The organism is Terasakiella sediminum (assembly GCF_033100395.1).
In the GTDB taxonomy this organism is placed as follows: Bacteria; Pseudomonadota; Alphaproteobacteria; order Rhodospirillales; family Terasakiellaceae; genus Terasakiella.
The window spans coordinates 115,343-172,235 of sequence record NZ_JAWLVJ010000002.1 but is presented as its reverse complement, the minus strand read 5'-3'; the positions used below and the strand labels follow the sequence as shown (position 1 = coordinate 172,235).

The 56,893-nt window shown below is 49.8% G+C and carries 56 protein-coding genes (1 of these 56 only partly in view); 27 read left to right on the top strand and 29 right to left on the bottom strand.

The features are described 5' to 3' along the window. The 3 genes in view from moeA to RYZ26_RS02100 are tightly spaced (at most 3 nt apart) and all read left to right on the top strand, a layout consistent with a single transcriptional unit that may run on beyond the window. Positions 1-1,254 carry the 3' portion of a molybdopterin molybdotransferase MoeA gene (gene moeA, locus RYZ26_RS02110; protein ID WP_317681486.1) on the top strand. The gene continues 6 nt to the left of window position 1, outside the view, so 1,254 of the gene's 1,260 nt are visible here — the last part of the coding sequence; the start codon falls outside the window, past its left edge; its stop codon occupies positions 1,252-1,254. Continuing rightward, complete coding sequence (moaD, locus tag RYZ26_RS02105) at positions 1,254-1,505, top strand: molybdopterin converting factor subunit 1 (RefSeq protein WP_317681485.1); 252 nt, start codon at positions 1,254-1,256, stop codon at positions 1,503-1,505. The genes moeA and moaD overlap by 1 nt, the downstream gene beginning before the upstream one ends. 3 nt (positions 1,506-1,508) lie before the next feature. Next, entirely contained in the window at positions 1,509-1,973 is a 465-nt protein-coding gene (locus RYZ26_RS02100) for a molybdenum cofactor biosynthesis protein MoaE (RefSeq protein WP_317681484.1), read from the top strand. A gap of 2 nt (positions 1,974-1,975) precedes the next feature. On the opposite strand, the gene RYZ26_RS02095 is transcribed toward RYZ26_RS02100, so the two are convergent. Then, positions 1,976-2,881, bottom strand: coding sequence for a LysR family transcriptional regulator (locus RYZ26_RS02095; protein ID WP_317681483.1), 906 nt, complete (start codon positions 2,879-2,881; stop codon positions 1,976-1,978). Between the two features lie 93 nt (positions 2,882-2,974). Between RYZ26_RS02095 and RYZ26_RS02090 the strand changes: the two genes are divergently transcribed. Beyond that, positions 2,975-3,472 (top strand): ester cyclase, encoded by a 498-nt coding sequence (locus tag RYZ26_RS02090; RefSeq protein WP_317681482.1) that lies wholly within the window; start codon positions 2,975-2,977, stop codon positions 3,470-3,472. Between the two features lie 109 nt (positions 3,473-3,581). Further along, positions 3,582-4,409, top strand: a complete 828-nt coding sequence (locus tag RYZ26_RS02085; protein ID WP_317681481.1) for an LOG family protein — start codon at positions 3,582-3,584, stop codon at positions 4,407-4,409. Here the strand turns inward: RYZ26_RS02085 and RYZ26_RS02080 are convergent. Further along, positions 4,406-5,110, bottom strand: a complete 705-nt coding sequence (locus RYZ26_RS02080) for a Crp/Fnr family transcriptional regulator (RefSeq protein WP_317681480.1) — start codon at positions 5,108-5,110, stop codon at positions 4,406-4,408. The two genes, RYZ26_RS02085 and RYZ26_RS02080, sit on opposite strands and share 4 nt — an antisense overlap. 223 nt (positions 5,111-5,333) lie before the next feature. On the opposite strand from RYZ26_RS02080, the gene RYZ26_RS02075 reads away from it, so the two are divergent. Then, the gene (locus tag RYZ26_RS02075; protein ID WP_317681479.1) at positions 5,334-6,545 is read left to right on the top strand and encodes a TIGR03862 family flavoprotein; all 1,212 of its coding nucleotides are present in this window, start codon (positions 5,334-5,336) and stop codon (positions 6,543-6,545) included. Here the strand turns inward: RYZ26_RS02075 and RYZ26_RS02070 are convergent. The 17 genes from RYZ26_RS02070 to RYZ26_RS01990 all read right to left on the bottom strand — a co-directional run bounded on the left by RYZ26_RS02070 (position 6,542) and on the right by RYZ26_RS01990 (position 22,560). Continuing rightward, positions 6,542-9,472 carry a PAS domain S-box protein gene (locus tag RYZ26_RS02070; RefSeq protein WP_317681478.1) on the bottom strand — a complete coding sequence of 977 codons (2,931 nt, stop codon included), beginning with the start codon at positions 9,470-9,472 and terminating at the stop codon, positions 6,542-6,544. The genes RYZ26_RS02075 and RYZ26_RS02070 overlap by 4 nt on opposite strands. Next, entirely contained in the window at positions 9,465-9,953 is a 489-nt protein-coding gene (locus RYZ26_RS02065; protein WP_317681477.1) for a hydrogenase maturation protease, read from the bottom strand. Before RYZ26_RS02065 ends, RYZ26_RS02070 begins: the two co-directional genes overlap by 8 nt. A gap of 13 nt (positions 9,954-9,966) precedes the next feature. Further along, the gene (locus RYZ26_RS02060) at positions 9,967-11,469 is read right to left on the bottom strand and encodes a nickel-dependent hydrogenase large subunit (RefSeq protein WP_317681476.1); all 1,503 of its coding nucleotides are present in this window, start codon (positions 11,467-11,469) and stop codon (positions 9,967-9,969) included. 20 nt (positions 11,470-11,489) lie between these two features. After that, entirely contained in the window at positions 11,490-12,446 is a 957-nt protein-coding gene (locus RYZ26_RS02055; protein ID WP_317681475.1) for an NADH-quinone oxidoreductase subunit B family protein, read from the bottom strand. A 126-nt stretch (positions 12,447-12,572) separates the two neighbouring features. Beyond that, positions 12,573-13,211, bottom strand: a complete 639-nt coding sequence (locus tag RYZ26_RS02050) for a hypothetical protein (RefSeq protein WP_317681474.1) — start codon at positions 13,209-13,211, stop codon at positions 12,573-12,575. Continuing rightward, the gene (locus RYZ26_RS02045) at positions 13,211-14,233 is read right to left on the bottom strand and encodes a hypothetical protein (protein ID WP_317681473.1); all 1,023 of its coding nucleotides are present in this window, start codon (positions 14,231-14,233) and stop codon (positions 13,211-13,213) included. The genes RYZ26_RS02050 and RYZ26_RS02045 overlap by 1 nt, the downstream gene beginning before the upstream one ends. An 11-nt stretch (positions 14,234-14,244) precedes the next feature. Further along, the gene (locus RYZ26_RS02040) at positions 14,245-14,757 is read right to left on the bottom strand and encodes a hypothetical protein (RefSeq protein ID WP_317681472.1); all 513 of its coding nucleotides are present in this window, start codon (positions 14,755-14,757) and stop codon (positions 14,245-14,247) included. Next, the gene (locus RYZ26_RS02035) at positions 14,754-15,251 is read right to left on the bottom strand and encodes a hypothetical protein (RefSeq protein ID WP_317681471.1); all 498 of its coding nucleotides are present in this window, start codon (positions 15,249-15,251) and stop codon (positions 14,754-14,756) included. Before RYZ26_RS02035 ends, RYZ26_RS02040 begins: the two co-directional genes overlap by 4 nt. Position 15,252: 1 nt before the next feature. Next, positions 15,253-15,636: a hypothetical protein gene (locus RYZ26_RS02030; protein WP_317681470.1), complete on the bottom strand. Its 384-nt coding sequence runs from the start codon at positions 15,634-15,636 to the stop codon at positions 15,253-15,255. A gap of 26 nt (positions 15,637-15,662) precedes the next feature. Beyond that, entirely contained in the window at positions 15,663-16,571 is a 909-nt protein-coding gene (locus RYZ26_RS02025; RefSeq protein ID WP_317681469.1) for a hypothetical protein, read from the bottom strand. A gap of 17 nt (positions 16,572-16,588) precedes the next feature. Beyond that, complete coding sequence (locus RYZ26_RS02020) at positions 16,589-17,158, bottom strand: hypothetical protein (protein ID WP_317681468.1); 570 nt, start codon at positions 17,156-17,158, stop codon at positions 16,589-16,591. Between the two features lie 186 nt (positions 17,159-17,344). Then, positions 17,345-18,418 (bottom strand): DUF4384 domain-containing protein, encoded by a 1,074-nt coding sequence (locus RYZ26_RS02015; protein ID WP_317681467.1) that lies wholly within the window; start codon positions 18,416-18,418, stop codon positions 17,345-17,347. Further along, complete coding sequence (locus RYZ26_RS02010; protein WP_317681466.1) at positions 18,415-18,942, bottom strand: hypothetical protein; 528 nt, start codon at positions 18,940-18,942, stop codon at positions 18,415-18,417. The genes RYZ26_RS02015 and RYZ26_RS02010 overlap by 4 nt, the downstream gene beginning before the upstream one ends. Beyond that, on the bottom strand, positions 18,939-20,408 hold the full coding sequence (locus tag RYZ26_RS02005) for a hypothetical protein (RefSeq protein ID WP_317681465.1): 1,470 nt from the start codon (positions 20,406-20,408) through the stop codon (positions 18,939-18,941). The genes RYZ26_RS02010 and RYZ26_RS02005 overlap by 4 nt, the downstream gene beginning before the upstream one ends. A gap of 50 nt (positions 20,409-20,458) precedes the next feature. Further along, entirely contained in the window at positions 20,459-21,268 is an 810-nt protein-coding gene (locus RYZ26_RS02000) for a lytic transglycosylase domain-containing protein (protein WP_317681464.1), read from the bottom strand. Then, positions 21,265-21,705 carry a hypothetical protein gene (locus RYZ26_RS01995; RefSeq protein WP_317681463.1) on the bottom strand — a complete coding sequence of 147 codons (441 nt, stop codon included), beginning with the start codon at positions 21,703-21,705 and terminating at the stop codon, positions 21,265-21,267. Before RYZ26_RS01995 ends, RYZ26_RS02000 begins: the two co-directional genes overlap by 4 nt. A 12-nt stretch (positions 21,706-21,717) precedes the next feature. Further along, positions 21,718-22,560 (bottom strand): hypothetical protein, encoded by an 843-nt coding sequence (locus RYZ26_RS01990; protein WP_317681462.1) that lies wholly within the window; start codon positions 22,558-22,560, stop codon positions 21,718-21,720. A gap of 162 nt (positions 22,561-22,722) precedes the next feature. Between RYZ26_RS01990 and RYZ26_RS01985 the strand changes: the two genes are divergently transcribed. Next, positions 22,723-23,139, top strand: a complete 417-nt coding sequence (locus RYZ26_RS01985) for a glycine zipper 2TM domain-containing protein (protein ID WP_317681461.1) — start codon at positions 22,723-22,725, stop codon at positions 23,137-23,139. Positions 23,140-23,184: 45 nt separating this feature from the next. Beyond that, a complete protein-coding gene (locus RYZ26_RS01980) occupies positions 23,185-25,002 on the top strand; it encodes a caspase family protein (RefSeq protein WP_317681460.1) in 1,818 nt (605 codons plus the stop codon). Between the two features lie 24 nt (positions 25,003-25,026). Here RYZ26_RS01980 and RYZ26_RS01975 read toward each other — a convergent pair whose 3' ends face one another. Together RYZ26_RS01975 and RYZ26_RS01970 are read right to left on the bottom strand one after the other, a co-directional pair. Next, on the bottom strand, positions 25,027-26,886 hold the full coding sequence (locus tag RYZ26_RS01975; protein ID WP_317681459.1) for an ATP-binding protein: 1,860 nt from the start codon (positions 26,884-26,886) through the stop codon (positions 25,027-25,029). Between the two features lie 161 nt (positions 26,887-27,047). Beyond that, positions 27,048-28,637, bottom strand: coding sequence for a peptide chain release factor 3 (locus tag RYZ26_RS01970; RefSeq protein WP_317681458.1), 1,590 nt, complete (start codon positions 28,635-28,637; stop codon positions 27,048-27,050). Positions 28,638-28,758: 121 nt separating this feature from the next. Here RYZ26_RS01970 and RYZ26_RS01965 point away from each other — a divergent pair, with 121 nt between their 5' ends. Beyond that, on the top strand, positions 28,759-29,145 hold the full coding sequence (locus RYZ26_RS01965) for a hypothetical protein (protein WP_317681457.1): 387 nt from the start codon (positions 28,759-28,761) through the stop codon (positions 29,143-29,145). A 14-nt stretch (positions 29,146-29,159) separates the two neighbouring features. Here the strand turns inward: RYZ26_RS01965 and RYZ26_RS01960 are convergent, their stop codons facing one another. Beyond that, positions 29,160-31,556, bottom strand: a complete 2,397-nt coding sequence (locus tag RYZ26_RS01960) for a hybrid sensor histidine kinase/response regulator (RefSeq protein ID WP_317681456.1) — start codon at positions 31,554-31,556, stop codon at positions 29,160-29,162. 288 nt (positions 31,557-31,844) lie between these two features. Here RYZ26_RS01960 and queC point away from each other — a divergent pair, with 288 nt between their 5' ends. The 5 genes from queC (at position 31,845) to RYZ26_RS01935 (ending at position 37,492) form a co-directional block, all read left to right on the top strand. Then, the gene (gene queC / locus RYZ26_RS01955) at positions 31,845-32,555 is read left to right on the top strand and encodes a 7-cyano-7-deazaguanine synthase QueC (RefSeq protein WP_317681454.1); all 711 of its coding nucleotides are present in this window, start codon (positions 31,845-31,847) and stop codon (positions 32,553-32,555) included. Between the two features lies 1 nt (position 32,556). Then, positions 32,557-32,913: a 6-carboxytetrahydropterin synthase QueD gene (queD, locus tag RYZ26_RS01950; protein WP_317681453.1), complete on the top strand. Its 357-nt coding sequence runs from the start codon at positions 32,557-32,559 to the stop codon at positions 32,911-32,913. Next, complete coding sequence (gene queE / locus RYZ26_RS01945; RefSeq protein WP_317681452.1) at positions 32,910-33,623, top strand: 7-carboxy-7-deazaguanine synthase QueE; 714 nt, start codon at positions 32,910-32,912, stop codon at positions 33,621-33,623. The genes queD and queE overlap by 4 nt, the downstream gene beginning before the upstream one ends. Before the next feature lie 85 nt (positions 33,624-33,708). Next, the gene (locus RYZ26_RS01940) at positions 33,709-35,343 is read left to right on the top strand and encodes a sensor histidine kinase (protein WP_317681451.1); all 1,635 of its coding nucleotides are present in this window, start codon (positions 33,709-33,711) and stop codon (positions 35,341-35,343) included. 52 nt (positions 35,344-35,395) lie between these two features. After that, positions 35,396-37,492 carry a YgiQ family radical SAM protein gene (locus RYZ26_RS01935; RefSeq protein ID WP_317681450.1) on the top strand — a complete coding sequence of 699 codons (2,097 nt, stop codon included), beginning with the start codon at positions 35,396-35,398 and terminating at the stop codon, positions 37,490-37,492. A gap of 105 nt (positions 37,493-37,597) precedes the next feature. Here the strand turns inward: RYZ26_RS01935 and RYZ26_RS01930 are convergent, their stop codons facing one another. Then, complete coding sequence (locus RYZ26_RS01930) at positions 37,598-38,800, bottom strand: MFS transporter (protein WP_317681449.1); 1,203 nt, start codon at positions 38,798-38,800, stop codon at positions 37,598-37,600. 4 nt (positions 38,801-38,804) lie between these two features. Next, complete coding sequence (gph, locus tag RYZ26_RS01925) at positions 38,805-39,470, bottom strand: phosphoglycolate phosphatase (RefSeq protein ID WP_317681447.1); 666 nt, start codon at positions 39,468-39,470, stop codon at positions 38,805-38,807. A 104-nt stretch (positions 39,471-39,574) separates the two neighbouring features. On the opposite strand from gph, the gene glmU reads away from it, so the two are divergent. The 4 genes from glmU (at position 39,575) to RYZ26_RS01905 (ending at position 43,561) form a co-directional block, all read left to right on the top strand. Continuing rightward, entirely contained in the window at positions 39,575-40,912 is a 1,338-nt protein-coding gene (glmU, locus tag RYZ26_RS01920) for a bifunctional UDP-N-acetylglucosamine diphosphorylase/glucosamine-1-phosphate N-acetyltransferase GlmU (RefSeq protein WP_317681446.1), read from the top strand. Positions 40,913-40,923: 11 nt separating this feature from the next. After that, on the top strand, positions 40,924-42,747 hold the full coding sequence (gene glmS, locus RYZ26_RS01915) for a glutamine--fructose-6-phosphate transaminase (isomerizing) (protein ID WP_317681445.1): 1,824 nt from the start codon (positions 40,924-40,926) through the stop codon (positions 42,745-42,747). A 78-nt stretch (positions 42,748-42,825) separates the two neighbouring features. After that, positions 42,826-43,173 carry a hypothetical protein gene (locus tag RYZ26_RS01910; protein ID WP_317681444.1) on the top strand — a complete coding sequence of 116 codons (348 nt, stop codon included), beginning with the start codon at positions 42,826-42,828 and terminating at the stop codon, positions 43,171-43,173. A 112-nt stretch (positions 43,174-43,285) separates the two neighbouring features. Then, positions 43,286-43,561: a hypothetical protein gene (locus tag RYZ26_RS01905; protein ID WP_317681442.1), complete on the top strand. Its 276-nt coding sequence runs from the start codon at positions 43,286-43,288 to the stop codon at positions 43,559-43,561. Positions 43,562-43,635: 74 nt separating this feature from the next. On the opposite strand, the gene RYZ26_RS01900 is transcribed toward RYZ26_RS01905, so the two are convergent. Continuing rightward, entirely contained in the window at positions 43,636-44,379 is a 744-nt protein-coding gene (locus RYZ26_RS01900) for a substrate-binding periplasmic protein (protein WP_317681441.1), read from the bottom strand. A gap of 12 nt (positions 44,380-44,391) precedes the next feature. After that, positions 44,392-45,762, bottom strand: a complete 1,371-nt coding sequence (gene dgt, locus RYZ26_RS01895; protein WP_317681440.1) for a dGTP triphosphohydrolase — start codon at positions 45,760-45,762, stop codon at positions 44,392-44,394. A gap of 183 nt (positions 45,763-45,945) precedes the next feature. On the opposite strand from dgt, the gene RYZ26_RS01890 reads away from it, so the two are divergent. The 5 genes from RYZ26_RS01890 to RYZ26_RS01870 all read left to right on the top strand — a co-directional run bounded on the left by RYZ26_RS01890 (position 45,946) and on the right by RYZ26_RS01870 (position 49,726). Beyond that, complete coding sequence (locus RYZ26_RS01890; protein ID WP_317681439.1) at positions 45,946-46,470, top strand: peroxiredoxin; 525 nt, start codon at positions 45,946-45,948, stop codon at positions 46,468-46,470. An 85-nt stretch (positions 46,471-46,555) separates the two neighbouring features. Beyond that, positions 46,556-46,810: a glutaredoxin family protein gene (locus RYZ26_RS01885; protein WP_317681438.1), complete on the top strand. Its 255-nt coding sequence runs from the start codon at positions 46,556-46,558 to the stop codon at positions 46,808-46,810. 112 nt (positions 46,811-46,922) lie between these two features. Next, positions 46,923-48,275 (top strand): glutathione-disulfide reductase, encoded by a 1,353-nt coding sequence (gene gor / locus RYZ26_RS01880; RefSeq protein WP_317681437.1) that lies wholly within the window; start codon positions 46,923-46,925, stop codon positions 48,273-48,275. A 266-nt stretch (positions 48,276-48,541) separates the two neighbouring features. Beyond that, a complete protein-coding gene (locus tag RYZ26_RS01875) occupies positions 48,542-48,961 on the top strand; it encodes a hemerythrin domain-containing protein (protein WP_317681436.1) in 420 nt (139 codons plus the stop codon). Between the two features lie 3 nt (positions 48,962-48,964). Beyond that, entirely contained in the window at positions 48,965-49,726 is a 762-nt protein-coding gene (locus RYZ26_RS01870) for a putative bifunctional diguanylate cyclase/phosphodiesterase (RefSeq protein ID WP_317681435.1), read from the top strand. 70 nt (positions 49,727-49,796) lie between these two features. Here the strand turns inward: RYZ26_RS01870 and RYZ26_RS01865 are convergent, their stop codons facing one another. Beyond that, positions 49,797-50,081, bottom strand: a complete 285-nt coding sequence (locus RYZ26_RS01865; RefSeq protein ID WP_317681434.1) for a GIY-YIG nuclease family protein — start codon at positions 50,079-50,081, stop codon at positions 49,797-49,799. Positions 50,082-50,275: 194 nt separating this feature from the next. Between RYZ26_RS01865 and RYZ26_RS01860 the strand changes: the two genes are divergently transcribed. After that, the gene (locus RYZ26_RS01860; RefSeq protein ID WP_317681433.1) at positions 50,276-51,637 is read left to right on the top strand and encodes a class II 3-deoxy-7-phosphoheptulonate synthase; all 1,362 of its coding nucleotides are present in this window, start codon (positions 50,276-50,278) and stop codon (positions 51,635-51,637) included. Between the two features lie 109 nt (positions 51,638-51,746). Then, positions 51,747-51,986 carry a hypothetical protein gene (locus RYZ26_RS01855; protein ID WP_317681432.1) on the top strand — a complete coding sequence of 80 codons (240 nt, stop codon included), beginning with the start codon at positions 51,747-51,749 and terminating at the stop codon, positions 51,984-51,986. 6 nt (positions 51,987-51,992) lie between these two features. On the opposite strand, the gene RYZ26_RS01850 is transcribed toward RYZ26_RS01855, so the two are convergent. Further along, entirely contained in the window at positions 51,993-53,450 is a 1,458-nt protein-coding gene (locus tag RYZ26_RS01850; protein WP_317681431.1) for a DUF294 nucleotidyltransferase-like domain-containing protein, read from the bottom strand. A gap of 221 nt (positions 53,451-53,671) precedes the next feature. Here RYZ26_RS01850 and RYZ26_RS01845 point away from each other — a divergent pair, with 221 nt between their 5' ends. After that, positions 53,672-55,633 carry a sodium:solute symporter family protein gene (locus RYZ26_RS01845; protein WP_317681430.1) on the top strand — a complete coding sequence of 654 codons (1,962 nt, stop codon included), beginning with the start codon at positions 53,672-53,674 and terminating at the stop codon, positions 55,631-55,633. On the opposite strand, the gene RYZ26_RS01840 is transcribed toward RYZ26_RS01845, so the two are convergent. Beyond that, entirely contained in the window at positions 55,634-56,518 is an 885-nt protein-coding gene (locus RYZ26_RS01840; RefSeq protein WP_317681429.1) for a DMT family transporter, read from the bottom strand. A 62-nt stretch (positions 56,519-56,580) separates the two neighbouring features. Between RYZ26_RS01840 and RYZ26_RS01835 the strand changes: the two genes are divergently transcribed. Beyond that, complete coding sequence (locus RYZ26_RS01835; protein ID WP_317681428.1) at positions 56,581-56,868, top strand: YciI family protein; 288 nt, start codon at positions 56,581-56,583, stop codon at positions 56,866-56,868. Positions 56,869-56,893 lie beyond the last annotated feature (25 nt).

Here is a 56,893-nt window from a genome sequence, read left to right as displayed (position 1 = left end):
GGTGTCTTTGATTGCTGCTTTGCCACACCCGGCAAAATGATGCCCTTGAATGAAGCGCGCGAACTGATGCAGGAAAGCATTAAACCGCTTGCAAAAACCACCAAACTGCCGTTGCGCCAATGTGTCGGTAAAATTCTGGCCGAAGATGTCACGGCTGACCAGAACGTGCCACCGCATAACAATTCCGCCATGGATGGCTATGCAGTGCGCTTTGATGATTTAAACCCGGACGGGGAAACAAAACTGCCCGTAACCGAACGGGTTGCCGCTGGTCATCCGTTAAAACGCGCAGCCGTTGCAGGCGAAGCCCTGCGCATCTTTACAGGCGCCCCGATCCCGGAAGGTGTCGATACGGTCATCATGCAGGAAAATGCAACCGAAGCTGATGGTCACGTCACTTTCCCCCAAGGTGCCGCCCCCAAGAAAGGCGTGAATTTCCGCAAATTGGGTGAAGATATCAAAGTCGGTGATGTGATCCTGAAGAAAGGCCACAAGCTGCGTGCGGCAGATATCGGCGTTTCCGCATCGGTCGGAAAGACAGAACTGGATGTCTATGCACCTTTGAAAGTAGCCGTCTTCTCAACCGGTGACGAAATCACCGATGCGGGGAACGTGCTAGAAGAGGGCTGCGTATACGACATCAACCGTTATACGGTCATGTCCATGCTGGAAAGTCTGGGCTGTGAAGTCACTGACCTTGGTATTCTGCCGGACGTTCTGGAAACCATCACAGACGCGTTGGATAAAGCCGCCAGCGATCACGATGTCCTCTTTACCTCCGGCGGTGTATCGCTGGGTGAGGAAGACCATGTGAAATCTGCTGTCACGGCGCTTGGCAAGATTAACTTCTGGCGCATTGCCATCAAACCGGGTCGCCCTATTGCACTGGGTGAGATCAAAGACAAGCCTTTCATCGGCCTGCCGGGTAATCCGGTAGCAACGCTTGTGACCTTCATGACCATCGCACGACCCATGATCTGCGGTTTTGCCGGGCGCAGTGACATGTCCACGCGATCCTATAAGGTGCCCGCCGGATTTGCCTATAAACATAAAGGTGGTCGTTACGAATGGCAACGCGCTTCTTTGCGTCAGACTCCTTATGGTCCGGTTGTTGATTTGTTTCACACAACGGGTTCCGGTATCCTGACCTCCATGGTAAAAACCGATGGTCTGGTCGAAATTCCGGACAATGCCCACGAGATTGAACCGGGTGATCTGGTCGATTTCATCCCCTATAGCGAGGTCAGCCAATAATGAAAGTTCTCTATTTTGCATGGTTGCGCACCAAGATCGGCTGTGCAGAAGAAGAAATCACCCTGCCTGACAGCGTCACAACAGTTGACGGCGTGCTCGGCTTCCTGCGCAAAAAGGGCGAAGCTTATGCCGAAGCCTTGAGCGAAGATAAAGTCATTCGCATTGCGGTAAATCAGGATTATGCCAAAGGCGAGGATGCGGTTAAAAATACTGATGAATTTGCCATCTTCCCCCCTGTAACCGGAGGATAATCCATGATCCGCGTGCAAGCTGAAAACTTCGATGTGGGCGCAGAAATTAATGCCCTTTCCAAAGGCAACACAGCCATCGGTGGCATTTGTTCTTTCGTCGGTCTTGTGCGCGATTTCCAGCATACCAAAGAAGATGAAACCCGCGTTTCTGCCATGACGCTGGAACATTACCCGGGCATGACGGAAAAGAAACTCCAGGAAATCGAAGAGATTGCACGCGATCGCTGGCCTTTGGAAGATGTGCTGATCATCCACCGTTATGGCCGGATGGAACCAGGCGAAAATATTGTGCTGGTGGTAACGGCCTCAGCCCATCGCAAAGCCGCTTTTGAATCCGCAGAATTCCTCATGGATTTCCTGAAAACCAAGGCACCGTTTTGGAAACTGGAAGAAGACCAAAAAGGCGAAGGCAGCTGGGTCGATGCCCGCGAAGATGACGACGCAGCCGCTGCCAAGTGGGAAAAGTAAGCTCAGGCGACCTGATGCTTTTTCACAAATGATTTGATCTCATTCCTCAGCCAGATATGAGCCGGGTCCGCATCTTTTCTTTGATGCCAGACCATCTGCACGCTCAGTTTGGGCATATTGATGGGACAAGGTATGAACTGAAAATCTCGCATCAAACTGTCTGCAAACTTCGACGGCAATGTTGCGATCATCGGCGTGCCTTTCATCAGTTGCGGCAGATTTTCAAACTGATTAACTGCCAAGGCCACGCGCCTGCTCAATCCGACCTCCTTCAGTGCCTTATCCACAAAAGATGTTTTCTTACCGCCTAGCATCGTGACCGCATGTGGGGCTTCTGCGTAGGCCTTTGTATTTTCAGGGGCGCTTCGCACATTTTGGTCGTAATAAGTGACATAGTGATCTTCAAAAAGCCGCACACCTTTTAAATGAGAGGAGTCAATCTGATAAGCAATCAACGAGATATCCCAATCATCCTCAAGACGCTTTTCCAAATTCTTCAAGTCCTGACCATGAATCGTCAGAGCAACATTCGGGGCCACATCAAACAAATAGCTGCTAAACGGAACGATGACTGTTTCCGTTTCAAAGCCTGCTGTACCAATGGTGAACTCACGCATTGCGGTGACGGGATCAAAGACATGAAGCTGGCTTAACTGGTCCAATTGATCGAGAATTTCCTGACATCTCCCGATGATCTCCGCCCCAATGGGGGTGGCTGCCATCCCGCGCCCCACGCGGCTGAAGATCGGGTCCCCAAAGCTTTGACGCAGTTTTTCCAGCCCATAGCTTGCTGTTGATTGTGTCATGCCGCGCTGTTCTGCCGCTGCACTGACGGACCCTGTTTTGTGAATGGCAATCAGCAGACGCAGTGTTTTCACGTCCAACGCATTAATATCGAAATTTTCCATAACAACTATCAATTACTTAGTATTTTTTCGATAATATCACAGTGCTATTCCTAAAGCCATCCAATGATCCATTGCTTTTAGGAGTTACCTCTCATGAAAAAATTAACCCAATTCTTCCTTCTTCCCGCTTTCGCCCTCGCCTTCAGTATCAGTGCAGCCCAGGCCGACACATTGTCCAAAGCTGAGGCTCAGGAACTGGTGCAACCCTTCTATGACATGCTGAGCCGCAAAGCCACGGCAGGCGAGGCCAGCGCTTCCTTGCATGCCGACTGGATTTCCTATTACAGCGCAGATGGTTACAAAACACTGGACCAGACCATGGGGTTCCTCACCGGGCCACTGGTGCAGATGGTGCCCGACTTGAACTGGGAAATCAAATCCGTCTCTGTCACCACAGACAATGAAATTGTGGTACGCGGCGAAGCCACCGGCACCCCGGTTGGCAAGGCCTTTTTCGGTCAGCCCGTCAGTGGCAAAAGTTTTAAGATTATGAGCATTGATATTCATACCGTAAAAGACGGCAAAATTTCGAAAAGCTATCACATCGAAGATTGGGCAGGCGCTTTGAAACAGCTGGCTGGCAAATCATAATCCATCCACAAAAGGCAGGTTGAAAACTCGACCTGCCTTTCTCGACCTTGCATGATTAGTTAACAATTCCAATATATTATAGAGATAATAACAATAAGCGAGGTCTCACATGGTCGATGCACCCTATCCCCCCCTACAAGCCTATCAGAACGAACATTTCATGGAACACCGTGTGGGGCGACCCATGCGTATTCTGGCAGAATATCTTGAACCGGATGCCCGGTTTGAAGCGCAGAATGTAGAAGATACCATCATCTTTTTTGGATCTGCCCGCACCCTGCCGCGTGATGAGGCTGAGAAAAAATTAAAATACGCCCAGAAGAATAACGGGGATATCAAGCGCGCTGAAATGGACCTTCATATGTCACGTTACTATGAAGAAGCCCGTGAATTAGGACGACGCCTGACCGAATGGTCCAAAGGCCTGGAAGGCACGAAAAAACGTTTCGTCATTTGCACAGGTGGTGGTCCCGGCATAATGGAAGCAGGTAATCGTGGCGCATCCGAAGCCAAAGGGTTGAACATGGGGTTCAACATCACCCTGCCGTTTGAACAGCATCAGAACCCTTACATCACCCGCCAGCTATCCTTTGAATTCAGATATTTCTTTATGCGCAAATTTTGGTTCATGTATCTGGCCAAAGCCATGGTCGCTTTCCCCGGCGGGTTCGGCACCATGGATGAGCTATTTGAATCTCTCACCCTGATCCAGACCGACAAGGTCCACAAAAACCTGCCCATCGTTCTTTATGGAAAAGAATTTTGGGAAGAGGTCGTCAATCTGGAAGCCCTGGTGAAATACGGCACCATCAGTGAAGAAGACCTGGATCTGTTCATCTATACCGACAGTGTCGATGAGGCCTATGACTATATCACCAAACAGCTGGAAGCCCACGCCATGGAAGAGATGGCCCGCAGTGATTCCAAAGCGTTTTAGTCCATCTCTGCTTCTTCAAGAACTCGTTCCAGCGCGTCATGATTGTGGATTGTGACGCGTCCACGAGCCAGTTCGATCCAGCCTTGACCGCGCCAGACCTGAAGTTGCTTGTTCACGCTTTCACGTGATGTGCCCATCATGCGTGCCAGTTCCTGCTGTGGCAGATTCAAGCCGATCAGCACACCACCATCGTCCTGATCTTCCCCATAAAGCTCAGCCAGGTTCAACAGACGTTTCGCAAGGCGTCCGTCCAAAGGCAGGAAAGCAGCATCTTCGACCATTTCACTGGTGATACGCACGCGATGACACAGAAGCTGCATCACCTGAATACAAAGCTTGGGGTGTTTTTCCAGAAACGGGATGAAATCACGACGCTGGATAACCAATAATTCGGTCTTTTCCATCGCAAGCGCATCGGCTGTGCGGTCCATCCCGTCCAGCAGGGCGATTTCCCCAAAGAACTGCCCTTCCTCGATAATATTCAGGGTGACTTCTTTGCCGTTAGGAGATGTTGTCACGATTTTGATCTTGCCTGCCTGCACGCCAAAAAAGCTATCACCCGGATCACCTTTTACGAACAGGGTTTCGTTTTTTGCGAGCTTGCGTGTCACGGTCATGGACAGCAGCTTATCCAGCATTTCTTCGTCCAGACTGCCCAGAAGTTCCGTATTCGCCAGCAGCGCTTTTTTATCGTGGATCATACCCTAAAGGCCCCTTTAATAATTTTTTTAACAAAATAGCAGGTTTGTGAACCAGCTCACAGATAAAGCGAAAAGAAAATGCAATTATCATATTAACTTCTCTATTTGCCCTTAAGAGAAGCCTCCCATTCCTCGGTTCGACCCCTAGACACCGACGGAATTAGACCCTATAGAGAGGATGGTCCCCCCGAGCCATCCTCTCTAATCGTTTTTGCACCATGCCATGTCACAGAAAATAGCAATCATAGGCGGCGGCCCTGCCGGATTAATGGCAGCGCATCAGCTGACCAACAAAGACTATGACCTGCATCTTTTTGACGCCATGCCGTCACTGGGGCGTAAATTCCTGATGGCAGGCAAAAGCGGGATGAACCTGACCCACAATGAACCACTGGATCGTTTCTTGACCCGCTATCACGATGATGACGGGGCTGTTTCCCATGCAGTTAAAAACTTTCCGCCCGAGGCGATTCGACAATGGGCCGCAGATTTAGGGATTGAAACCTTCGTTGGCAGTTCCGGCCGTATCTTCCCCACTGATTTCAAGGCTGCACCCTTACTACGCAGTTGGCTCAGACATTTGCGCGCAGGTGGCCTTCAGACCCATGTGCACCATCGCTGGATTGGATGGGATCAGGACAAGCTTGTCTTTGAAACGCCAGATGGCCTCAAAAAAGAAAAATTCGACGCTGTTCTCTTTGCGATGGGGGGCATCAGTTGGCCCAAACTGGGATCAGACGGCGGCTGGATTAATGCCTTTGATCAAGCAGACATTCCACACACTCCATTCAAAGCCAGCAACTGTGGTTTCCTGAAAGACTGGAGCGATCCATTTTTGCAAAAATTCGCAGGCGAGCCCATAAAATCCGTCGCGCTGAAGTCAGCAGATGACTGGACCAAAGGCGATTTCGTCATTTCCAAATCGGGGGTTGAAGGCAGTGCCATCTATACCCACAGCCGGAACCTGCGTCTGCAACTAGAAAAGACGGGTCACGCCATCCTTCATCTGGATTTAGCAGCGGATCGTGACCTTGCCACCCTGAAACAGGCGCTAAAGAAATCACGGGGATCAAAATCGCTATCCACTCATATCAAACGGGTCACAAGACTGAATCCAGTCAAGATCGCCTTGTTGCGTGAAATATTGGATAAAGAAACCTTCAACGATATGGACAAATTGGCCGACGCCATCAAAAACCTACCCCTGCCTTTAAAGGCCACACGTCCCATCGACGAGGCCATCAGTTGTGCTGGCGGCGTTGATTTTTCCAACACTGACAACAATCTGATGATCACATCCCAACCCGGCCTGTTTTTGGCAGGTGAAATGCTGAACTGGGATGCACCGACAGGTGGATATCTGCTGACAGGCTGTTTTGCCCTTGGACGCCAAGCGGGCTTGGGCATGGATCGCTGGCTACAGAAAAAGGCTTAAGCCAGTTCGCGTTCGATCACGTCCAGTAAATGCGGGATATCCAATGGCTTGGTCAGATAGTCCTGAAAGCCTGCATCCAGTCCGGCCTGTACTTCTTTCTCCATCGCTTTCGCACTTAAGGCAATGATGGGGATGTCCTTGGTCTTTTCCTGTTTGCGCAGAACTTTAAGGGCTTCAAACCCATCCATCCCCGGCAGATTCAAATCCATCAGGATCATATCCGGCAGGTCCTGCTGAATGTAATCCATGGCGGCTTCTGCATCTGAGACACAAATCAGATCAATCCCTTCCAGATGCATGATCGCGCGCTCCAGCAACGTCTGATTTGACCAATTATCTTCCACGTACAGCAATTTTCTTTTTTCAAAAGGCTGCCGATCCTGACCAACAACCTCATCCTCAATGGACAGATAAAGTGCATTGCGTTTTCCATCTGCACTCAGTTCATCAAAGCTGGGACGATAGGTGGGAAAAAACAGACTGAAGCGACTGCCAACCCCTTCTTCACTGCTGACACGGATAGATCCGCCCATCATATCCATCAGCTTTTTCGTAATCGTTAGACCAATCCCGCTGCCTTCAATATTCTGACCTTCCACACCCAAACGATTAAAGGGCGTATACAAGTCTTTCATCTGGTCATCAGAAATCCCCATCCCGGTATCACTGATAGTCAAGGCGATCATGCGATCTTCCGTTTCCTGGGCGGTGATGCTGACTTCACCCCGGTCACGGTTATACTTGATCGCGTTGGACAACAGATTCACAATCGCTTGTTTGACCCGGATTTTATCACCGCAAACGATCAGTTCTTCCTTTCCGATAAAGTTATTGATCGTGATATGACGTTCATCGGCGATATTGGTCACCAAAACGATAGATTCATGAATGACCTCTTTCAGATCAACCTCTGCAGTTTCCATCGCCATTTTACCGGATTCAATCTTCGCCAGATCAAGAATTTCACTGATCAGTCCCAGCAAATGATGTCCCGCCTTCAGGATATGTTTCACATAGTCTTTCTGCAGATCAGACAGCGCATCTTTTTTGCCCATTTCCAGCAACTGGGCAAAACCCAAAATACCGTTCAGGGGTGTGCGCAGCTCATGGCTCATGGAAGACAGGAATTCGGTTTTCGCCCGGTTGGCCTGTTCAGCTTCGTCACGTGCGGTAATCAGCTCGCGCGACCTTTCTTCTACCAAATCCTGCAGATGGTCACGGTGTTTGGCCAGTTCTTCTTCGGCCTGTTTGCGCTCGTTAATATCTTCTTTAACGGCGAGATAGTTTTTAATGCTGCCATCCGGGTCATACATGGGGGCAACAGACATCATCTGCCAATAATGATTGCCATCGCGATTACGGCTTAGCACTTCCCCATGCCAGCTTTTACCTTTATTCAGTTGATCCCACATCTGGTCATAATGAGGATTGGGCACATCACCGGGGCGCAAAAGGCTGGTTTTGCGGCCAATGGCTTCGTCTTTCTGATAGCCCGTATTCTGGGTGAATTTCTCATTCACATATTCGATCACACCTGTCGTATCTGTGATCATAATTTCCGTTGGCGACTGTTCCACCGCATACGAGAGACGGCGGATGGTTTCAGCCTCCTGATGCTGTGCTGTGATATCACGTGCCACAATCACAAAGCCTCCGTCAGGCATGACACTGGTGTCGTGATCAATCACCAGACCATCATCATAAAAACTTTCCCAACGGCACGGTTTGGTGCGCAGTTTTTCAAGGGTGCGCGCCTCAATCGGTACGGTAATCAGGCTGGCGTTTTCCGTTTCCAGCGTCATTATTTTTTTATACGCCGTGCCCGGCACATTCCAATCTTCTGGACAGCGCATCACAACGGCATAAGCCTCATTTGACACCAGAAGCTTACCCTTTTCATCAAAAACCGCAATGCCATGCCCAATGCATCCCAGGCTGACTTCCAGCAGCTTCAGGGCTTTTTCTGTTTCTTCCTGACGACGTTGGGCTTCGCGTTCTTTTACCCGGGACAAATTGCTGGCAACCAGAATAGCGCCTTCTTCCTTGCCTGCCTTGTTATAAAGACGGGTACCGCGCAACAAATATGGGCTTGCCTGACTGGCATTGTGATCGCCCCGTAGGCTAAAACGCAACGCAACTTCGGCTTCAAACGGGTTTTCGATGAAACACAACTGATAAAGCAACGGCATATCAGCACTGACTTGTTGGTCATATTCAGATTTCAACGCATTAAAATCTGATCGGGTCAGCAAATCATCAACCGATTGTCCCAAAAATTCTTCTGCTGCACAGTCAAAAACTTCGCAAGCCTTTTTATTGACCCGGGTAATGCACCCATCCGGTCCGGTGATGACCATAATTTCGGAAATACCGTCTGTTACCCGGTTGATCAGGTCATTCAATCGTTCCAGGCGGTCAGACTTGCGTTTCCATTCGGTCTTTTTCAACTCCACTTCGGAAAACAGGCTGTCCATATTTTCCATTGATGTGATGACTTGTTTCTGCAGCGCCTGATTGGCTGATCTCTGGGCTTCCAATTCCATCTTCAGGGCCAAGATTTCAGCCTTCAACTCTTTGGCCTCGCCCGTTTCATCCAGTGGTTCACTTTCCCCTAAATAAAAATTATCCCCATCACGAATGACCGCAAAGCCAATGCCGTCTTCACCTTCCAGTTCATAAGAATATCCATGAAGGGAACAGACCAGCGCACCCTCTTTCAAATTCGCGTATGTCAGGGGTGCGCCTGCATGCGGACAAGCCAAGGCCACGCCCATATATCTGCCATTGTGTTCCAAAATCAGACAACGCCCAGGGGGATTATCGCCTTCTTGTGGCAATGTGCCGACCCAACGGTCCTGCCCGTTGGCATTAACCTTTTTATCAATTGTGATTTGTCGTTCTGTCGATGAAGAAAGGTCACTACACATACATATCCCCTTTCAACTTCATCAACACTTTATCCACTGCAGAACCAACGGCTTTTTCAACAGGGCCAGACAGTTCCATCTTAAAAATCTCCGGCTGCCGGATGGAACAGGTCAGAACATCAAGGGACGGTACAATCTCGCCTTCTTCTTCAATAATTTTTAAGCCCTGCAGGATAGACCCGACGCCCAGACCGTGAGACGACATTTCATTTTCATCACGCAAGTCTGACAGATCAGAAGTGGTCATCCATTTAACTTGCCCGACAGATCGGTCATCATAAAAACTGTCGATCACGATGGCACGGTCACAATCTTCAAAATAATTGAGCGCCGACAGGCTGGATGTCCCACCATCAATCAAGCGGATATGGTCCGGCAAAGACCACTCAGCCAATCGTTCATAAACAGACTGACCAAACCCATCATCGCCATGAAGAGGATTGCCAAAACAAATGATATGAGTTGTTGTTCTATCAGTCATGATCATACCAACCCTATTTCCCAATCCGCAACGCTGGCCCTTTGCCCATCACATGGACAGTACAAACCAGACAAGGATCATGAGATCGAATGACATGACCGATTTCAATGGGATCATCGATATCCTGAACGTTGATACCGATCAAGCTTTCTTCCCAATGCCCGCGACGCCCTTGGCCATCACGCGGCGAAGCATTCCAGGCAGTTGGAGTCACCACCTGATAATGAGCAATTTTACCATCACGGATTTTGATCCAGTGACCCAAACTACCCCGTGCAGCTTCCACCGTGCCAAACCCGTCGCCATCCATGCCCAAAGGCTGGTTTTCGATAAAGGGGCTATTGGCATTTTCAATGGTTTCCAGCAACAACTGGCGCAGCAACAACAGGCTGGAGGCCATGCGTCTGATCCGGCTGAACTGTCGCACAAAGGTATTTACTCCTTCTGTGCGCACCAAATCCTTGGACAATTCATCCCCGGATGTCAGCAACGTCGCAAGTGGCCCGGTCTGGACCACATCGCCACCATAACGCGGGGCTTTGGCCCAGGAATAAGCCTGTCCGCTTTCCTGATAATTCGGTTGTGTCACCCCATCATAAGGATGCAGCGGACGCCCCGCCTCATTATTAAACCAGGCATGGGATAAATCTTCGGCAATTTCATTCTGATCAAAAAAGGCGGGTTCATCAACGCGGCCAGCCTGGATATATCCGCCAGCGCGCATCAGACCACCACCGACCTTGGGCAGATTGCCATAGCTCAGCAGATTATCACTGCCACCGCTATGACGATGCAGCCCGATTTTTCGAGAAAATGTGATGAATTTGGATGCAATCGTCTCGGTATTTTCATCCGCCCAGGCCAACAGACCATCCGCCTTACTGATCGCCATCCAGTTTTCCAGCCCCCCACCAATCATGCGTTTTTCAAACCAGGCAGTGTAGCCATCCAACACATTCAACGCATCATGCAGATTGCGGGTATTCACAGGTGTCGTCACCCCACCGGGCACCATATAAGACGAATGCGGCCATTGCCCGCCGAAGATCGCAACGATCTCGACAATTTTTTTACTCATTTTCACCGCATCGCGATAGGCAAGCCCGCTCATTTCAGCAAATTCAGCCGTGATGACATCAAACCCGTCGATATCTTTATATCGGTCATGACACAAATCCGGCGTAAACATCAAAAAGGTCTGGCGACAATCCGATAAAACCTCTTCGGCCAGCAAACAAATGTTACGCAAACGCTTACCGTTATCCGGCACCGAAATTTTAAAGGCATTTTCCAGGGCCAGAACAGCCGTATAGAGATGTGCGGTCCCGCAAATCCCACAAATTCTGGGCGTGATCGCCAAACTATCCATTGCGTCACGACCGATCAAAATCTGTTCAAACCCACGATAAAGCACGCCCTTGCACCAGGCATCAACAACCACCCCGTCCTTGATTTCCACATCAAGTTCCAGGTCGCCTTCCACGCGGTTTAAATCGATTGAAATACGTTTGCTCAACAGGTTGTGCCTTTTTCTTATTATGGTTTCATTTTACGGCTGGTGATGCGATCAGGCGCGGCTTCTTTTGCCAAACCTTTATAGGCCATATAACGTGGGCGCTGTACACCAAGGGGCAGTTCTACTGGAATATTGCCGATTTTATCAGTTTTAAACAAAGGCTGTTCGCGCGGAAAATTGGGCGAAACACAGCCAATGCAGGGTACACCAGCGCGCGTTTTGCTGCTGGTGCCATTCCAAAGCTCCGTATTACAGGTGGCTTTGGTCACCGGGCCCTGACAGCCCAGGTTAAAGAACAGGCAGCCTTCATTGCCAAATTCAGTCTCTTCAACATCATATTCATGATATTCATTTCGCGTGCAACCCTGATGGACCATGGTGTTGAAATATAAATCCGGCTGGTTAAACTCGTTTAGATCCAGCTTGATGCCACGCACCAGAGCCTGCAAAACCTGCACCATTGTATGCGGATGCGCCGGACATCCAGACACATTGATCACCGGATAGCCGCCTTTAGCGACCCAATCCATGGGCAACAATCCGCCCATTGCCCCTTTGTCGGACTGCAGGCCAATACAATCGGTTGGATTTGGCCCGCTCGCATGGACCCCACCATAAGACGCACAGGTGCCAATCGCAACCACATGGGTGGCTTTTTGGGCGAGATCATGGATCAGATCTTTTTTGGGTTTTCCACGCCAGGTATCAAACATGCCCGACCCGTTTGGCCCCATCATAATACTACCTTCGACACAAAGGATTGAAAGGTCACGTTCATCATTTCTGATGTCATCAACGATGGATTTCAAGTGGCTGCTGGGTTGTGTGGATAAAGAGGGGTGCCATAACAAATCAAGCTTGTTACGTTCAATAAATTCAACAAAGTCCGGGTCTTCTGCACACAACAGCGACATGGAATCGCCACTACATGATCCGGCTTGCAGCCACATCAAAGATGGGCCCACCTCTTTCACCATATATTTGTCTCCCTAGCGCTATCCTATTTGTCGGACAGCTTTAATTACCAAGTATAATGATCACTGCCCAACCGCAGGTCAAGCATTCTACGTCATAGATAGGTAGTTATCTGGGAATAAACAGTTTTAAATGGAAGGGGGAAGTGTGCGGATCATCCGACGCATGGCATCATCCACCAATGAGGGTAGAATTTCCGCATCGCCCTTAAAGCGCGCCGCACTGGCAAAGCCACCAAGTAGCCCCAAGGGTGATGACGGAACACCACCATCTGCACGCCAGACCGTATGGGCAGCCTGCCACATGGGTTCGTCATCTTCAAACCGCATCAGATCAAGGCGCACGCCTACATGCTTTTCAGCAAAGACACCAACAAATTCATCCCCCAGATCATAAAGTTCTGCCCGGGCATAGAAACGACATTTGGTGCGATAGGAAAAACGGCGACGATCGCCTTTATCACTTAGGTCAAGCCCATCCCTTTTTTCAATGGCCGCCCGCTTTCTGGGAAAAATCACCCGATCCACCTTTTCCCCCAAATGACGCGCCAGCGCGACGGAAAGCATTTTCGCCATTTCAGGCTGGTCAGTAGCCACAGCAGGTAACACAGCCACACAATCAGGCGGGTCACGATAAAGCATGCCGGACACTTTAAAATTCACATCGCTGGCTTTTAACTCACCCTCACCTTTTCCGGCTTCGCGGTATTGGGGGGCAGTGACGCATGCAGATAGCAACAGGATCAAACAAAAACTAAAAATACGCATCACGCCCTCCCTGAACAGCGTTTGATTTTGGACAGTTCAACCACGCCCTTTAAAGCACGACCGTCCAGATGAATGTCACGCACCAAGATACGCGATCCTTTTAATTCGTAGCGGGCCTGAATGGATTTGGCCTGCATATAACGTTCCCCGACCACAGCCTTCAATCCGCCCAGAAGGGAAGCATCTACCCGACGGGGGAAAATCCGCACCATGATCGGGTCATCCAGTTGACCATGACGACGCGACACCGCACGTTTGATGCGTTGTTCGGTTGCTGGCAATCGGCCACTGGCCTGACGCAGAAAACCGCTAAATCGATCCAGATTAATCTCCCAACGCTGCCCACGAGCATCTTCCACCCGATAAAGGTCACCAGCGTCATCCATCAAGGCATTTTCCATCCCAAAACAAGTCTGGAATTTGTCATGTAACCCATCACGTTGACGGGCATTTTGCGGCCAGGCGATTTCAATCAATGGGCCTTTGCCATGTTCCAACACCCGTAACAAAGCGCGTCCACCGACAACCTCGGTTGGGGTCACTTCATGAACCACTTCCTGAACCGGAGCCGGTTTGGGGGTCGGTTTCGGGGCGGGTTTGGCCACTGATTTTGGTTTGGGTTTAGGGGCTGGTTTGGCCACTGATTTTGGTTTGGGTTTAGGGGCTGGTTTTGATTTTACCTTGGCCACGGGTTTTGACTTGGGCGCAGGCTTTTCAGTTTTTTTCGGGGTCGGTTTCACCACTTTTTTAGGAGATTCAGCCTTCACAACCTTTTTCACCACAGAGGCAGGTTTGGGGGCGGATTTGACCGCAGGGGGTGGCGGAGCAGGCAAAACAAAAGCTTGTGGCGGCATTGGTTTCGCCTCGGTCTGTGGTTCAGCTTTCACCACCTGCATCTTTTGTTCTTCAACAGGCTTTTGGATTTTTTCTACCTCGTTGGGGGCAACCCACAGCCACACAATCCAGGCCGCAAACAGAACCGTCGCGCCAATCGAAAGATTATGTGTCACAGCGGGTTTCATCGTCATTTATCCTAACGAGTCATTTTTTCAGCAAACATTTGTTCCATATCAGCAACCATCTGGCGCAGTTCGCGTGAACGTGCTTTGACATCAACCAGTTGCTGGTCTGGTTCTTCTGATGTTTCCTGTTCAACAACTTCCTCTACAGGGGCTTCCACAATCGGGGCAGGTTCCACATCGCGTTCAAGACGGCGCGATGGAATTTTCTTTGGTTCTGCCTTGGCGACCTGCACAGGTTCCGGCATGGGCGGTGGGGCAGTAACAACTGGTTCTTTTGGTTCCTGCTTTTCAACCACCTCGCGGACAGGTTCCAGCTTTGGTGCAGGTTTTGCTTTTTCCACCAACGGTGGAATTTCTTGTTTCACGACCGGGCGTTGTTTCGGTTGTTCCACCATCTCCTGCACATGGGCTTTGGCCTTATGGACGCCTTGTTCCATCTTGTCGGTGAAATCTTTCGGTTCTCCTCCGGCAATCAGATAGCCAAGGGCCAGAAAAACACAGGCATTGAAAATAAGATATTTCATGAGTTTTCTCCGTCCGGTTTACGTTGGTGAGAAATCGAAAGCAGTGCGCGCAAAACAGCGGCAGAAGGCAGCCCCACAACTGTGGTCAGGAAGGCAAGCGAGAAATGTTTGGTCAGATCACGAATGATCGGTTGGACTGTTTCCGGCGTCAGTTCCTGTTCCGCCAGTGTCCCGATACCCAAGCTGATCCCCAGCAAAGTAAAGGTGAGTGCCAGAGTGGAGACGCCGTTTGCACCGTGCACCCCAACTTCCAGCCAGAAATCACGAGCCTCAGGATGTTGCCCCATGCGTACCCAGCAAAAGAGCGAGACAAACACAAGGGCGGAAAATAAAACCACAAAGGAGACACCGAAGACTTCCAATGTCCATTGCGCAATGGCAGTCGGGGCAAGGGATGTGGCGTAAACAGCGGCGGCCAAGCCGATACACAGGGCGCCCAACAGGTAGCTTAGGGCACGTGATCCACTGTCTGCCATATGAAGGGCGTTTCGCATCTTATCGTCTCCCGACACGTGAAGACATCAGGCTATCGGTTGAGACACCAAACTGTGTCAGCCAATGATCCACCATGGTGTGGCCTTTTTCAGCAGACGCATGGCCCAAGAACGTAACATCGTAATTTTTAAAGGCAATGCGTACAGTCTTGGTGTTTTGACCACGCAGCGACTTGTCGCGCATCACGATCCGTTCCAGATCGACCAGACGACGGCGTTGGGTATCCAGTTTGGCCTGGCGCTGATCCACAGTCAGACTTGAATCAAGGAACGTGTTCACTGTGACGGAACGTTCGCGTTCCAGGTTTTCCAGAGTGCCTGCATTTGCAGCCGTTGCAAAAGCCATCAAAGCAACACCAGCGAGAATGATAAACTTGGGTTTCATGGGACTAAATCCTTCACACTTAAATCTTAGTTATTCAAAAAGAACGACACATTGTTGGCTGGCGTCAGGGAATTTTGCGCAACATCACTGTCGAGCAATTCTTCATCCAGCCCTTCTTCAGCCAGGGACATAGCATCAAGGGCCACCAGTTTAGCCATATAGCCAAGGATAGTTTCTTCCTGATCCAGCACCGCCAGTTCGGTTTGAACATCGGCGACCATACGGCGCACATGTTCTTCACGGGTCATCACGACACCATTTTCCGACATGGGCGAGGCGTTCATTTTATGGTTATCAATCCGGGCGACCAGTTGTTCGATGGCTGACTTGTTCTGGCTGTATTGTTTGGAATATTTGCTTTCTTCCAGATCTGGGGCTTCGAACAAACGTTGATCCACCTTGGCAAGCGAGCTTTCAAACCGTTCTGATGCTTGCTTTTGCAGTTCCAGAAGTTCTTCTTTTTCCGGTGTCATTTCACCTTCTTCAGCAGAAAGACGGCTGAGCATATCGTCAAACAAACGACGTTTGGTCATCAGGTGTTTGCGGCGCAGGTCATTGCGCTCAGACATCATGGACAGATAATTGCGTTTTTCCGCCAGGAACTGGTGGCGCAAATCACCGCGCACATCGCCGTCTGCTGTTTCAATCGCTTTTTGCAGATCGCCAAGGGTGCTGCCTTTCAAAGAAAGATTTTCTTCTTTTTCCTGAATGGCTGTGCCCAGTTCAGATCGTGCAAAATCGTTATCAATGGATTTTTGCAGATAGCTTGGGGGCAGTTTTACCAGACGCTCGGAACTTTGCGGTGTCCATTTCGGTGCACTAAAAGCGACCGAGGCTGAGCCCACAAGAACCACACCACCAAGGAAAGCTGCGCCCAGAAGGGTTGCCAGTTTCTTTGGCTTTGTACGGTGAATGATGAGAGGTAGTTCTGACATGATATCCTCCTTAAACCTTAATTACGTTCCCAGTAGCGAACGCGGCGCAGCTCGCTTTTCAGCTGGCTGTTGACGTTGGCATCACTGAAACGACCGATGGAACCAGCCCCGCGTTTACCCAGCAGGACTTCCATGGTTTGAACGAAAGAGGACCCATCTGCAAAATAAAGATCCTTGCCCTGGAAATTGTCGGAGAATTTGTCCAGATTGACACGAGCCTGTTCAACATCACCGCCTTTAAGATGGTTCTGGATGGTCAGGGCGTAAGCACGCATACGTTCATCCACCGCGATATCAGCCACATCGGGACCGAGCTTGGCTTCGCATTTTTCAATCATGCGGGCACTGGCGAGATATTTCGCCGCATCGTGGTTCATCTGGGCTTCACGATCCAGATCCATGGCATGATCGCGGCAATCGCGATATTCACGCATGGCCGAAATTTCGTTATAGCGCGCTTCACGAAAATCAATCCCGCCACCAAAAGAAGGGGGCTGGGTAACACAAGCCGACAAAGCAACGCCGACCAAAGCAAGAGACAAACCGGTTTTGGCTTGTTTTTTAGTGAATGTAGAAAAAGGAAACATGCTCCTCACTCCGTTAAGTTGATCCTGTTACAGATGCTATGGAGGGGGCAGAGATGTTTTTTTGAAAATTATATATTTTTTTTATCGTCATTCCTGCGAAGGCAGGAATCTGTCACTAAACAAACTGGAAAAAGATCCCTGCCTTCGCAGGGATGACGACTAAAAAGCAGGGCTAACGATTTTTCTTTAAGGCTTCAGATCGAATTCCAGCACATCGACAGCCGCATCCTTGGGCGGATAGGCCGGATCGATATCCATTTCTTCTTCGCTGGCATAACAGCTCACTTTTTCGTGACCCGCAGGTGGACCTAGGCGAATAACGAAGGAAGAATTAGGGCCTCCGCTTAAGATATGTTTCTTGTCAGGCTCAAATGCCTCGACATGCGTCACTTGTGCATTGGGATAAAGCTGAAACGGCTTGCCATCCCCGGGATGATAAAAACAAGTGACCCAGGCTTCTTCAGAAACCTCGACAATCAGGTTCAAGTCATCGCCAAAAAAGAAAAGCGGATTTTCACCGCGATCCGAGGTCACATCAATTTCAAGTGGGACGTCTTCTTCTGGGACATCGACCACATCCGGTTCATCATCCTGCACGGTAAAAGCAAAAATCGCCCCAACCGCCAAAACAGCCAGCGCAGCCATGGGCCAGAAGCTTTTATTTGGGGCTGGCGAGTCCTGAACATTTTCATCCTCAACCAATCCCAAAACCTGCATCAGGTCTTTGGTGGTTTGAAGGGCGAGAACCTCTATTCCCGCTGGCGGCTTGTGATCTGCCAGAAATTTGGCGTTTTCAATGCCAGCAGCAAAAATAATCGGTGTCCCCTTGGCGATAAAATCAGCCAGCATGATGGCGGAACTTTCGACCTTTTCCGCCATATGGTCCACATCACCGACATTAAGATCATAATCCACCGTGCCGGACAGCCAGATGATTTCATCAGCCTCGTCCAGATCGGACAGTTCGCAAGTATCGGATTTAAAAACCGCATGGGCGGCATAGACACCCAGTTGCCAGCTTAAGCCTGTGCCAATAGGACCGCTGACATCCAGACGAAAGGCGCCTTCTTCATAGGGGCCGAATTCCCGCATAATCACACCACTACCCGGGCGCACAAAATCATCATAATCTGCACTGATGGGCAGAACATCTGATTGGCGGCGCAGACACACCATGGACTGAGGGGCAGGTTCCGGCGTAATGCGGTCCACCAGCACTGGCCCACCGGTCGTGGCTATGAGAATGGCAATGCGTTTCAACGCAGGAAAGTCTCCGTCTTGGGGTCAGCCAATAGATTGGCAAGGTTGGCATTTTTATCAATGATGGTCTGGATAACACCGTTTCTGGCCGCTGGCAAATCCAGTGTTTCCATTTCATCACCTGCTCCAAAGACACTAAGGGTATGGGGCATATCACGGCGTTGATCGGCCAATTCAATGATTAAATACAACTGATCTTCCTGTGCACGTGAAGCCTGCAGGCGGATGATGCAGCCGTCGCCATGGCGTTCCGGATAGTCTTCAGAACTGGCGGCCAGGGCTTGCGGGATATGGAAATAGGCGTTTTGTTTCAAAAGCGTGCGATAAATCCTGCGGATAGACAGATTGCTTTGCAGCACCTGTTTAACATCCGCATCTTCGCGCCCCATCACATATGCAAACACACGACTGGCCGCGATGGCACCGGGGGCACTTTCATTCATCAAGCGACGTTGATTGGTCAGGTCTGCAAAACGAGATTTCGCAGCTTCTGCATTTTCAGTACTGATAATTATATCGGTCATTTTAAGGCCTCCTCATACAGGTGGCTGAATTGATTTTTAAAGGTGGTGCGGTCTTCATCAAACACGCTTTCCAAATTTTTCGATTTCAGACTGCCGATATAGCGATCCAGCTGGGCTTCCATCTGCACCAGACTGTCTGCGGCCTTTCTAAAAGCTTCCATATTTTCAACGGCATTGTCATCAAAACCTTTGCGGTTCATTTTCGAAAAGGCTTTCTTGGCTTCATCTTGGGCGGCAGTTGGAAAAGCCACCACATTGGATTGATCCTGCGACAGGATATGCAGGGTGGATGCCTGCAAGGCTTTGACATGATCACGGATGGTTTCACATTCCGTTAGGCGATCTTCATAGGCCGGAACATCGTCACACGCGATCCGTTTTTCAACCGATGCCTTGCCGCGCCCGACCTGCAGATCATTTGTAATCCCGGACTGGACCTGACCGAATATCTCATAACGCAAAAAAGCCAGCGGCAGACGCATAGCGTCTGGGCCATAAGTCATCAGGCTTTCAATCGGTCCGCGTTCGGATTTCTTTTTGAAGAAACGAATGTCGTTAAAATCATCTTCATCAAAAACCGCAAAGGGCGACACCCAGTCTTCCAACGGGCCTGCATCAATATCACTTGACGCGATATCGACTTCCCCTTCTTCTATATTCACGCCCAATGTAGCGGCCTGATGGGCATTTTCGCCCAGCTTGGCTTCCTCAAAGGAGCGTGAAAAATCGCAAAATAAATCAAACACAGTTCGGTATCCTCTGTAATCCTTGCCTTTGTTATGGAGACACCAGAAGTCCAAAACTGAATCGTCTTGTAAAATAATCTGATTTTCTTCGCTTTTTTCCTGCAGGAACTTATAGACCTGCACAAATTTTCCATCCGCTTCGGCCGTTGTCAGATTGGCGATGCGATACTTTCTAAGGACGGATGCCAAGCTGTTGGTACAAGCCTTCAGACTTTTGTCACTGAGAGGATCATTTATCAGCGTTTCAAACAGGTCAGTCATGACCGTAAAATGCTGAAACCCGTCCATGGAACAGAGAAATTCATAAAGACTGATCAGAAAACCCATGCGCCCATAGCGCACGTCAAACTGTTTCCCCTCATAAGACAGACGCAGATAATCGCCCGTGACAATGACTGAGGATGTATCAGTAGCGTCTGCAAACAAGGACTTTATCCGGTTAGGGGAAGCTTTTTCAGGGGAAAGAAAGAAATCAGTTATGCAATCAGCCCCCAGAACATCGGCCACCCCATAGACCAAATGGGACAGTTCCAGCAGTGCCATATCCTTGTTGGGGCCACCGCTTTGAGCTGAGATGAATTTAGCCAGTTGGTCCAATGTCGGGCGTTCGCTATATTTTGGCAGCCCATCCAGTGTGGTTGCTTCTTTCAGTGCCGTAAAATCAGCCAACAGCTGATCCTTCCCCCCGGCGCGCAGCAACGTTGATTGCGTATTATCCACGTCTTCAATCCTCCCGATTAAAGGGAGGATATAGGGTTCATACAATCATATCAACGGAAATGGCGTGGTGGTGGGCCCCAATGGCCGCGTCCACCGCGATGGTGCGAGGGTGGTGGTGGGCGACGCCAGCCCCGATCTGCGCGACGTTCCACAATGATAATGCGGGTGTCGCCATAGCCGTCATCACGATAGTCAACCTCGTCCTCATAATAATCATCATTGCGATAATCGGCTTCTCTATATTCGTTACGCTCATCACGTTCATAACGCTCAAACCCGTCATCTTCATCGTCATAACGATCATTGCGGGTGCGCCATTCACGCAGTTCAGCCACATCGATGTCGTCCTGATCATCATAGAAATCATCGCCTTCACGCCCGCCTTCCCACAAATTGGCTTGTTCCTGATAGACGCGCTGCCATTTCTGCACCTTGGCGACATATTTGCGCGTATAGCTGTGGGGTTCATCCCCACGCACAGTACCCCCGTTGTAATGAGACAGGGCCAAATCCCAGCGGCCATCATACTGGTCATGCAATTGTTCCAGGAACTGAACGCCCAGACGGATGTTCGTTTCGGCGTTCCACAGACGTTTAGGATGAACACCAAACTCTTTACGTGCCGTATCCGGCATGATCTGCATCACCCCGCGTGCACCTGCTGAACTGAGTGCACGGGCATTAAAGTCTGATTCCACCTTGGCAACGGCCAGGGCCAGGGACACGGGCACATTTGAATCTGCTGCTTCCGCCATCACCATCTGTTTCACTTCAAAACGGGTAGCAGCCTCGACAGTTGAGATAAAGGCTGCGGCCACAAACAAGGCCAGGACCCAGATAAATGTTAAAATCCGTTTCATAGCTTGGCCTCCTTCAAGGCTTGCAACCAGGTATCGGTCAGAACAACGACGGTGATATCCTGCACAGACAAGTTCTTGCGGGCATCCATGGTTTTGGACATGGACAGATCAGGCGACACCGCCAGAACAATTTTTTCACGCCCCATCAGGGAAGACGGGGTCACCACTTTCAGTTTGTGATCCAAATATTGGCCTTTATGAAAGATCACCAGCGTGTCCGGTTCCACATTGGCATTACTGCCTTCACCTTCGGCTGGTTCATTCTTTTCAGCTGTCTTGGCAATGGTGATCGGTTCTTCCTTGATGGTAACTTTCGCTGTCTGACTGACCATCCCGCTGCCCATGGAAACCATGGTCAACACCATGATGGAAAAGAACCCCATAGCCAGTGCCAGTGCAATTTCAGCCATGGCGTTTGTTTGTGTTGTGTCGCTCATGTTCCTGTACCCTTAGTCCAGATACGCCAGGTCGCGTTGAACCTTGACCAGTGTCACATGTTTTTCGGTTTCGATGATGCGGGCTTGCAGGTCCAGGTTTGCCAGAACCTTGGAAAGATCATTGCGCAGGCTGCCAGCACTTTTACGACGTTCCAGCCAGAAAGCAGGTTTGCCGGGCTTGGAACGCATGGCGCTAAAATCACGGGTGGTATCCAGACGGGCAATGTGATCTTCAAGATGATAGACCTCGCGTGGTTTAAAGCCTTTCAGCGTCAGGGTAACTTTACGGGGTTCTTTCTTCACCTTGGCAACGCGGGGGCGATAGTCTTTCAGGCGATCCGCCAGCTTGTCTTTAAATTCCGGCAGAATTTCACGCACGTGGCGACGTGTAATCATTTCACGACATTCATCGTGACAGTCATGTCGGGAAAGGGTCGCAACCGGGCTTTTCACACGGATGGTATCCACCAGTTCCAGAGATTTCGCATCAATAACTTTGGCCGTCGCTGTCATCCGGTCTTTTAATTTACCGTTTGAACGATTGGTCTTGTGCTTGACGGAAACCAGAACAATGGCATCCAGACGTTTGCGTTTGGTTTCAGAAACAATATCCATCGCATCATCAAACGAACGATCATTGTCCGAACGATCGCGTTCCTCAAAAAGGCGGATTTTTTCATGTTCCAGGAAATTTCCGGTGTGATCGAAAATACGTTTAAAAGACTGGGCATCACGGCTGACCATATAGCGACCTTCGTCAACTTCCATATAGAGAACGCGTGTTTTCTGTGCGGCCATTGCGGTTGTAGATAAGCAAACACCAACCAGCGCAATCATAGCTTTTTTCATAAACATTTTTCGAACCTTTCTGCTTGTTCCTGCATCTGGGCAAAGTTATGGAGAGCTCAGAGACTGTTTTTTTCAAAAATAATTTTTTTTCTGTATTTGTAAAAAAGCACCTCTGTCCTCTGCATAGCCAACCCATGAATTCGATGAACTGTAAAAAGGATGAGTTCGATGAAACGCTTTATGATGAGTTTGACCGTTGCAGGGGCTTTGATCCTGTCAGCCACCCCAAATCAGACCGCACAAGCCGCAGATGATGAAACCATCGGCACTATTATCGGTGCTGTCGGCGGTGGGCTTTTGGGCTCAACACTGGGTAAAGGCAAGGGCCGGATCGTTGCCACCGCTGCCGGGACCATATTTGGGGCCGTAATCGGGCGTGAAATTGCCTCTGACGATGATGAATACATTCGTCCCAAAACCCGTGTGATTGAACGCGAGCGCGTGGTCTATCGTGACCCGCCACGCCGTGATAAAGTAAAACACGCTAAAAAGCGCCCCTATAAAAAATGGAAACGGGTTGCGGCTTACGACGGCGAAGTCCTGGTTTGTAACAAAAAAGGTAAACGTTGCCATTGGTACGACTAAGACTATATTTTATAAAGAGAAGACGAAAAAAAGTTTGGACAGATCATGAAGACATTGCATCTTCTCATAACAGGGTCGCTTCTTTGGGCCAGTGCGTTTGGCACGGCTCAAAGCGCATGGGCCAAAAATGATGATGTTGCCATTATCATTGGCAATAAAGTCTATGACGATCAGGATATTCCTGAAGTCAGCTTTGCATTAAACGATGCCAGAGCCATGAAAAATTATGCCAAAGATGTGCTCAACATCCGCGATGAAAACATCATCTATCTGGAAAATGCCACCCAGGCCAAGATGCAGTCTGCCTTCGGACGCAAAGGCAATCACCGGGGCAAGGCGTTCCAGTATGTCAAACCCAATGTGTCCAACCTTTATGTCTTTTATTCCGGCCATGGGCTGCCCGGTCGCTATGACGACAAAAGCTACCTGCTGCCCGTCGATGCCGATATTGAAACAGCCGATATCAACGGCTATCCCATCGATACGCTTTATCAGAACCTCGCGCGCGTTGAAGCCAAATCCGTCACCGTCTTTCTGGATGCCTGCTTTAGCGGCCAAAGCCATGGTGGCACCCTGATCACCCGCGCATCCGGTGCCCAAATCCTGCCCAGTAAAACCCATGTCAAAGAAGACAGTGGCCTGACGGTGCTGACCGCAGCGTCGAAAGATCAGCTTGCCAGCTGGGATGAAGAAAGCAAACATGGGCTATTTACCGCATATCTCTTGCGCGCCCTTTATGGGGAAGCGGACAAGGATGAAAACGGGCAGGTCAATCTGGCTGAAGTAAGTACATTCCTGCAGGAAGAAATGCGCTATAAAGCGCGCAGAACCTATAACCGGGATCAAATCCCCACCGTGATTGGCGATACCGAACAGGTATTGGCAAAAGCCATTGACGGTAGTTTCCCCACCCGGGCAAAAATCGATACGCCAACGGTTAACATTAACACAGATGATTACCCCTTAACCCCAGTGGAAGAAAACATGTTTGCAGTTAAAAACGCAAATGTGCGCGCACTTCCCACCGTGCGATCTGCCAAAGTTGATATGCTGCCCAAAGGTGAGCCCATCCATGTGGCCGCCAAAGTCACGGACCGTCCCTGGTATGCCATTGAAAAAGGGAACGAGATCGTCGGCTACGTCTTTGCCGATCTGTTGGGTGAAGAAAAAGAAATTGCCACCGAAGAAGAAAACCGCGCCATCCGCGAATTGAAAGCCCGGCTTGAAAAGCTGGAAGAACGCACCCAGCTTGGCGACAATGACGTACTGCCCACCCCGCCCGTCAGATCATCAAATGACGATACAGGCGGCGTGCTTATTGGACGTGGCACAGATAAAACCTTTAAGGCAAGTGATCCCTATACCAAAATTGAAAACACCCTGAAATCCATGGGAGCCATTCTTGCACGTCAAAGCTTCATCAATAATTACAAAGATACCAAGGGGCGCACCAGTTTTAATTACAACTGGATCCGCATTGATGCCAACCAGTGCAGTATCGCCGCCTCCATCTCCCTTGAACACAAGGTCCCGCGCAGCAAGCGGATTGATATTCACGACCATCAGGTTCGTGCCTCTTTCTGGCGAGAATTGAACCGTAAAAAACAGACCCTGCGCGCCCGTGACCCCCAGGGTGATGTGGTTGAAAAAGTGACCCTTTATCAATATGGTCCCTATGCCTTTAAAGAGAAAAAAGACCGCCGCCGCTTTATCCTGAATGCCAACAAGTTGCAATCCCTTTGTCCAACGCCGCGTCAGGCCTACAGCGGCCCAAGCACGACCTATCAGCGCTCGACACCACCACCGCCACCCGGACGCTATGATCGCAGACCACCACCCCCACCGCCTCATCACAGACGGTAAGTTGACTTAAAAACTGGTTAGATTTTAGATGTAAGACCCGACATCGCCGTTCATGGCGTAAGGAGCAAGCGCATCCAACAGGGCTTCGCGGCGCACGGGTTTGGCGACGTAGCCCTGCATCCCATGCTTGGAATATTCTTCAATGCTATCCTGCATCACATCCGCAGTCAGAGCCAGGATCGGCACATTGGCCTTGTCCTTGTCTTTCAGGCTACGGATTTTACGGGTGGCTTCCAGACCGTTCAGACGCGGCATATGGATATCCATGAGGATGAGGTCGAAATCCGCCTCTATCATAGCATCGACCCCTTCCTGCCCGTCATTGGCCAAAGAGACCACATGGCCCATTTTTTCCAGCAGGCCTTTGGCAACGGTGCGGTTGATCTTGTTATCTTCCACCACCAGAATGGCAAGCTCGCGTCCGGTTTCACCCTGTTTGACAGGTGCGCAGATATGGGCTGGTGCCTTGGCTTTGGGCAGACGCAGTTCAAAATAGAAACTGGTGCCCACGCCGACTTCACTTTCTACAAAAATGCGGTCTCCGCCCATGGTTTCCACCAAACCGGAAGATATGGCAAGCCCAAGGCCCGTGCCGCCAAAACGGCGTGAAATGGATGTATCAACCTGGGTGAAGGCATTAAACAGATTTTCCACCTGTTCTTTCGGGATGCCGATCCCGGTGTCGCTGACGACAAAACGCAACAGCGCATCATCAGCCGTATCTTCCAGAACCGACACCCCAATATTAACTTCGCCATCATCGGTAAACTTGACCGCATTACCCGCCAGATTGGTCAAAACCTGGGTCAGCTTTGACCCATCGCCCCAAAAATAATCTTCCGGGCTGAGATCAATATTCACCACCGTCTGAATGCCTTTGCCGCGCGCCTGTGGGCGGATCAGTTGTTCAACGGTCTGGATGGAGCGATAAAGACAGAATGAATGATGGTCGATTTCCAGCGCGCCCGCCTCAATCTTTGAAAAGTCGAGGATGTCATTCACGAGTGACAGCAGCACTTCGCCGGAACTGCGTAAACTATGCAGATAATTGCGTTGACGGTCATCCAGTCCGGTATCTTCCATCAACTGGGCCATCCCGGTGATCCCGTTTAGCGGTGTGCGCAATTCGTGAGACATAGTGGCAAGAAAAGCGGACTTGGCCTTGTTGGCTTTTTCCGCCGTATTCTTCGCCTGGATCAGAGCTTCTTCTTCATCACTCAGGCGTTGGATCATGCCGTTATAGGCATCAATCACAATGCCAAATTCATCATCAGATTCCCAACCGATGGGATCGCGGCTGTGCTTTTCTTCGGTTCGCTGAATACCACGCAGCAACGTTTCCAGCGGTTCGGACACAAAGCGACGGATCGCACCTGTTACACTGACACTCAATACCAGCATCAACAAAAGCAACAGACCGGAGATTTGAATAACGGAGTCCTGCAGCAGAACTTCCAGACGTTCTTTATGGAACAAGATCGCCACTTCGCCAATGGTCTCCCCGCCCACATCTGCATCACTGCGAATGGCACGTGTAACCAGCAAATCTGTTTCAGTATTTTCCGGCAGCGAACTGCCCACAGTCGCCAAAATGCCGGAGAATTGTTCTTTCACCACAGCGCCTGCCACATCGGGGTCCAGGCTCAGGGCTGCAAGGATCGCTTCGGCGCCTGATTGGTCTAGGTTCCAGACGGCATCGGAAAGGGCGGTGGCATAAATATCAGCCAGCGTCGTCTGTTTGTTTTCAAGTTCCGCTTCCAGATCCGTATAAGTCAGAAACGAAAATAATCCGGCCATAAAAAGGGCAGCAAAAACAAAGGGCGGCATCAATGCAAGACGCAACTTCCCACCAATTGAATTTCCTCTACCAGATAACAGCGACACCCAACTCTATCCCATTACTGTGACTACGTTATCCAACGTTACGCGTTTTCAGGAAGGGACGCAACGGTTGCGTGATCAAATTCGCGTCCTTCCGTAATCTTACTTACACCCGGATAAAAAATAGGGCTTAGAGTCAGGACCTGAATTAGTAGGTCCAGACCCTAGGTCACCTGTTCTTTGGTCTTGTGGAATGACAGGTCAGGATAATCTTCCATCGCCTTATCCAAATGCCAGGCATTGCGCGCCAAAAAGACAGGTTCCTGGTCATGATCATCCCCGATGGAACCGCGATTTTCATCCAGAAACTTCTTCAATTTCAACGAATCGTCACAGGTGACCCAACGTGCCGTATAAAGCTGTGTAGCTTCAAAATGTACCGGGATATTGTATTCCGTGCGGATACGGTCCGCCAGAACTTCAAATTGAAGCACCCCGACAACACCAACAATCCAGTCAGACCCAATCAATGGTTTAAAGACACGTGCCGCACCTTCTTCGGCAATCTGTTGTAACGCACGCCCCAGATGTTTCGCTTTCATCGGATCATCCGGACGGGCTTTTTGTAAAATTTCAGGGGCAAAGCTTGGAATACCGGTGACGTTAAACATTTCGCCTTCAGTCAGCGTATCACCAATCCGCAGGTTACCGTGGTTCGGCAAACCGATAATATCTCCGGCAAAAGCTTCTTCGGCAACTTCACGATCCTGTGCCAAAAACAGCGTCGGGTTATGCATGTTGATTTGCTTATTGGATCGAACATGCTTCAGTTTCATGCCACGTTTAAAGTGACCGGAACATAGCCGCACAAAAGCAATACGGTCACGGTGTTTCGGGTCCATATTGGCCTGGATCTTAAAGACGAAACCTGTGACTTTTTTCTCTTCCGGATCAATTTCACGCTCGGTTGTTGCCTGTGGGCGTGGCTTAGGCGCATGTGTTGCCAAACCTTCCAACAATTCACGCACACCAAACGTGTTGATCGCAGACCCAAAATAGACAGGTGTCAAATGTCCGGCGAGATAATTTTCCAAATCAAATTCCGGGCAAAGACCACGCGCCATTTCAACTTCTTCACGCAAAGTTGCAACCGCATCTTCCGGCAAAAGCTCATCCAGCTTTGGATCATCCAGTCCCTGACATTCAATCCCTTCGGACAATTGGTCGTTCTTGCCCTTTTCAACCAGGATCAGCTTGTCATTGAACAGGTCATAACAACCCAAAAAATTGCGCCCCATACCGATCGGCCAGCTGGCTGGCACCACATCAAGGGCCAGTTCCTGTTCAACCTCATCAATGATTTCGAACGGATCGCGCCCTTCACGGTCAAGTTTGTTAACAAACGTCGTGATCGGCACGTCGCGCAGACGACAAACTTCAAACAGTTTACGGGTCTGATTCTCAATACCCTTGGCCGCATCCAGCACCATGACAGCAGAATCCACCGCAGTCAGTGTCCGGTAGGTATCTTCAGAGAAATCTTCGTGGCCCGGAGTATCCAACAGGTTAAAGGTTTTTCCCAGATAATCAAAGGTCATGACCGATGATGCAACCGAGATGCCGCGTTCCTGTTCCACCTTCATCCAGTCAGAACGCGCGCGACGACGATCACCTTTGGCCTTTACGGCCCCGGCCATCTGAATGGCACCCCCGAATAACAAGAGTTTCTCTGTCAGTGTCGTCTTACCCGCATCCGGGTGAGAGATGATCGCAAATGTTCTGCGTTTGTGAATTTCTGTCTGTAAATCTGCCATGCTCTAAAGCCTTGTGAATTTTGGGTGACAATAGGCAAATTTCATAAAATCGCCAGCCCTTTTTTTTGACGGGGACCTCACAAATTGTTACCCTTCTCATATATAGGGGAGGTTTTTAATCATGACTGATACGACTAAGCCGACTAGAACAACCGTTAAACAAAAACGCCAACGCCATGCCAGTGCGCAAGCCAGTTATATGGAACGTAAACGCGCCGAAGGCAAAGAATGGTTGGCCACCTGGGTCCCGGGCCCAGCAAAAGAAAGCCTGAAAAACTTGGCAAAACGCGCCAATGAAGATGACCGCGCACCCAGCAAATCCTACATCACCGACGTTGAAAATGCCTTGGACGCCACCGTTCCAGATTGGGCAAAGGCCAGCCAGACACTGTTAAACGTATGGCTTGTCAGCGAAAATGACGTGCTCGTGGATTTTGGCGGCGGCAAAGAAAAATCCAAAGACAAAAAGCACAAAGATAAAGACAAGAAAAAGAAGAAGAAAAAATAAACCCTTCTCTTTTTCTAAAAACGGTAAAACTTGGGGGCGGGTTTGCAGGTAATTTCAAGCTTATCCCCCATCACATCTGAAAGCGTGCGGTAAAAATCCGTAATGATAATGGGTTTAAACAGATAAGCGTCAAACCCTGCATTTAAGGCTGCCTTAACGTTATCCTGATGTGCATTGGCGCTCAAGGCGATAACAGGAATTTCTTTCAATCTGTCATCTTTCTGCATTTCCTGCACAGCTTCGATCCCGTTCATACCGGGCAGATTAATGTCAAACAACGCCACATCAAAACGATGATTGGATAAAACGATTAAGGCATCTTCGGCCGATTGCACGCTGATCATATGCATCATCGGCAACTCAGCAATGATCATTTCCATGATCGAAAAATTGGATGGGTTATCTTCCACATACAACAGGCGATATTTGCCAAGGTCAGCCTCGTCCACATCAAAGGCTTCCAGTTTGGCTGGTTCATTCTGTTTCACATATTCCGTGTTATCGACTTCCATTTCCAACAAGGGCACATCCAGCCAAAAATAAGTACCTTCACCTTCACGAGAATGAACGGCGATCGTTCCTTTCATATCTTCGATCAGATGTTTTGTTAAAGACAGACCAATCCCGGTGCCTTCAATGTTTGACCCTTCAAAATCCAGCCGATCAAACGGCACGAACAGACGTTTCAGTTTCTCTTTCGAAATCCCGTAGCCGGTATCTTTAACCGACAGGCGCAGGAATTTTTCACTGACCTCTTCACAGGAAACAATCACCCGTCCACCCTGAAGATTATATTTAATCGCATTGGACAACAGATTAAGCAGACACTGTTTTATACGCAGATAGTCCGTATACATCTTCGCCTGGCTTACCCCACCCTGAAAACTCAGTTCAACCTCCATTTCATCGGCCATGGGCTGCATCGTCGCCACACAATCCTCGATCAACACTTGTGGGGAGACTTCTTCAAAAGAGAAACTCATACTGCCCTGTTCAATACGGGCAAGATCCAGAATTTGATCAATCAAGCTCAGCAGATGTTTACCTCCATTCAAAATCTGATCGACTGACTTCCTGTCTTTCTCCCCTTCAATACGCATATCCAGCAATTGCGCAAATCCCAAAATGGCATTCAGCGGCGTTCTCAGTTCGTGGCTCATGGAGGATAAAAACTGTGTCTTGGCATAATTAGCCTGATTTGCCGCATCTACTGCGTTCTTGAGCTCAATTTCCACCTCTTTCTGGCGAGAAAAATTTACAACAAGAGCATAAACACCGATTCTCTTGCCATCTTCGGAAAATAGGGATGAAACCGAAAACAAACAGGGGATTTTCTCGCCGCGTTTGCACTTGATCATCAATTCATAAGATCCACTGTCATCGGCATTTAAATCGGGATCTTGAAAGATATTTTGGTCCTGTTCATCCAAAAACTCATAAAGATTCCGACCAATCAGCTCATGACGTGAGGAAGCCAACATATTACACATGGCGGGATTGACCTCTTGAATTTTTCCCGCCAAATCAAACAGCCAGAAACCTTCCGTCGTATTTTCGAGGATGGAACGCATCTTCTTTTCACTGGCTGCCAGCGTTCTCAAAAAATCTTCTTTTTCCGACCTGCGCCGCCCCGCAATAATGGCAAGGACCAACACCGTTCCAGTGATCCCGAGGGTTGCAACCCACAAGATCGTGTAAGTCTTATTGAGCCCACCATAGGCTTCGTCCAGATCAATTTCCATCGCCAGTCCCAAGCCCAGATCCGTATTCCAAAGCCAACTGCCCACAACTTTTATGCCGCGATAATCATTATACCCCTTAAGGTCAAAGGCACGCTGCCCAGCCGTAGCGCTTTTGCCCATTCTGGTCGTGGAAAGATCAGGTAAGAAAAACTTGCCATTGGTTTTTTGCATTTGCTTGACAAAGCGGCTTTTACTCAACATCAGGCCATCTTGATTAAAGGCATAAAGTTCGCCCGTTTCCCCGATATCACCCCCGACGACCGCCAGATCAAAGATTTTGTCGACATCCAGACGAAAAGCCAGAAAGCCGATGAAGTTTCCTTCTTTGTTATTGATCGGTGACACCACATTACTTTCGTGCGATGAGGCGAGGCTGATCAATTCAGGGGATATAATGAAATAGCCATTGTCATCATATCGGTTCAGGACCGGGGCCAGCAGTTGAAAGGTTTCTTTTTGCGCGGGATGATCAACCAATGCCTCCTTATTACGATCTGCCTTCAGAAGTTCTTGGGTTAAGCGGATGATTTCAGGATGTTCTGCCCAGGTCACCACATTTCCTTTCTGACTTTCAATCAGAAAGTTAAGGCTATGATCCGCGCTCAAGAGGGGGGCATCCAGTGTTTTAAGCACATTTTCTTCGGCTGATTGTTCTGCCCATTTGGCCATACCAAAAGCGATCACAAACAAACATAGAATAACAATAGCGGGCAGCCCAACAAAACTTGTAGTTATTTTCAGCGCCGCAACACATAACCTTTTAATTGCAATATAAATCTGAATCTATGGACGCCCCCCTTCAACTTCAAGGCCGTATATCTGCGGAAAATTGCAACAACCGCCCTTTTTCAAATTTCCTTGCATCATTGATGTAAACATGACATAAGGCGGCGCAATTTATGCGTCAGTGAAGTCACTGCCCGGTCGCAGCCTACCCGGATAAAACAAGGATAACCGATGAAAGCAATTGTGATTTGCTCTGGCGGATTGGATTCCGTCACGCTTGCCTATAAAATGGCACATGAACATGACTTAAAAGGTCTGATCTCCTTTGACTATGGCCAGCGCCATAAAAAGGAAACTGCCTATGCGCAGCTGTGCGCAGATCGTTTGGACGTGCCCCATAAAACCGTCGACATCACCACCATTGGTGCCTTGCTGACAGGGTCAGCCCTTACAGATAATGTAGACGTGCCCGATGGTCATTATGCCGAAGAAAGCATGAAAACCACCGTTGTGCCCAACCGCAACGCCATCATGCTGACCATCGCCTTTGGGGCAGCGGCTGCACAGGAATGTGATTGTGTGGCAACAGCCGTCCATGGCGGGGATCATTTTATCTATCCGGATTGTCGCCCTGACTTTATTGACAGCTTCAATAAGATGCAGGCCCATGCACTGGATGGATACGCCAATGTGGCACTTTATGCCCCGTTCGTTCATATCCCAAAGGATGAAATCGTCAGCGTCGGGACGAAACTGAACGTTCCTTACGCAGACACCTGGTCCTGTTACAAAGGCGGGGATATCCATTGTGGTCGCTGTGGCACCTGTGTGGAACGCCGCGAAGCCTTCCATCTGGCAGGCGTGGAAGATCCGACGGAATATGCCGATCCCGATTTCTGGATCAAAGCACGCAACGACTATAAAGAACAGCAAGGCAAATAAGATGTTCACCATTTCAAAGCAATTTCACTTTTCCGCCTCCCACCAGTTGCATGGTCTGGCTGATGATCACCCCTGTTCGCGCCTGCACGGCCACAACTATATTGCCGAAGTCGTTCTGCAGTCAGACACGCTGAACAGTGCAGGTTTCGTGCGCGATTACCGTGAACTGTCCGATCTGAAAGACTATATCGATAACGAACTGGATCACCGTCACTTAAATGACGTGCTGGGCGAAGACAACACAACGGCTGAACACATGGCCAAACATCTTTATGAATGGTCCAGTTCCCGCTGGCCCGAAGTGGTGGCCGTACGCATAAGCGAAACGCCAAAAACATGGGCGGAATACCGACCATGAGCAATTTCATCCAGATCAGTGAAATCTTCGGCCCGACCATTCAGGGCGAAGGCGCCTTGATCGGGCGTCCGACCATTTTTGTGCGCACCGCAGGCTGTGATTACCGATGCGACTGGTGCGATACATTATATGCCGTTGAAACTGAAAATGCGGCTGACTGGCGCAAAGCAACAGCCACCGATATTATGGGGGAGATTGAACGTTTAAGCCAGAACACACCGATGATGGTGACCCTGTCGGGCGGCAATCCCGCCATGCAGGACCTGGAAGAACTGATCGATCTGGGTCATGAAAAAGGCTATCAGTTTGCCCTTGAAACACAAGGCAGTCTTGTGCGCGACTGGTTTTCCAAACTGGATGTGCTGACACTCAGCCCCAAGCCGCCTTCCTCAAAAATGGAAACCGATTGGGAAACCGTGCAGGCCAGCATTCAGGCTGTGGGGAAAGACACACAAATCAGTCTGAAGATCGTCATCTTTGATCAAATCGATTATGAATATGCCCAGTTTGCCACCCGCCTCTTCCCCGATCTGCCGCTTTATCTACAAGCGGGTAACCATTGCCCCTCGGCAGAAGAAAATGCCGATATCCCCGGTGTGCTGGATCGGTTAAAATGGCTGGCAGAAAAAGTCGCCGATGATCGTTGGCACACAGCCTGCGTCTTACCCCAAATGCATGTATTGGCCTGGGGAAATGAGCGCGGCGTCTAGTAAATCAGATTTGACGTTCTTATATACTGAAAAATAAGAAAAAACATATTGAGAGTCGGGAACACTTCAAGGGCAGAAACAGGTAATGGCGAAACTTCAAAAACGTATGCTCGGCCTTCTTTTGGCGCCGCTCTTGGCCATCTGCCTAATCGGTTTTCTGATCATGGAAATCGCCAAGGAACATGACGAACACATGGAAGAAGAACGCAGCCGTTTTATCCAGGCTGTGTTGAAAAACCAGACCAACGACGTTGCCCTTGTCGCCCATGTCTTCACGCTCTGGAGCGAAGCCGTCAATGAAATCATCCTCAAGAAAAACCCTGATTTCATTGATGCCAATATCGGGGCTTATATGCTGGAAACCTATGACTATCAGGCAAGCTTGGTCTTAAATCCGGAAAATGAAAAGTTCCTGCGCGTTGATGTCCCGAAGACTGATCCTGGCTTTATTCCTTTTGAACTGGCGGGCAATACGCAATTGCATCACCTGGCAGACCAGGCGAGAAGCCACAGCCCCAAGGACTTTAAAGCCTTGGGGCATTGGGCAAAAATTAACGGAGAGCTGTTTCTGGTTGGGGCCAGTGCCTTTACCTATAACGAAAGCCACACCGAACAAAAAACCACACGCAGCCGGGAAGAACAATTTGTCCTTCTGACCTTCATCCGTGCAAACCAAGCCTATTGGGACCATCTTACAAATCAATATGCCTTGCCGAACGTGCATTTCGAGGATGATGTTGAGCACGGTCTGGAACTTCCCATCTATAATAGCCAGAATCAAAAGGTTTCCCACCTAGTCGCTCATGGCCATACACATGTGATTCAATCCATCTTTGAAAGTTTCGGCCCCATTGTTATTGTCATTACGCTAATTCTGATCGGTTTTGCGATTTTTGCCATAAAGCGATCCCTTGATTACAAAGAAGCTTTGGGCAAAGTGACCGAACTGAACGAACATATGGATGAACTGGTCAAATCGCGCACGGACGAACTGACCATCGCCCTGGAACATGCCGAAGAAGCCAGCCGTGCCAAGACCGTCTTCCTCTCGTCCATGAGCCATGAGTTCAGAACACCGCTCAATGGAATTTTGGGTTTTAACCAACTGATGGGGCTTAATAAAAACGGCACGCTGACCGAAAAAGAAAAAGAATGGACCCGTCAGATTCAAACCGCCGGAGAATTGCTGTTATCACTGGTAAATGACGTACTGGATATGGCCCATGTAGAAAGCGGCAAAATCACACTGGATACAGAAACTCTACAGGCGCGCGATATCTTCAAACAATGCTATCAGATCACAAAACCAATGGCGGACAAGAAAAACATCACCTTGGAAGGCCACCCTGAAAGTGACAAATATATCAAGGTGGATCCACGCCGTTTGCAGCAAGTCATCCTGAACCTGCTAAACAATGCGATTAAATATAGCGGCGAAGATAGCCAAGTCACGTTCGGCTGTAAAAACCGTGGCACAGACCATGTGCGTCTTTATGTCACCGATACAGGCCCCGGCATTTCCGAAAATGAACGCCAGCGCATTTTTGAACCTTTTTATCGTGGGCAGCACAACATGCATGCAACCGAAGGCACGGGCGTTGGTCTGGCCTTGGTGGTGCGATTGGTTGAGGCGATGGGCGGCACTGTCAGCCTGGAAAGTGAAGTGGGAAGAGGCAGTACCTTCTATCTCGACTTTCCTGCACACGACAACTTGGAATAGTCACAATTAAATAATGTCTTTTATTTTCTGACCAATCCCTTATGTAGAGCCTATGGAACTAGAAAAAGCCAAAGATATTACGAAATATCGTAAGTACTGGGCCCACCGTTTTGGGGTGGCCCCTTTCCTGCCCATGTCACGTGATGAAATGGACATGCTGGGCTGGGACAGTTGCGATATTATTCTTGTGACCGGGGATGCCTATGTGGATCACCCGAGCTTTGGCATGGCTGTGATCGGTCGCTCGCTGGAAGCCCAGGGTTTCCGCGTTGGCATTATCGCGCAACCTGACTGGCAAGATGCCGACCCGTTCAAGGTTCTGGGCAAGCCTAATCTGTTTTTCGGCATTACGTCCGGCAATATGGACAGTATGGTCAACCGTTATACGGCAGACCGTCGCATCCGGTCCAACGACAGCTATACCCCGGATGATGAAGGTGGCAAGCGCCCGGACCGCGCTGTCATCGTTTATTCCCAACGCTGCCGCGAAGCTTACAAAGACGTACCATTGGTTATCGGCGGCATTGAAGCATCCCTTCGACGGATCGCTCATTTTGATTACTGGTCCGACAAAGTGCGCCGTTCCATCCTGCTGGATGCCAAGGCAGATATCCTGCTTTACGGGAACGCTGAACGCGCCTTGATCGAGGTTGCACACAGGATTGCTGCCAAGCAGGACCCGAAAACATTTTTTGATGTACGCGGTTGTGCGCTTATACGCGATGACAGTATGGACGACTGGCAGGAAGTCGATATGTCTTCCATTGATGACACCAATCCGCGTGACATCAAGGGCGAAGAAAAAGTCGTTGTGCGCATCCCGTCTTATGAGACCGTGCGTGATGATAAAGAAGTTTATGCCCAGGCTTCACGTGTTCTGCATCTGGAAAGCAACCCGGGTAATGCGCGTCCGCTGGTGCAACGTCATGGCAACCGTGATATCTGGGTGACACCGCCCCCAATCCCCCTTTCCACCAAAGAAATGGACTGGGTCTTCGGTCATCCTTATGCGCGCAATCCACACCCCGTTTATGGCGATGCGAAAATCCCGGCCTGGGATATGATTAAATTTTCCATCAATATCATGCGTGGCTGTTTTGGCGGCTGTTCTTTCTGTTCCATCACAGAACATGAAGGACGCATCATCCAGAACCGATCCCATGAATCGGTGTTGCAGGAACTGGAAGATATGCGCGACAAGGTGCCCGGCTTTAAAGGTCAGGTGTCTGATCTGGGTGGCCCGACCGCCAACATGTATCGTCAGGCCTGCAAATCTGATGAAATTCAACGCACGTGCCGCCGTCTCTCCTGTGTCTATCCGACCATCTGTAAAAACCTGAACACCAGCCACGACAGTCTGATTGAACTCTATCAAAAGGCCCGTGCGGTTGACGGGGTGAAGAAAATCTCCATCCAGTCGGGCCTGCGCTATGATCTGGCCGTCAAAAGCCCGCGCTATGTCAAAGAACTGGTGACCCATCATGTGGGCGGATACTTAAAAATCGCACCGGAACATACCGAAGATGCGCCGCTGACCAAAATGATGAAGCCGGGCATTGGATCGTACGACAAATTCAAACAGATGTTTGATGATGCGGCCAAAAAAGCAGGGAAAGAATACTATCTGATCCCTTACTTTATCGCAGCCCATCCGGGTTGTTCTGATGAAGATATGATGCATCTGGCGCTTTGGCTGAAACGCAATAATTACCGCGCAGATCAGGTTCAGGCCTTTACACCGACGCCCATGTCCTTGTCATCGGCCATGTATTATTCTGGTCGCAACCCGATCAAGCCCGTGCGCCGGACAGGGTCCGAATTGGTCTCCACCGCCAAGGGACTGAAACAACGTCGCTTGCATAAAGCTTTCCTGCGTTATCACGATGCAGAAAACTGGCCCATGCTGCGCGAAGCCTTGAAAAAGATGGGCCGCGCCGATTTGATCGGCAACGGCAAGAAACACTTGGTGCCCAGCTGGCAACCCAAAGGGACAGGCGGCAAAGGCGGGGAAGGTGCGCGCACGGGCCGCAAACATAAAGCGCAGGAATTCATGACGACCCATTCTGGAAAAGGTCGTCGTTCTTTTGAAGGCAATAAGCCTAAAGGGAAAGCTGGCAAGGGGCCGGGGCAGCGCAAACGTCGGCGTTAAGATACAGCATTTTAATTACCGTCATCCCCGCGAAAGCGGGGACCCAGATTACCATGCTTCCACACTGCTGGGTTCCCGCTTTCGCGGGAATGACATTGTAGTTATTCATCGCTTTCCATGCGCAATCTTCACCGCTTCGGGCATCCCACGCAGTCTCCCCATGGCCCAGACACCGAAAAACGGCCCGATGGCAAGCGGGGCAAAAGCCCATTCCCAGCCGATCTGATCGACCCAAACGGGCACCAGATGGATGGTGGTCAAGGTTAGCAAAAACCCGATACAAGTCTGCATAGTCACCATGGTGCCGATATGATCACGATGGCTGAGTTCCATAATGCAGGAAGAAAACTGTGCGGAATCTGCCACAATACTGATCCCCCAAATGATGCAGATAATCATCAACAACACAGGATTGCCGCCAAAGAACATCCCGACCACCAACGCACAGGTCCCGCTGATGGTCATCGCCCCCATGGTCAGCCAGGTGCGCCCGATCCGGTCTGCGAGCCAGCCCCCTGCAAAACACCCAACAGCCCCACTGCCGATAATGGCGAAGGTTGCCGCACTGGCTAAAGATGTCGCCTTTTCCAACTCGGAAAGTTCGAAAGAGGCCAGCAAAAATACGCCAATCCATGCCCATTTGGCATAGAGTTCCCACATATGGCCGAAATAGCCGAAGTTGGCGAAGCGCAAGGGCTTGTCTTTCCAGGCATGAAAGATAAACCCCGGTTGAAACTTGGGTGATTTCCCCAAATCCGGACCCGTTTTGACCAGATTAATCAACAAGCCCCCAACTACAGCCGACAGGCTTGCTGCCCCAATGGTGGTGCGCCAGTCAAGTCCGCCCAATGCATTGAAGAAATGCGGCATGGCGGAGCCTAACGTTAACGCCCCAACCAAGGTTCCGACCAGCAGACCCATATCTTTTTCCGCCCAGCTGGCTGCCATCTTCATCCCCACCGGATAGACTCCGGCCATAATGGCCCCGGTAAAAAAGCGCGCGACCAGCACCATAGGTGATGCCGGATCGATCAGCAAAATCATCGCGTTCGACACTGCCCCGATGAGTGCCGCCATCATGAAAAAACGTTGGGGCGGCAGTCGGTCAGCCAGTCCGAAAATCGCACTGGTCAGTGTCCCACAGACAAAACCGACAGAGACCATACTGCTGAAAAGGGAAGCCTGCAGATCACTGATCCCAAATTCCCGTTTGAGATCAGGAATGGTCGCGCTTGCCGAAAACCAAAGCGCCAGCGTAAAAACTTCGCAGATGACCAGCAGGCCAATGGATTTTTGCTTCTCTGTCATAAACTCAGGTTAGGCTGTTTATGGCGCGAGGTAAATCCGACATTTGATCAATCACCACATCGGCTTCCAAAGCTTCCACCGGAACTTTGCGATAGCCGTAAGAGACAGCGACATTTCTAAGCCCTGCGTTCTTGGCTGCCCCTATATCATTAGGGCTGTCCCCAATCATGATGGCATCGGCCACGTCAACACCCATATCCGCCAAGGCTTTATGGATCATTTCAGGGTGTGGTTTTTTTGTCGCCACCTGATCACCACCAATCATCACCTCAAAAAAGTCACCCAGACCCAAATCTTTCATCAGATTGATCGTCGGGATGTAAGGTTTATTGGTGCACAGGCCCATGCGATACCCCTGATCCTTCAGTTTTTGCAGAGTTTGTTCAACGCCTTCATAGATCGTTGTCTCATCCGCCTCATGCCCATCATAAAAAGCCAGAAAAGCTTCTGTCAAAGCAGGTATTTCATCTTCTGAAACAGCATCGCCCGTTGTGCGAAATGCACGTTCCACCAGCTTTGCCGCCCCGTTGCCCACAAATTGCGTGGTTTCCTGCAAAGTGATTTCCCGGCGTCCCTTGGTTGCCAGAACCTTGTTGCAGGCGGTGCGCAAATCCGGTGCGCTGTCGATTAAAGTGCCATCCAGATCGAAAATCAGGGTCGTTAAAGCCATTTGTAGCATTCCGTAACAATCTTTGAATTTGCGCTTTGCCCCTTTTCAGCTTAAAAAGACTGCCAACGCATAACGTCCGTATTAACTATTCCAACGAACAGCTTATGACAATGTCTAATTCAGCAGCCATTATTCTTGCCGCAGGCCTTGGCACCCGCATGAAATCCTCCATGCCAAAGGTGATGCACCCTCTGGCCGGGCGCCCCATGGTCAACCATGTGATTGCCAATCTGCAGGAAGCTGGTGTCAGTGAAATCACCTGTGTCATCGGCCCAGACATGCCCGCGTTGGAAAAAACGGTCGAACCTCATAAAACCGCCCTGCAGGTGGATCGTTTGGGCACAGGCCATGCCGTTCTGGCTGCCAAAAAAGTGATGGACAGGTTTAAAGGATCGGTTCTAATCGCTTTTGGCGACACGCCGATGATTTCGCCAGATACATTTTCGCGCATGCTGAAAGCAAATGAAACAGCCGATGTGGTTGTTTTGGGTTTCCGCCCTGATGATCCGGCCGCCTATGGCCGTCTGGTCGTTGAAGAAGGTCAGCTGCAGGCCATCGTTGAATATAAGGATGCGTCAGATGTCGAGCGCGCCATCAACCTGTGTAATTCCGGTGTCATGTGCCTCAATGGGGAAAAGCTCTTTGGTCTGTTGGAAAAAATTACAAACGACAATGCAGCAGGGGAATATTACCTGACAGACATCGTTGCTTTGGCGCGCGCCGAAAACCTTGCTTGTGTAGTGGTCGAAGGTGATGAAAACGAACTGCTGGGCGTGAATTCCCGCGTCGAACTGGCAAAAGCCGAAGGGCTGGTTCAGGATCAACTTCGTCACAAGGCCATGGTCAATGGCGCAACGCTCATGGACCCAACCAGCACGCATTTTAGTTATGACACAGTATTAGGTCAGGATGTTGTGGTTGAACCCAACGTCTTTTTCGGCCCCGGTGTCACGGTCGGCGATAACGTCCATATCAAGGCCTTCTCCCATCTGGAAGACACATCAGTTGGCAACAAGGTCGTCATAGGCCCCTATGCCCGTCTGCGCCCGGGGGCGGAACTGAAAGACAAAGTCAAAGTCGGAAACTTTGTTGAGATTAAAAAAGCCCTGATCGAAGAAGGTGCCAAGGTCAATCACCTGACCTATATTGGCGATGCCCGTGTCGGTCCTGAAGCCAACATTGGCGCAGGTACCATCACTTGTAACTATGACGGCTTCTTCAAGTATCATACTGATATTGGCGCAGGTGCCTTTATCGGATCAAACACCGCCCTTGTTGCGCCTGTTAAAATCGGTGATGGCGCAAACATAGGGGCGGGCAGCACCATTTCAAAAGACGTGGCGGACGGGGACTTGGGCCTGACACGTGCACCACAAAAGAGCTATGCCGGATGGGCGGAAAAATTCCGTAGCACTCAGGCCGCTGAAAAAGCAAAGAAATAAGAGATAAAATCATGTGTGGAATTGTTGGATTTATCGGGAAAACAGATGCGGCCCCCCTGCTGGTGGAAGGGCTGAAGCGCCTTGAATACCGCGGCTATGACTCAGCCGGGATCGCAACCCTAGCAGATGGGCAGATCGAACGTCGCCGCGCAGAAGGCAAGATCGTTAATCTGGACAAGGTACTGGAAGAAAAAGCCGCTGAAGGAACCATCGGCATCGGCCACACCCGTTGGGCCACCCATGGCATTCCCAACGAAACCAATGCCCACCCGCACGCTACTGAAAAAGTTGCCGTTGTGCATAACGGAATCATCGAAAATTTTCAGGAACTGCGCAACGAGCTGATGGAAAAAGGCTATAAACCTTACTCTCAGACCGATACCGAAGTTATTCCGATCCTGATCACAAGCTATCTGGATGATGGGCTTTCGCCCATTGACGCCGTCAAAGCAACACTTAAGCGTCTGGATGGTGCGTTTGCCTTGGGCATCATTTTCAGCGGGGAAGAAGACCTACTGATTGGTGCGCGTCGCGGCAGTCCCTTGGCCGTTGGTTTTGGTGATGGGGAAATGTATCTCGGTTCCGACGCCATGGCGCTTGCCCCGCTGACCAAACAGATCGCATATCTGGATGAAGGCGACTGGGCCGTGCTGGATCGCAACAGCGCGACTTTTTATGATCAGAATGATAATGAAGTTCAGCGTACGATCTCTGAAACCGCCATGTCCGGCGCGTTGATCGGCAAGGGTGAACATCGCCATTATATGCTGAAAGAGATTTACGAGCAGCCGCAGGTTATTGGTGACACGTTATCGGGTTTCTTCAACCCGACAACACAAACCATTTCCATGCCAGACTTCCCGTTTGATCTGGCCTCAATCCCGCGCCTGACCATTGTGGCCTGCGGGACCTCTTTCTATGCAGGCCTTGTTGCCAAATACTGGATTGAACAATATGCCCGCGTCGGCGTTGAAATCGATGTGGCCTCAGAATTCCGCTACCGCGAAGCCCCCATGCCCGAAGGTGGTCTTGCCCTCTTCATTTCTCAAAGTGGGGAAACAGCAGATACACTGGCGGCGCTTCGTTATGCCAAAAGCCAGAACCAGTCCATTCTGTCCATCGTCAACGTACCGGAAAGCTCCATGGAGCGCGAAAGCGATGCAGTATTGCAGACACGTGCCGGACCCGAAATCGGGGTGGCTTCCACCAAAGCCTTTACCACACAACTGACCGTTCTGGCCTGTTTCACCATTGCCTTGGCCAAAGCCAAAGGCACGATTGATCAGGCCTGTGAAGCCCGTCTGTGTAACGCCATTGCCGAAGTGCCTGCACGCTGTGCCGATGTGCTTAATCATGACGAAAACCTGCGCACCATCGCCCAAAATGTTGCCGAGGCCCGCGATGTGCTTTACCTGGGTCGTGGCTCTAGTTTCCCGATTGCGATGGAAGGGGCCTTAAAGCTCAAGGAAATTTCCTACATCCACGCTGAAGGCTATGCCGCAGGTGAGATGAAACACGGCCCCATCGCCCTGATCGACGAAGCCGTGCCCATCATCGTCATTGCCCCGACCGACAGTAACTTTGAAAAGACTGCGTCCAACACCCAGGAAACAGTGGCCCGAGGCGGACGCGTCATCTTTATGGCCGATGAAACAGGTGTGGAAAAAATGAATGATCACGCCCTTGCCAGCGTCACCATGCCCGCCGTGGATCCCTTCGTCGCCCCCATCCTCTATTCCATCCCGGTTCAGCTTCTGGCTTATCATGTGGCTGTTCATAAGGGGACCGATGTAGATCAACCGAGGAACCTTGCGAAGTCTGTGACCGTGGAATAAGCTTATCGGGGTTGATACTAGCCTAGAAAAAGACAATCTTGTTAAGATAGCCCCTGACATGACTGCGAGAGACAAAAAATGATTGTTCATACGACATGCGGACTTCTCATTGCTGGATTAATCCTGTTTGCAAACCCTGCATATGCAGAAACAGCCCTTGAAACCTGCGTAAACGATCATCACCGCTGTACCAGCACCTGTTTTGAAACGGGTTCTAAAGGATCACAGGCGGCCTGCGTGGCAAAATGCGCAGCATCGGAAGCCCAATGTGCGGGCGAGATTGGCCTTAAAACCGGGGAACCTTTTATCCGCGAAAAAGTGGAAGAACTGGAAGGATTCATGAAACGCTTTTTTGAAGATGTCATTCCCCTGCCAAAAGAAGACCCAGCCCCAAAAAAAGAAGTGCTGTCTTCGACTGATACCTAATTTTTTGACTTTTAAAATGCTTCTCACCTGTTTGAGTGATGTTTCGCCACTAATACGAATGTATGATCGTACCAATCAGCACCATTGATTTGTTAAATAAGTGGATAAGTCCATGTATCAGTCGCAGCAGTATTTAGAAATTGCCGGTAAGTTCATCGTTAATCCGTTTCACAAAGATGAAACGATGCACGGCGTTTGCCTCCATAACTTGCTTAGTCACCTGCATCAAAGCGGCGCAAAACAGATGATTGATTTCAAAGCGATCTTGATGAGCGCCATTGAAGTCGAAATCGGCCTAGACGACATGCAGAAAGTTTCTGCCATTTATAAAAACGTCATGGTTAAACTGAGCGAACTCGGAGTTTCCCCCGAAAAGACCACCCATTAATGAGAAAACTTTTTCATACCCCATAAAACACCCTGCGTGAAAGGCGGGGTGTTTTGTGTTTTAGACTATAGTTATCAGTTGATGTAACTAAGGTAACGCTCGGTCAAAGCGTCAATTCGCCCATTGATACGCATTTTTTCTATTTCCGCCCAAATATCTGGTGCAATTGTCACGCTTTTGGATGATTTTGCAAAGGCCAAATAGGCCACATGCTGATCAAAAGCTTTTCCCGCCACTTCGATTTGATGACTCATCCCCAATTGGGCAGCGGCATATTCGGCTATGCGTTTGACGCTGGCCAGAAGTTCGACCCGGCTATTGACCAGCACTTTGATGCCGGAACCGGTGTTATTGACCTGATCAATTTTCAGATCTTGGCGTTCTTCATATGCTGCAAAGGTCCCCCCCAAATTAACCCGTGAAACCCGGGCAATACGATAGTCTTTCGCATCTTCAACCGAAGACACCTGAATGGCAGAGCCTTTGCGTTTGAAAAAATGTATATCCATCTGCAATAAGCCTTTAGTCGGGAATTCTGCAAATTTCACGCGTTCGGGATTTTTGAAAAACGGGACGATTGCATCCACCTTGCCAATGTTCATATAATTGATGGCGCGTGGCCAAGGCAGGAATTGAAAGTTTACACTGTGACCCAGCCGCCCAAAAGCTTCGCTGGTGATATCCACCAAAATGCCTTCCGGACCCGTGTCGCGTTTCATGGCAAAGGGCGGGATATGCGCAACAGCCACGTTATATTGCTCTGCCCGTCCGTCTTGTGCGGACAGCAAAAAGACCAGCATGATAACAAGCAAACGCATAAGTTATAGACTCTATATAGAAACCCCACGAATCACATTACATAAACTAACAGCGGAACGGTCACTGAGTCCAGAAATGAAATCTGTTACCTTCAACAGATATTCATAACGGCATGTGCACAGACCATTAGAGTTTTCCATCATTTTCAGGAGTCTCTTGCTTCTTTCAGACACCTGTTTCAGCTCCCCACCACAGACTTCCAGTTCCAGAACCGCACGGGTGAAAGAAGATAAAAGCACATTCAGAACCTCAAAACTTGAAGTTTCAATTTCCAGCTTTCGGCGCGTACTGAAAATCGATTCACCTGCAAATTTCTTACAGGCATCTGCCTCGTTTGCAAAAGGGGTAACGGCTAGAAGTTCGTCATTAAAACGACCTGCAAGCAAGGCTTCTTCATTTGAAATAAAGGCTTCGACCGTTGCCTTGGTTAAATTTCCGATGGCTTTGGAGCGCAAGAATCCCAGTTTTTCATGTTCAGACATCTTCTGATACCAGCCTTGCGCCAACAGATCGCTACGGCGCAGATCAATCGTCTCGCCATGTTTATGGGACCAGGCAAGTGGGGCAAGGTGATATTCCACATCCTTAAAAGACACACAATCCATGGTCACACCGTCTTCCAGGTCGGCCACCCGATAACAGATATCATCAGCTGCTTCCATCAGATAGGCCAGCGGGTGGCGACACCACAAGGTATCTGATCCCCGCTTGATCAGGCCCAGATTATTGGCGACTTCAGCAAATAAATCTTTTTCCGATTGGCAGAAGCCAGCCTTCTTGCCTTCAATCGCTTTTACGGAATTTTCCGTCGCATCACCGGGATATTTGGTAAAAGCCCCAAGCGTTGCATGGGACATCTGAAACCCGCCATTGCCACGGAAATAATCTAATTTGTTTAAGATACGAAATCCTTGGGCATTACCTTCAAACTTGGTGAAATCCAATTTTTCAGCCTCAGACATGGTGTCATCGAATACATCAGGATTATCGATAAACCATTGCTGAATGGCCGCTTCGCCGGCATGACCAAAGGGCGGATTGCCGATATCATGAGATAAACAGGCCACCTGCACAATATAGCCAAAATCATGGGCCGTAATGTGATCCGGGATGCCGCATTCAGCCTCAATCAGCTTACGCCCCACGCCAAAACCAAGGGAACGCCCAACCGAGGCCACTTCAATACTATGGGTCAGGCGGGATCGTACACGCCCGCCTTCAGACAAAGGATGCACCTGGGTCTTATCCTGTAGACGGCGGAAAAATGATGAAAAGGTAATCCGGTCCAGATCAAGCAGAAACGGGCTTTCTTCGCGTCCCGGTGCCTTGCCTTCCTTGTCCCCAATACGTTTGGTGGATAAGAGATCGTGCCAGTTCATCATCTTTATGGTTCTCCAGTTTTTATGGTTCGCAACACTAGAGGGAAATAGTCCTTTTTAATAAATAGGAAAAATTTATTAATTTAATAAAAACAACTCATTTTACTAATTATTCAAATCCCCCTATCTTCAGTCTCAGCAAACAAACACAGCTACTTACACATAACCTTATCGGAGATTAGTTCCATGACTTCACATGTTCCTTCCACAGTATTCAAAACCCGCGTTCGCAACGATGCCCTTGAAGGCCCGAACCCGTTTGAGTGGAAAGACCTGTCCACTGACGATGTTTTCAAAGGCAAAAACGTTGTTCTCTTCTCTCTGCCCGGTGCCTTCACACCAACATGTTCAACCTCTCACCTGCCACGTTTTGAAGAACTTTACAGCGAATTCAAGGACCAGGGCGTTGATGCGGTTGTCTGCCTTTCCGTGAATGATGCCTTCGTCATGTTCCAGTGGGGCAAATCCCAGAATGCAGAAAACGTCTTCCTGCTGCCAGACGGCAACGGCGAATTCACCCGCAAAATGGGCATGTTGGTTGACAAATCCAACCTCGGTTTCGGCATGCGCAGCTGGCGCTATTCCATGTATGTTGAAGATGGCGAGATCAAGCAGCTGTTCTCAGAAGCTGGTTACCAGGACAACGCACCAGAAGATCCATTTGAAGTTTCAGATGCAGACACAATGCTGAACTATCTGAAAAACCGTTAAGCAACCGTTTTAGAAAGATGGGGGGCTGCCCTCTCCCCTCAATCCATCAGCTCCCCGTCTTTCGCCCAATAAGGAGAATATTTAAATGGCCGTCGAAATTTACAGCAAAGACAGCTGCATGTTCTGTCAGAAAGCCAAAAGCTTGTTTAACCAGCATGACATTGCCTTTGAAGAACATGATGTCAGCACCGTTGATCGTTTCAATAAAATGATTGAACGTATCCCCAATGCCCGTACCGTCCCGCAGATCATCATCGATGGTCACGTCATCGGTGGCTGGGATATGCTGGATGCACATAAAGAGCCTATCTTGAAAAAGCTTAAAGCAACCCACAGCTAAGATAAGCTCCAACCTCTCACCTCACAAAACTGTGACGTCATATGGCTTGACGCAAATCCAGATAGACCTATCTTGGTTCCAACTGATTTATTTTAAAAGAACGAGGCCCTAAATGTCCGAATATGATTATGACCTTCTCACCATTGGCGGTGGCTCCGGTGGTGTACGCGCCTCTCGCATGGCCTCACAACGTGGCGCCCGCGTCGGTGTGATCGAAGAAGACCGCGTCGGCGGTACCTGTGTGCTTCGTGGCTGCGTCCCCAAAAAACTGTTGGTATATGCCTCTGAATATGGCGCGCATTTTGATGATGCCCAGGGTTTTGGCTGGTCCGTTGGTGATCGCGAAATCAACTGGGGCCAACTGATCAATACCAAGAATGCGGAACTGGATCGCCTGAACGGCATATACAACAACATCCTGTCCAGCAATGACGTTGAAACAATCAATGGCCGTGGTACGGTTGTGGATGCCCATACGGTCGAGGTCAACGGCAAGCATTATACAGCAAAACACATTCTGATCGCTGTGGGCGGCTGGCCAACCATGCCGCAAATCCCGGGGATCGAACATGCCATCACATCAAACGAAGCCCTGGATTTGCCTGAATTACCCAAACGCATTGTGATTGTGGGTGGCGGATATATCGCCGTGGAATTTGCAGGCATCTTTGCAGGTATGGGCGTTGAAGTCACTGAAATCATCCGTGCCGATCATCTGCTGCGTGGCTTTGATCAGGACCTGCGCACCCAGCTGGAAGGTGAGATGGGTAAACGCGGCATCAATATCATGTCCCACACCACCGTTGAATCTATTGAGAAAACAGGCGACCATCTGGAACTCACGTTAGGTAATGGCGACAAGCTGGAAACAGATGCCATCATGTATGCCACAGGCCGTGCCCCAAAAACCAAAGGCCTGGGTCTGGAAGCTGCAAATGTAGACATGGCGAAAAATGGTGCGGTAATCGTGGATGAAAACTTCCGTACTTCTGTTGACAGCATCTTTGCCATCGGCGACGTCATTGATCGTATGGCGCTGACCCCGGTTGCTTTGGCCGAAGGCATGGCCTTGGTCAACTATCTGTTCGGGGATGAAACATCCGGTGTGGATTATGAAAACATCCCGTCCGCCGTTTTCTCTCAACCGCCCCTTGGTGTGGTTGGCCTGACGGAAGAACAGGCAACGGAACGATTTGGTGAAGTTGATGTTTATACCTCCGGCTTCAAGGCGATGAAACATACCCTGTCCGGTCGCGATGAACGCACCTTTATGAAGCTGATTGTGGACCCGAAAACCGATAAAGTCGTCGGTGCCCATATGATGGGTCCGGATGCAGCAGAAATCATGCAAGGCATCGGTATCGCCATGAAGTGCGGTGCGACCAAAGCCCAGTTCGACGCCACCATCGGCATCCACCCAAGTGCAGCCGAAGAGTTCGTCACCATGCGCGAGAAGCGTGGGTAATTGCGGACAATAAAAACGAACAAAAACCTCGGCCCATGCGTCGGGGTTTTTTGTTGCCTTTATTTTCTTCGTCAGCCCGCACGCGTTGCGGGCTAAGGGGTAGAAGACAGTACGCGACCTCAACCCCTTATGGCGCAACACGTGCGCCATGACGACGTTAGAACACTTCTTTTATTTAAAATAATTCCAATTGACCAAAGTCAAATACCTTAGTAATTTAGTTGGTTATTAATCCCGTATCACACAAAACAATACGGTAGTTAATTATGCTTAAAACAGAAAGCTACAGACGACATCACCATGATATCCGACTAATTTTATCAACTATTGAAAAAGAAATGGATATTACCAGGATCACCGATAATCCCGAAGTTATCGCGGTTTCTATCCGCCAGCTGTTTGGAAAGTTCAGCACGCATCTTGCCATTGAAGACAAGGTTCTGTATCCCAAGGCCCTTGCCCACAATGACAACAAGGTGCGTAAAACCGCCAATGATTTCCAGACAGAAATGGGTGGACTGGGCGAGACCTTTGATCAATATCGAAAAACATGGCCGGGACCGGTCGCCATTGCAAAATCGCCCGAAGATTTCGCAACCCAGACCCGCCATATTCTGGACTTGCTGGTCAATCGTCTCAACCGTGAAGAGGTGGAACTTTATACGCTGATAGACCGTGCGGGATAGTCAATGGTTACCCCCCTACACTTTGACCCCGACATGATCCTTGCGGGGTTGGACAGAGGAGAATTTTTTCTCCTCTACCAGCCCCGTGTAGATCTTTTCCGTGAACAGGTGGTGTCTGTAGAAGCGTTGGTCAGATGGAAACATCCGAAATACGGCATCCTCAGCCCGGACCGCTTTATCCCGGCCTGTGAAAGAAACGGCACCATTCATCCGTTGGGCAACTGGATTTTACGTACAGCTGTGTCGCAGGCCGCTCAATGGCAAAGAGATGGCCTTGACCTGCAAGTCTCCATCAATTTGTCTGTCGAACACATCACATTCGATCTTCCTGACAAGGTCCAACATCTACTGAAAGACAACGCCCTCGCACCTGACAAAATAGAACTGGAAATTACCGAAGGTATCTTGCTGTCCGAAGAAGCCCGCACCATCCTCAATCAGTTTGATAACCTCAACATCCCCCTGTCCATTGATGACTTTGGAACAGGCCATTCCTCCCTGTCCTACCTGCGCCAGTTCAATGCCCGGACCCTGAAAATCGACAAGAGCTTTCTGGATGATACACCGGGCGATCTGGATGCCTGCCTGCTGCTGCGCTCCATCATCGATCTGGGGCACAGTCTGGGTATGCATGTGGTCTGCGAAGGGGTGGAAACCGAAGCCCAGTTTGATATCGTCCAGATGATGGAAGCCGATCAAGTGCAGGGCTATTATTTCTCCAAGCCAGTTGCAGCGGGTGATATTCCCTCACGCTTAAGCCTGTAAGAAGATTCCTGCCTGCGCAGGAATGACGGTTTTAATTTCAGCTGTCATTCCTGCGAAGGCAGGAATCTCCTTATTCAACCGACAAATCTTTCCATTCAGGATTCATCTCCTCAATCAAACGAATTTTCCAATCTCTCTTCCAGCGCTTTATGCATTTCTCACGATGGATTGCGTCCGCGATGCCCGGTGTTTCTTCCACATAAACAAGCCGCTTTAATTTGTATTTTGAAGAAAAACCCTGAAAGCTGTCGTTCTTATGTTGCTGGATACGTTGTTCAAGATTGGACGTCACCCCAACGTACAAAACACCATCAGGCTTATTGCTCAGAATATAAACATATCCTCTTTTCATCATGACCTCCTGATACGTGATTATGAACAGGTGTGGGGCCTTTTCAGATTCCTGCCTGCGCAGGAATGACGTTTTTATGATTTAACAGGATTTTCATATAAAACCTGCCTTTTATGCTGGCAATCCGTGCGATTCCGCCTTATACGGAATGTTCAGATTTTTTTTAAAGAACAAATAAGTAATTAAGGATTCACATCATGGCACAGACATGGACCCCCGATAGTTGGCGCGCAAAACCAATCCGTCAGGTCCCGACCTATACGGACGAAGCGAAGGTAAAACAGGTTGAAGAGACCCTGTCCTCTTATCCTCCGCTGGTCTTTGCCGGTGAAGTCCGCCGCCTGAAAGCAGAACTGGCAAATGTTGCCCTGGGCAAAGGCTTTTTGTTGCAAGGCGGGGACTGTGCGGAATCTTTTGATCAGTTTAACGCAAACAACATCCGCGATACGTTCCGCGTGATGCTGCAGATGGCTGTTGTGCTGACATTCGGTGCAAACTGTCCCATCGTCAAGGTCGGCCGTATGGCGGGTCAGTTCGCCAAGCCACGTTCCAGCGATGTGGAAACCAAAGGTGATGTGACACTGCCAAGCTACCGTGGTGATGCGGTCAATGGCATGGATTTCACAGAAGAAGCCCGTATCCCGGACCCTGACCGTCTGATCCAGATGTACAACCAGTCGGCTTCTACGCTGAACCTGCTGCGTGCCCTGGCACAAGGTGGTTATGCAAACCTGAACAAAGTTCACAAGTGGAACCTTGGTTTTGTCTCCGGCACGCCTGAAGGTGATCGCTACAAAGATTTTTCCAACCGCATTTCTGATGCGCTGAACTTCATGGACGCCTGTGGTATCAATGGGGAAAGCACTCAGTCTCTGCGCGAAACTGAATTCTACACGTCTCACGAAGCCTTGTTGCTGAACTACGAACAGGCGATGACCCGTGTTGACAGCACACGTGACACAGAAGAATGGTACGACACATCTGCACACATGGTTTGGATTGGGGAACGCACACGCCTTCTGGACGAAGCTCATATTGAATATATGCGCGGCATTGCCAACCCGATCGGTTGTAAAGTCGGCCCAACCATGACACCGGATGAGCTGATTACACTGATCGATACAGTAAACCCTGAAAACGAAGCAGGTAAACTGACCCTGATCACCCGTATGGGCGATGGCAAGATCGAAGAAGGTCTCGGCCCACTTCTGGAACGTGTGAAATCCGAAGGGCGCCACATTGTCTGGTCTTGTGACCCGATGCACGGCAACACGGTTTCTGCAGAAGGCGGTTATAAGACTCGTCACTTCGACCGTATCCTCGGTGAAGTCAAAGGCTTCTTTGCCGCCCATAAGTCAGCTGGCACACATGCCGGTGGTGTTCACTTTGAAATGACAGGTCTGGATGTGACCGAATGTGTCGGCGGCACATATGAAGTGAAAGAAGGCGATCTGGGTGATCGTTACCACACACAATGTGACCCGCGTTTGAACGCCAACCAGGCCTTGGAAATGGCCTTCCTGCTGGCAGACGCGTTAAAAGCAGAACGCGAAGCATAAAAACAATAGTTTCAAACAAGCCCTTCGGGAAACCGAGGGGCTTATAAAATCACCGAAATTCATGACGTAGAACGCGCGATCAAATTGTTAGGTCGGGCGGATTGATGCGTTGGTACTTCATAAAAACTGGGCAGAAACCATTTTAAGCCCGGATGATCAGAAACAACTGCACCACGGCGAAAGTTTTAGCCATATATATGGCAATTTTGTCACCCAGCCCAATTCAAATGGCGCGGTCATTCTGGCGGAGATCAACAAAATTCTCGCGCGTATGGTCATTGATGGGCGCTATAAAAAACTGCTCAGCAGCCATGCCAACACTAAAGCCGTCATTCACGACAGTGAATAATACTTTCTAAAAAACATCCCCGGTGAATTCACCCTTCAGGCGTTTTCGAAAGGCTTCGATATGACGGAATGAATTTAACAGGTTTTCTTTTTCCTGTCGGCTCAGTGTCCTGGGATCAACAAAGCGGGTGACAGGTTTGCCACCCTTAAAGGCTTCAGCCTGTCTTTTTAACAACAACTGCGTGATGAAGCTGAAGGCACTGCCAAGATAATCTTTCTCCGTATCACTTAACACCTTGGCGTAATGCAATTTTTCAATTCGCGTCATTGTGGATGTTTCTGAAATCCCCTGCTTGAGCGACAAAAGCCGGATGGCTTCGATTAAAGGCAGCGCGCCACGATATTTCAGATCAACCAATCCTTTATGATCACCCTCTTCTTCACGTGCCAGACGGCCAAACATGCCAAGGGCGACATTGTGATCCAGCTGAAAGGCAAACATTTCCTGCAAGAAGAAATGATTGGCTTTGATCATCTGTAGAACGGCCTGGCGCAGATCATCAGCCAGGTCATTGCGCCCCCAGACAGGCTGGAAATCAAAAAAGATATCCGACAGGCGGATTGCAACCACATTGCGCTTTTTGCCCCACAGCTGGATTTGATCACGCCATTGAGTAATGGTTTTTCGCCAGACCGGGTTGGTCGCCATCACGTTGCCAGAACAGTATGGAAAGCCAACCGCATCAAGATCACGGCACATGCGTTCTGCTAACTCTCGAAAATACTGATCCACCCTGCTGTGGTCTTCATCCGGGTAATCTTCCAAAATGAAACCATTATCCTGATCCGGATAAAGATAGTTTTCACCGCGCCCGCCCGACCCCATAACAATGGCGCAGAATTCAACAGGTGGATTGCCCCAACCTTCAGCTTCCATATGACATATATTGTCATGGATGACCTTGCTGTAGATATCGTTATTTACATGACTGAGGAGTTGCTGGATCGCAGGGGCTGGCTGGTGATCCTCAAACATATCCAGAGCCAGTTCAACCTGCGCAGCCTTTACATCACGCAGACTTTCGATATCGCCTTCTGCACTTAAACGGTCGATCTGCAGCATCAGATCATTCGCGGCCGCTTCAATCGCATTTTGCATATAGACAATGCCGATAGGCTGGGTCGCCTGATTAACCACCACAAGTTCACGCACATCATGACGACGCATCCGGCCAATCGCGTGATAAAGGTATTCATCCGCCTGGATGGTCTGGACATTTGTATCCATAGCTTCATCGATCAGGGTCTGCGGGCCAACCTTAAAGACGATGCGCGATAAAATATCATCATGGCGCAGAATTCCGGCCAACTTGCCATAACCATCCACCACCACGCAGCATCTGGCATTTTTTTCGACCATTTCAGCAATGACCTGTTCGCAAATGCTGCCAAGTTCCAGGCACACCTTGGGGGTATGCATGAAATCTTCGACCCGATTGGCAAATATTCTTGTTTGTTTATGCATGGTTAGATCACAAATCCTGAAACACGCGCCTTATCTGATATGAACCTGTCTGCGAGAAAAAACAAGCCTAAAGCCCTACCCTAAATGTAGAAGTTTTGTTGCATTCTTCGCGACATTGAGTAACAATCCGCATGTGTGACACTGCATAATAAAAACAACGCGGTGGTATGGGGGGCCTTTTAGACTAAAACGAAAGCCCCTTAGATAGGGAGTTAAGGGTTTTGAACGAGAAGCTGTTGTGGCTGCTTGGGTTTGTCGCTGCCTATTGGGCGTACTGTATCTACCTGGGTATCCGTGGGGCCAGATTGGCGCGCACGGCGAGTGACTATTTTATCGCGGGCAGAAATTTACCCGTCTGGGTCTTTGTTCTGGCTGCAACGGCCATTTCCTTTTCCGGCTGGACGTTCCTGGGCCATCCCGCGATGATTTATCGCGACGGTTTTCCTTACGCCTACATCTCTTTCTTCACCATTTTGATCCCGCTGACAGGCATTATATTTTTGAAACGCCAATGGATGCTGGGTAAACGTTTTGGTTATGTGACGCCCGGTGAAATGCTGAGCGATTATTATAAAAGTGATCGCATCCGCACCCTGACCGTCATTATTGCCGTCCTTTTCACCGTCCCGTTTATGGGCGTACAACTGGGTGCGGCAGGCTATCTGTTCAATGTCTTAAGTGATGGATTGATCAGCACGACCGTTGGGACTTTATTATTGGCCCTGGCGGTCTTTTTATATGTGGTCTATGGCGGCATGCGCGCCGTGGCTTATGCTGATAGTTTCCAATGTATCCTGCTGGCCCTTGGTGTCCTTTTGACCGCAGGCATTGCCATTTACGCTATTGGCGGCATTGATGTGCTGTTGACCGGGCTGGAACGGATGGGAGCTTCTGAATTCGGCCTTTGGGGCACGACCAAAGGCGCAGGCGGCGGAAATTACAATTCCTACCTCGCGGTCCCCGGCATGATGCAATCGGTCAGCGGGGTCGAACAAACTACCTATACAGGCGGTCCCTGGACCGGGATGATGATCCTGACTTTCCTGATGGCCATGATGGGCGTGCAGGCCTCGCCCGCTTTTTCTATGTGGAGCTTTGGCAACAACAGCCCCAAACCTTTTGCCCCGCAGCAGGTCTGGGTTTCCGGCCTGATTCTGGGCGGCCTGCTGTTTGTCGTTTCCACCATTATCGGCATGGCCCCCCATATGCTGGGTGCCACCCCATCGCTTGCGGGCAGTGGTGTTCCCGTAGACTGGAGCCTGCCAACAGAGATTTCAGATATCCCGGACACATTGGTTCCTTACATCCTGACCATGGTGCAGGAGCAGATGCCCTGGCTTGTCGCCTTTTTAGGTGTTTGTGCCTTGGCAGGCATGCAGTCAGCAGGTGCTGCTTATATGTCCACAGCTGGGGCCATGGTCACACGCGATATCTACAAACATAAAATCCAACCACAGGCCGGGCATAGCATCCAGAAATTTTTCGCACGCATCTGCGTTCTTTTCATCCTGCTGGCCGCCCTTGTGGTCGCGCTGATCAACAAAGACGCGTTAGTCTTATTGGGCGGCATGGCCGTTGCCTTTGGATTGCAGATGTGGCCCGCTTTGCTGGGGGTCTGCTGGATCAAATGGTTTAATGCCAAGGGCATTGTCTGGGGCATGACAGTTGGTTTGTTGGCCGTTTTCTTCACCGATAGCGCAGGTGTTTCCCTGCTTAATATGATCGGGATCGACCTTTGGGGTCGCTGGCCTTTGACCATTCATAGTGGTGGTTGGGGCATTGCCCTGAACCTGCTGATCTGTGTCACCCTGTCTTTGGCAACCAAAGAAGAAGAAAAAGAAGAACATAAAAACAGCTTCCATACTTTCCTGAAAGAACATGCAGGCCTTAGCCCCAACAAGCGCAAGCTGATCCCGCTTGCCTGGGGTGCAACCATCCTTTGGGTCTTCTTCGCCGTTGGTCCGGGTGTTGTTGTCGGCAACGATATCTTTGGCGCACCGGATGCAGGACGCGACGGTTGGCTGTTTGGGGTGCCCTCCATATGGGCGTGGCAAATCACCTTCTGGCTCTTGGGTGTCGCGCTGTTGTGGTTCCTGGCTTATTTCATGGAAATGTCCACGGTACCGGAACAGGAGATCGAAGCCTTAAGCGAAGATATTGCTGACCCCGGTCTCGGATCATAATTATTGCGCTTCTTGTTTTGCCTTTTTGGCCAATAACGCTTCACGCCGTGTAATATAAAGGGTGGAGGCAAAGATCACACACGCCCCGACCCAGGTCAGCACATCCAGTGTTTCTGCAAAGAAATAATATCCGATCATGGAGGCAAAAATCATATTGGTAAAGCTATAGGGCATGGACACGGACGCATCCGCTGCCTTCATCGCGCGGGCTAGTCCAATTTGACCACTCGAAGCAAATACGCCCATGCCGACCAGCCAGATGTAATGTTCAGGTTCTGGCCAGACCCAGACGGGAACCGCCCCGATCAAGGATAAGGGCGTCATAAAGGCCCCCATATAAAAGACGATGGCCGTGGGATGTTCTGTTCTGGAAAGAGATTTCACACAAAGAACGGCACAGGCAATGAAGAAGGATGAAGCCAATACAACCAATGCACCGATTTCTATTTCCTCAAATCCCGGGCGGATAATAATCAAGGCCCCGATAAAGCCGACCACCAGTGCCATCCAGCGATGAATACGCACTACTTCCCCAAGGATCAAAACGGCCCCCAAAGTGGTAAACAAAGGCACCGTAAAGCTCAACGCAGTTGCTTCTGAAAGCGGCAACATGGTCACGCCCAGAAACCAGCAGGACATGGCCGCCGTACCAAACAAAGCACGCAGGCCATACATATTCATTCGCTTGGTCTTTAAAATGCCAAGTCCGCCCACTGAGATAAATGGCAGCATGAACAGAAAGCCGAAGAAGTTGCGAAAAAACACCATTTCAAGGGCCGGAATATCATCTGAGAGATAACGGATCATGCCGGAAAGGCACGCCATCGTCGCACAGAAAAAGACCATCCAAAGGGCCGCGCGTGTTGTGGGGGAGAAATTATCCATCTATGCTATTTAGAATCATATGAAACTTTTCGCCAGCCCTCATTGAAAGAAAGACAAAAAAGATGCAATTCCTCGTAATCTGTAAAGACGGTACCGACATCGACGCCATGGACCGCCGCATGGCGGCCCGACCTGCCCATTTTGAACGCATGCATATCGAAAAAGAAAAAGGTACATTTATCATGGGCGGGGCCATTCTGGATGAACATGACCAGATGGTGGGTTCCAGCCTTTATGTGAATATGGAAGACCGTGAAAGCCTGGATAAATGGCTGGCCGACGACCCTTATACCAAGGGCAATGTGTGGCAGACATTTGAAGTCCACGTGATGAAAATCGCGGATATTTAATCAGAAACCAGCACACGTGTCCCAG

What these genes read in the sequence shown, in the direction of transcription:
- moaD (WP_317681485.1), top strand. Translation starts at nt 1,254, where the DNA reads ATGAAAGTTCTCTATTTTGCATGGTTGCGCACCAAGATCGGCTGTGCA.
- RYZ26_RS02100 (WP_317681484.1), top strand. Translation starts at nt 1,509, where the DNA reads ATGATCCGCGTGCAAGCTGAAAACTTCGATGTGGGCGCAGAAATTAAT.
- RYZ26_RS02095 (WP_317681483.1), bottom strand. Translation starts at nt 2,881, where the DNA reads ATGGAAAATTTCGATATTAATGCGTTGGACGTGAAAACACTGCGTCTG.
- RYZ26_RS02090 (WP_317681482.1), top strand. Translation starts at nt 2,975, where the DNA reads ATGAAAAAATTAACCCAATTCTTCCTTCTTCCCGCTTTCGCCCTCGCC.
- RYZ26_RS02085 (WP_317681481.1), top strand. Translation starts at nt 3,582, where the DNA reads ATGGTCGATGCACCCTATCCCCCCCTACAAGCCTATCAGAACGAACAT.
- RYZ26_RS02080 (WP_317681480.1), bottom strand. Translation starts at nt 5,110, where the DNA reads ATGATCCACGATAAAAAAGCGCTGCTGGCGAATACGGAACTTCTGGGC.
- RYZ26_RS02075 (WP_317681479.1), top strand. Translation starts at nt 5,334, where the DNA reads ATGTCACAGAAAATAGCAATCATAGGCGGCGGCCCTGCCGGATTAATG.
- RYZ26_RS02070 (WP_317681478.1), bottom strand. Translation starts at nt 9,472, where the DNA reads ATGTGTAGTGACCTTTCTTCATCGACAGAACGACAAATCACAATTGAT.
- RYZ26_RS02065 (WP_317681477.1), bottom strand. Translation starts at nt 9,953, where the DNA reads ATGACTGATAGAACAACAACTCATATCATTTGTTTTGGCAATCCTCTT.
- RYZ26_RS02055 (WP_317681475.1), bottom strand. Translation starts at nt 12,446, where the DNA reads ATGGTGAAAGAGGTGGGCCCATCTTTGATGTGGCTGCAAGCCGGATCA.
- RYZ26_RS02050 (WP_317681474.1), bottom strand. Translation starts at nt 13,211, where the DNA reads ATGCGTATTTTTAGTTTTTGTTTGATCCTGTTGCTATCTGCATGCGTC.
- RYZ26_RS02045 (WP_317681473.1), bottom strand. Translation starts at nt 14,233, where the DNA reads ATGAAACCCGCTGTGACACATAATCTTTCGATTGGCGCGACGGTTCTG.
- RYZ26_RS02040 (WP_317681472.1), bottom strand. Translation starts at nt 14,757, where the DNA reads ATGAAATATCTTATTTTCAATGCCTGTGTTTTTCTGGCCCTTGGCTAT.
- RYZ26_RS02035 (WP_317681471.1), bottom strand. Translation starts at nt 15,251, where the DNA reads ATGCGAAACGCCCTTCATATGGCAGACAGTGGATCACGTGCCCTAAGC.
- RYZ26_RS02030 (WP_317681470.1), bottom strand. Translation starts at nt 15,636, where the DNA reads ATGAAACCCAAGTTTATCATTCTCGCTGGTGTTGCTTTGATGGCTTTT.
- RYZ26_RS02025 (WP_317681469.1), bottom strand. Translation starts at nt 16,571, where the DNA reads ATGTCAGAACTACCTCTCATCATTCACCGTACAAAGCCAAAGAAACTG.
- RYZ26_RS02020 (WP_317681468.1), bottom strand. Translation starts at nt 17,158, where the DNA reads ATGTTTCCTTTTTCTACATTCACTAAAAAACAAGCCAAAACCGGTTTG.
- RYZ26_RS02010 (WP_317681466.1), bottom strand. Translation starts at nt 18,942, where the DNA reads ATGACCGATATAATTATCAGTACTGAAAATGCAGAAGCTGCGAAATCT.
- RYZ26_RS02000 (WP_317681464.1), bottom strand. Translation starts at nt 21,268, where the DNA reads ATGAAACGGATTTTAACATTTATCTGGGTCCTGGCCTTGTTTGTGGCC.
- RYZ26_RS01995 (WP_317681463.1), bottom strand. Translation starts at nt 21,705, where the DNA reads ATGAGCGACACAACACAAACAAACGCCATGGCTGAAATTGCACTGGCA.
- RYZ26_RS01990 (WP_317681462.1), bottom strand. Translation starts at nt 22,560, where the DNA reads ATGTTTATGAAAAAAGCTATGATTGCGCTGGTTGGTGTTTGCTTATCT.
- RYZ26_RS01985 (WP_317681461.1), top strand. Translation starts at nt 22,723, where the DNA reads ATGAAACGCTTTATGATGAGTTTGACCGTTGCAGGGGCTTTGATCCTG.
- RYZ26_RS01980 (WP_317681460.1), top strand. Translation starts at nt 23,185, where the DNA reads ATGAAGACATTGCATCTTCTCATAACAGGGTCGCTTCTTTGGGCCAGT.
- RYZ26_RS01970 (WP_317681458.1), bottom strand. Translation starts at nt 28,637, where the DNA reads ATGGCAGATTTACAGACAGAAATTCACAAACGCAGAACATTTGCGATC.
- RYZ26_RS01965 (WP_317681457.1), top strand. Translation starts at nt 28,759, where the DNA reads ATGACTGATACGACTAAGCCGACTAGAACAACCGTTAAACAAAAACGC.
- RYZ26_RS01960 (WP_317681456.1), bottom strand. Translation starts at nt 31,556, where the DNA reads ATGGCCAAATGGGCAGAACAATCAGCCGAAGAAAATGTGCTTAAAACA.
- queC (WP_317681454.1), top strand. Translation starts at nt 31,845, where the DNA reads ATGAAAGCAATTGTGATTTGCTCTGGCGGATTGGATTCCGTCACGCTT.
- queD (WP_317681453.1), top strand. Translation starts at nt 32,557, where the DNA reads ATGTTCACCATTTCAAAGCAATTTCACTTTTCCGCCTCCCACCAGTTG.
- queE (WP_317681452.1), top strand. Translation starts at nt 32,910, where the DNA reads ATGAGCAATTTCATCCAGATCAGTGAAATCTTCGGCCCGACCATTCAG.
- RYZ26_RS01940 (WP_317681451.1), top strand. Translation starts at nt 33,709, where the DNA reads ATGGCGAAACTTCAAAAACGTATGCTCGGCCTTCTTTTGGCGCCGCTC.
- RYZ26_RS01935 (WP_317681450.1), top strand. Translation starts at nt 35,396, where the DNA reads ATGGAACTAGAAAAAGCCAAAGATATTACGAAATATCGTAAGTACTGG.
- RYZ26_RS01930 (WP_317681449.1), bottom strand. Translation starts at nt 38,800, where the DNA reads ATGACAGAGAAGCAAAAATCCATTGGCCTGCTGGTCATCTGCGAAGTT.
- gph (WP_317681447.1), bottom strand. Translation starts at nt 39,470, where the DNA reads ATGGCTTTAACGACCCTGATTTTCGATCTGGATGGCACTTTAATCGAC.
- glmU (WP_317681446.1), top strand. Translation starts at nt 39,575, where the DNA reads ATGACAATGTCTAATTCAGCAGCCATTATTCTTGCCGCAGGCCTTGGC.
- glmS (WP_317681445.1), top strand. Translation starts at nt 40,924, where the DNA reads ATGTGTGGAATTGTTGGATTTATCGGGAAAACAGATGCGGCCCCCCTG.
- RYZ26_RS01910 (WP_317681444.1), top strand. Translation starts at nt 42,826, where the DNA reads ATGATTGTTCATACGACATGCGGACTTCTCATTGCTGGATTAATCCTG.
- RYZ26_RS01905 (WP_317681442.1), top strand. Translation starts at nt 43,286, where the DNA reads ATGTATCAGTCGCAGCAGTATTTAGAAATTGCCGGTAAGTTCATCGTT.
- RYZ26_RS01900 (WP_317681441.1), bottom strand. Translation starts at nt 44,379, where the DNA reads ATGCGTTTGCTTGTTATCATGCTGGTCTTTTTGCTGTCCGCACAAGAC.
- dgt (WP_317681440.1), bottom strand. Translation starts at nt 45,762, where the DNA reads ATGATGAACTGGCACGATCTCTTATCCACCAAACGTATTGGGGACAAG.
- RYZ26_RS01890 (WP_317681439.1), top strand. Translation starts at nt 45,946, where the DNA reads ATGACTTCACATGTTCCTTCCACAGTATTCAAAACCCGCGTTCGCAAC.
- RYZ26_RS01885 (WP_317681438.1), top strand. Translation starts at nt 46,556, where the DNA reads ATGGCCGTCGAAATTTACAGCAAAGACAGCTGCATGTTCTGTCAGAAA.
- gor (WP_317681437.1), top strand. Translation starts at nt 46,923, where the DNA reads ATGTCCGAATATGATTATGACCTTCTCACCATTGGCGGTGGCTCCGGT.
- RYZ26_RS01875 (WP_317681436.1), top strand. Translation starts at nt 48,542, where the DNA reads ATGCTTAAAACAGAAAGCTACAGACGACATCACCATGATATCCGACTA.
- RYZ26_RS01870 (WP_317681435.1), top strand. Translation starts at nt 48,965, where the DNA reads ATGGTTACCCCCCTACACTTTGACCCCGACATGATCCTTGCGGGGTTG.
- RYZ26_RS01865 (WP_317681434.1), bottom strand. Translation starts at nt 50,081, where the DNA reads ATGATGAAAAGAGGATATGTTTATATTCTGAGCAATAAGCCTGATGGT.
- RYZ26_RS01860 (WP_317681433.1), top strand. Translation starts at nt 50,276, where the DNA reads ATGGCACAGACATGGACCCCCGATAGTTGGCGCGCAAAACCAATCCGT.
- RYZ26_RS01850 (WP_317681431.1), bottom strand. Translation starts at nt 53,450, where the DNA reads ATGCATAAACAAACAAGAATATTTGCCAATCGGGTCGAAGATTTCATG.
- RYZ26_RS01840 (WP_317681429.1), bottom strand. Translation starts at nt 56,518, where the DNA reads ATGGATAATTTCTCCCCCACAACACGCGCGGCCCTTTGGATGGTCTTT.
- RYZ26_RS01835 (WP_317681428.1), top strand. Translation starts at nt 56,581, where the DNA reads ATGCAATTCCTCGTAATCTGTAAAGACGGTACCGACATCGACGCCATG.